Source organism: Mesorhizobium sp. P2_F7 (assembly GCF_056403695.1).
This window is the reverse complement of sequence record NZ_JBFUFA010000003.1, coordinates 666,344-724,014: the sequence shown is the minus strand read 5'-3', so window position 1 is coordinate 724,014 and position 57,671 is coordinate 666,344. Positions and strand designations below refer to the sequence as shown.

General features: G+C 58.4%; 43 protein-coding genes and 1 pseudogene (1 of these 44 cut by a window edge). 16 read left to right on the top strand and 28 right to left on the bottom strand.

From position 1 onward, the window contains the following. Positions 1 to 624: 624 nt before the first annotated feature. Positions 625 to 897 carry a hypothetical protein gene (locus AC1DZ8_RS13260; RefSeq protein ID WP_112392518.1) on the bottom strand — a complete coding sequence of 91 codons (273 nt, stop codon included), beginning with the start codon at positions 895 to 897 and terminating at the stop codon, positions 625 to 627. Positions 898 to 1,819: 922 nt separating this feature from the next. Here AC1DZ8_RS13260 and AC1DZ8_RS13255 point away from each other — a divergent pair. Next, positions 1,820 to 2,170: a DUF1330 domain-containing protein gene (locus AC1DZ8_RS13255; RefSeq protein WP_112392519.1), complete on the top strand. Its 351-nt coding sequence runs from the start codon at positions 1,820 to 1,822 to the stop codon at positions 2,168 to 2,170. Positions 2,171 to 2,417: 247 nt separating this feature from the next. Here the strand turns inward: AC1DZ8_RS13255 and AC1DZ8_RS13250 are convergent, their stop codons facing one another. Together AC1DZ8_RS13250 and AC1DZ8_RS13245 are read right to left on the bottom strand one after the other, a co-directional pair. Then, positions 2,418 to 3,284, bottom strand: coding sequence for an MBL fold metallo-hydrolase (locus AC1DZ8_RS13250; RefSeq protein ID WP_477304840.1), 867 nt, complete (start codon positions 3,282 to 3,284; stop codon positions 2,418 to 2,420). A 116-nt stretch (positions 3,285 to 3,400) separates the two neighbouring features. Then, the gene (locus AC1DZ8_RS13245; protein WP_477304842.1) at positions 3,401 to 4,186 is read right to left on the bottom strand and encodes an alpha/beta fold hydrolase; all 786 of its coding nucleotides are present in this window, start codon (positions 4,184 to 4,186) and stop codon (positions 3,401 to 3,403) included. 402 nt (positions 4,187 to 4,588) lie between these two features. Here AC1DZ8_RS13245 and AC1DZ8_RS13240 point away from each other — a divergent pair, with 402 nt between their 5' ends. The 3 genes from AC1DZ8_RS13240 to AC1DZ8_RS13230 are packed head-to-tail and all read left to right on the top strand — an operon-like array spanning position 4,589 to position 7,778. Then, positions 4,589 to 5,710, top strand: a complete 1,122-nt coding sequence (locus AC1DZ8_RS13240; protein WP_477304844.1) for a type III polyketide synthase — start codon at positions 4,589 to 4,591, stop codon at positions 5,708 to 5,710. Beyond that, a complete protein-coding gene (locus AC1DZ8_RS13235; protein ID WP_477304845.1) occupies positions 5,707 to 6,225 on the top strand; it encodes an isoprenylcysteine carboxyl methyltransferase family protein in 519 nt (172 codons plus the stop codon). The genes AC1DZ8_RS13240 and AC1DZ8_RS13235 overlap by 4 nt, the downstream gene beginning before the upstream one ends. Beyond that, on the top strand, positions 6,222 to 7,778 hold the full coding sequence (locus AC1DZ8_RS13230) for a DHA2 family efflux MFS transporter permease subunit (RefSeq protein WP_477400999.1): 1,557 nt from the start codon (positions 6,222 to 6,224) through the stop codon (positions 7,776 to 7,778). Before AC1DZ8_RS13235 ends, AC1DZ8_RS13230 begins: the two co-directional genes overlap by 4 nt. A gap of 238 nt (positions 7,779 to 8,016) precedes the next feature. On the opposite strand, the gene AC1DZ8_RS13225 is transcribed toward AC1DZ8_RS13230, so the two are convergent. Next, on the bottom strand, positions 8,017 to 8,187 hold the full coding sequence (locus tag AC1DZ8_RS13225; RefSeq protein ID WP_477309960.1) for a hypothetical protein: 171 nt from the start codon (positions 8,185 to 8,187) through the stop codon (positions 8,017 to 8,019). Positions 8,188 to 8,594: 407 nt separating this feature from the next. After that, positions 8,595 to 9,914: a carbohydrate porin gene (locus tag AC1DZ8_RS13220; protein ID WP_477309976.1), complete on the bottom strand. Its 1,320-nt coding sequence runs from the start codon at positions 9,912 to 9,914 to the stop codon at positions 8,595 to 8,597. Positions 9,915 to 10,468: 554 nt separating this feature from the next. On the opposite strand from AC1DZ8_RS13220, the gene AC1DZ8_RS13215 reads away from it, so the two are divergent. Both AC1DZ8_RS13215 and AC1DZ8_RS13210 read left to right on the top strand, forming a co-directional pair. Then, a complete protein-coding gene (locus AC1DZ8_RS13215; protein ID WP_477309961.1) occupies positions 10,469 to 11,725 on the top strand; it encodes a phthiocerol/phthiodiolone dimycocerosyl transferase family protein in 1,257 nt (418 codons plus the stop codon). Positions 11,726 to 11,769: 44 nt separating this feature from the next. Next, positions 11,770 to 12,072 (top strand): annotated as a pseudogene (locus AC1DZ8_RS13210) (antitoxin); the annotation flags it as partial. Between the two features lie 301 nt (positions 12,073 to 12,373). On the opposite strand, the gene AC1DZ8_RS13205 reads toward AC1DZ8_RS13210, so the two are convergent. The 10 genes from AC1DZ8_RS13205 to AC1DZ8_RS13160 form a co-directional block, all read right to left on the bottom strand. Continuing rightward, on the bottom strand, positions 12,374 to 13,534 hold the full coding sequence (locus AC1DZ8_RS13205; protein WP_477400997.1) for a Gfo/Idh/MocA family protein: 1,161 nt from the start codon (positions 13,532 to 13,534) through the stop codon (positions 12,374 to 12,376). Between the two features lie 67 nt (positions 13,535 to 13,601). Continuing rightward, positions 13,602 to 14,678, bottom strand: coding sequence for an ABC transporter ATP-binding protein (locus AC1DZ8_RS13200; RefSeq protein WP_477309963.1), 1,077 nt, complete (start codon positions 14,676 to 14,678; stop codon positions 13,602 to 13,604). 6 nt (positions 14,679 to 14,684) lie between these two features. Then, positions 14,685 to 15,452: a carbohydrate ABC transporter permease gene (locus AC1DZ8_RS13195; protein ID WP_477400995.1), complete on the bottom strand. Its 768-nt coding sequence runs from the start codon at positions 15,450 to 15,452 to the stop codon at positions 14,685 to 14,687. A gap of 83 nt (positions 15,453 to 15,535) precedes the next feature. Next, complete coding sequence (locus tag AC1DZ8_RS13190; RefSeq protein ID WP_477309965.1) at positions 15,536 to 16,429, bottom strand: carbohydrate ABC transporter permease; 894 nt, start codon at positions 16,427 to 16,429, stop codon at positions 15,536 to 15,538. Between the two features lie 54 nt (positions 16,430 to 16,483). Beyond that, positions 16,484 to 18,004 carry an extracellular solute-binding protein gene (locus tag AC1DZ8_RS13185; protein WP_477309966.1) on the bottom strand — a complete coding sequence of 507 codons (1,521 nt, stop codon included), beginning with the start codon at positions 18,002 to 18,004 and terminating at the stop codon, positions 16,484 to 16,486. Between the two features lie 27 nt (positions 18,005 to 18,031). Further along, positions 18,032 to 19,156, bottom strand: coding sequence for a Gfo/Idh/MocA family protein (locus AC1DZ8_RS13180; protein ID WP_477309967.1), 1,125 nt, complete (start codon positions 19,154 to 19,156; stop codon positions 18,032 to 18,034). A 624-nt stretch (positions 19,157 to 19,780) separates the two neighbouring features. Further along, a complete protein-coding gene (locus AC1DZ8_RS13175; RefSeq protein ID WP_477309968.1) occupies positions 19,781 to 20,512 on the bottom strand; it encodes a response regulator transcription factor in 732 nt (243 codons plus the stop codon). A 2-nt stretch (positions 20,513 to 20,514) separates the two neighbouring features. After that, positions 20,515 to 20,904 (bottom strand): response regulator, encoded by a 390-nt coding sequence (locus AC1DZ8_RS13170; protein ID WP_477309969.1) that lies wholly within the window; start codon positions 20,902 to 20,904, stop codon positions 20,515 to 20,517. Next, entirely contained in the window at positions 20,901 to 21,548 is a 648-nt protein-coding gene (locus AC1DZ8_RS13165; RefSeq protein ID WP_477309970.1) for a response regulator transcription factor, read from the bottom strand. Before AC1DZ8_RS13165 ends, AC1DZ8_RS13170 begins: the two co-directional genes overlap by 4 nt. After that, positions 21,545 to 23,740, bottom strand: coding sequence for a PAS domain-containing protein (locus tag AC1DZ8_RS13160; RefSeq protein WP_477309971.1), 2,196 nt, complete (start codon positions 23,738 to 23,740; stop codon positions 21,545 to 21,547). The genes AC1DZ8_RS13165 and AC1DZ8_RS13160 overlap by 4 nt, the downstream gene beginning before the upstream one ends. 1,150 nt (positions 23,741 to 24,890) lie before the next feature. On the opposite strand from AC1DZ8_RS13160, the gene AC1DZ8_RS13155 reads away from it, so the two are divergent. Next, positions 24,891 to 26,408 (top strand): Do family serine endopeptidase, encoded by a 1,518-nt coding sequence (locus AC1DZ8_RS13155; RefSeq protein WP_477309972.1) that lies wholly within the window; start codon positions 24,891 to 24,893, stop codon positions 26,406 to 26,408. Positions 26,409 to 26,659: 251 nt separating this feature from the next. Here the strand turns inward: AC1DZ8_RS13155 and AC1DZ8_RS13150 are convergent, their stop codons facing one another. The 5 genes from AC1DZ8_RS13150 to AC1DZ8_RS13130 form a co-directional block, all read right to left on the bottom strand. Further along, complete coding sequence (locus tag AC1DZ8_RS13150) at positions 26,660 to 27,718, bottom strand: helix-turn-helix domain-containing protein (protein ID WP_477309973.1); 1,059 nt, start codon at positions 27,716 to 27,718, stop codon at positions 26,660 to 26,662. 1,378 nt (positions 27,719 to 29,096) lie between these two features. Beyond that, positions 29,097 to 30,005 (bottom strand): hypothetical protein, encoded by a 909-nt coding sequence (locus AC1DZ8_RS13145; RefSeq protein ID WP_477309974.1) that lies wholly within the window; start codon positions 30,003 to 30,005, stop codon positions 29,097 to 29,099. Positions 30,006 to 30,023: 18 nt separating this feature from the next. After that, a complete protein-coding gene (locus AC1DZ8_RS13140) occupies positions 30,024 to 30,602 on the bottom strand; it encodes a hypothetical protein (RefSeq protein WP_477309975.1) in 579 nt (192 codons plus the stop codon). A 797-nt stretch (positions 30,603 to 31,399) separates the two neighbouring features. Beyond that, positions 31,400 to 34,540 carry an efflux RND transporter permease subunit gene (locus AC1DZ8_RS13135; RefSeq protein WP_477400991.1) on the bottom strand — a complete coding sequence of 1,047 codons (3,141 nt, stop codon included), beginning with the start codon at positions 34,538 to 34,540 and terminating at the stop codon, positions 31,400 to 31,402. Further along, complete coding sequence (locus AC1DZ8_RS13130) at positions 34,537 to 35,709, bottom strand: efflux RND transporter periplasmic adaptor subunit (RefSeq protein ID WP_477306282.1); 1,173 nt, start codon at positions 35,707 to 35,709, stop codon at positions 34,537 to 34,539. The genes AC1DZ8_RS13135 and AC1DZ8_RS13130 overlap by 4 nt, the downstream gene beginning before the upstream one ends. 1,176 nt (positions 35,710 to 36,885) lie before the next feature. Here AC1DZ8_RS13130 and AC1DZ8_RS13125 point away from each other — a divergent pair. Genes AC1DZ8_RS13125 through AC1DZ8_RS13115 form a run of 3 tightly spaced genes read left to right on the top strand, consistent with a single transcriptional unit; the run spans position 36,886 to position 41,308 of the window. Beyond that, positions 36,886 to 38,184: an HlyD family secretion protein gene (locus AC1DZ8_RS13125; RefSeq protein ID WP_477306280.1), complete on the top strand. Its 1,299-nt coding sequence runs from the start codon at positions 36,886 to 36,888 to the stop codon at positions 38,182 to 38,184. Then, positions 38,181 to 39,761: a DHA2 family efflux MFS transporter permease subunit gene (locus tag AC1DZ8_RS13120; protein WP_477400989.1), complete on the top strand. Its 1,581-nt coding sequence runs from the start codon at positions 38,181 to 38,183 to the stop codon at positions 39,759 to 39,761. The genes AC1DZ8_RS13125 and AC1DZ8_RS13120 overlap by 4 nt, the downstream gene beginning before the upstream one ends. Before the next feature lie 2 nt (positions 39,762 to 39,763). After that, complete coding sequence (locus tag AC1DZ8_RS13115; RefSeq protein ID WP_477306276.1) at positions 39,764 to 41,308, top strand: efflux transporter outer membrane subunit; 1,545 nt, start codon at positions 39,764 to 39,766, stop codon at positions 41,306 to 41,308. Positions 41,309 to 41,431: 123 nt separating this feature from the next. Here AC1DZ8_RS13115 and AC1DZ8_RS13110 read toward each other — a convergent pair whose 3' ends face one another. From AC1DZ8_RS13110 to AC1DZ8_RS13085, 6 genes are all read right to left on the bottom strand, one after another. Beyond that, a complete protein-coding gene (locus AC1DZ8_RS13110; RefSeq protein ID WP_477306274.1) occupies positions 41,432 to 41,731 on the bottom strand; it encodes a hypothetical protein in 300 nt (99 codons plus the stop codon). A 237-nt stretch (positions 41,732 to 41,968) separates the two neighbouring features. Next, on the bottom strand, positions 41,969 to 42,373 hold the full coding sequence (locus AC1DZ8_RS13105; protein WP_477306272.1) for a hypothetical protein: 405 nt from the start codon (positions 42,371 to 42,373) through the stop codon (positions 41,969 to 41,971). A 252-nt stretch (positions 42,374 to 42,625) separates the two neighbouring features. Beyond that, positions 42,626 to 43,573 (bottom strand): RNA polymerase sigma factor RpoH, encoded by a 948-nt coding sequence (rpoH, locus tag AC1DZ8_RS13100; RefSeq protein WP_477306270.1) that lies wholly within the window; start codon positions 43,571 to 43,573, stop codon positions 42,626 to 42,628. A gap of 116 nt (positions 43,574 to 43,689) precedes the next feature. Continuing rightward, a complete protein-coding gene (locus AC1DZ8_RS13095; RefSeq protein ID WP_477306268.1) occupies positions 43,690 to 44,064 on the bottom strand; it encodes a response regulator transcription factor in 375 nt (124 codons plus the stop codon). A 116-nt stretch (positions 44,065 to 44,180) separates the two neighbouring features. Next, positions 44,181 to 44,849 (bottom strand): response regulator transcription factor, encoded by a 669-nt coding sequence (locus AC1DZ8_RS13090; RefSeq protein WP_477306266.1) that lies wholly within the window; start codon positions 44,847 to 44,849, stop codon positions 44,181 to 44,183. Next, entirely contained in the window at positions 44,846 to 46,240 is a 1,395-nt protein-coding gene (locus tag AC1DZ8_RS13085; RefSeq protein WP_477306264.1) for a sensor histidine kinase, read from the bottom strand. Before AC1DZ8_RS13085 ends, AC1DZ8_RS13090 begins: the two co-directional genes overlap by 4 nt. A 434-nt stretch (positions 46,241 to 46,674) precedes the next feature. On the opposite strand from AC1DZ8_RS13085, the gene AC1DZ8_RS13080 reads away from it, so the two are divergent. From AC1DZ8_RS13080 to cyoD, 6 genes are all read left to right on the top strand, one after another. Then, positions 46,675 to 47,262, top strand: a complete 588-nt coding sequence (locus AC1DZ8_RS13080; RefSeq protein ID WP_477306262.1) for an HdeD family acid-resistance protein — start codon at positions 46,675 to 46,677, stop codon at positions 47,260 to 47,262. Positions 47,263 to 47,517: 255 nt separating this feature from the next. Further along, positions 47,518 to 48,744 carry an oxalate decarboxylase family bicupin gene (locus AC1DZ8_RS13075; protein WP_477306260.1) on the top strand — a complete coding sequence of 409 codons (1,227 nt, stop codon included), beginning with the start codon at positions 47,518 to 47,520 and terminating at the stop codon, positions 48,742 to 48,744. A gap of 131 nt (positions 48,745 to 48,875) precedes the next feature. Next, positions 48,876 to 49,826, top strand: a complete 951-nt coding sequence (gene cyoA / locus AC1DZ8_RS13070) for a ubiquinol oxidase subunit II (protein ID WP_477400986.1) — start codon at positions 48,876 to 48,878, stop codon at positions 49,824 to 49,826. A 1-nt stretch (position 49,827) separates the two neighbouring features. Then, positions 49,828 to 51,831 carry a cytochrome o ubiquinol oxidase subunit I gene (cyoB, locus tag AC1DZ8_RS13065; protein ID WP_477400984.1) on the top strand — a complete coding sequence of 668 codons (2,004 nt, stop codon included), beginning with the start codon at positions 49,828 to 49,830 and terminating at the stop codon, positions 51,829 to 51,831. 62 nt (positions 51,832 to 51,893) lie between these two features. Further along, on the top strand, positions 51,894 to 52,499 hold the full coding sequence (locus AC1DZ8_RS13060; RefSeq protein WP_477306288.1) for a cytochrome (ubi)quinol oxidase subunit III: 606 nt from the start codon (positions 51,894 to 51,896) through the stop codon (positions 52,497 to 52,499). Then, complete coding sequence (gene cyoD / locus AC1DZ8_RS13055; RefSeq protein WP_477306254.1) at positions 52,496 to 52,897, top strand: cytochrome o ubiquinol oxidase subunit IV; 402 nt, start codon at positions 52,496 to 52,498, stop codon at positions 52,895 to 52,897. The genes AC1DZ8_RS13060 and cyoD overlap by 4 nt, the downstream gene beginning before the upstream one ends. Before the next feature lie 550 nt (positions 52,898 to 53,447). On the opposite strand, the gene AC1DZ8_RS13050 is transcribed toward cyoD, so the two are convergent. Continuing rightward, complete coding sequence (locus AC1DZ8_RS13050; RefSeq protein ID WP_477306252.1) at positions 53,448 to 56,294, bottom strand: ATP-binding protein; 2,847 nt, start codon at positions 56,292 to 56,294, stop codon at positions 53,448 to 53,450. 689 nt (positions 56,295 to 56,983) lie between these two features. Then, on the bottom strand, positions 56,984 to 57,671 hold the 3' portion of the coding sequence (locus AC1DZ8_RS13045) for an HlyD family secretion protein (RefSeq protein ID WP_477306250.1). Its footprint extends 602 nt past the window's final position; only the last 688 of its 1,290 coding nucleotides appear in the window; its start codon lies beyond the right edge, outside the window — the gene reads right to left on this strand; its stop codon occupies positions 56,984 to 56,986.

The window sequence follows — 57,671 nt, the reverse complement described above, 5'->3', positions numbered from 1 at the left end:
TGACCCGCCCAGAGCTGATCTTGCCGCCTAAACAGGTCAAGGTGCTAGGTCCAGCACCATGCCCGACTGCTTATATGCAGGGCCTTCACTACCGCAGGATCGATCCCGGCGAACCGGGCGGGAGAATATCGGCCTGCTTCTGGTTGTCGCCTCGTGGCAGACCCGGTCGCCGGGATGGATCACGGCTCAGCAGCTTCGTCGCTTTACGGTGGGGAGCGGTCTGCCTTTGACGTAACGGGCGGCGGCCAGGTTCTATTCGCTCGATTTTCAGTCAGTCCGTAGCGCAAGCTTGTCGGAATGGCCCCCTCGATCAGGCATTCATAGACGAACCTCTTGCGCGGGTACGAACGCCGCCGCGCCTTCGCGCGCGGCGGCTTTCGGTTTGCCAATTCGGTCGCCTCGCCGGTTTTGGGGGCGGCCTTTTCGATTAGGGCGCCAACGTCCACGGCTTCGTCGCACCGAGTGGTTGACACCCCGCACGACGATGAAGGGATGCAGTGGCGCTCACATGGTGGAAGCTCTCGATGTGAGGGGCGATGATCTAGTCGCTGCCGGCGGCCCTTTCACAACATCGCTTGGTCTTGCAAGCCGCGGCGGTAGCTGTTGCGCGTGGATGAATGGGCCTTAGTTATGGCCACCGAGCGTATTCACATTCGCGCAGAAGGCAGTGTACGGCTGCGTCATGCCTGCGCACTCGTTCTTCATCGCTTCTTGCTTTTCGGCAGGCATAGCCATGAAGACTTTCTTGAATTCCTTCATCGGCTTCATGGTTTTCATGCTGGCATCCGTAAAGAACGGTTTCATAGTTTCCGGCTCGCCCAGCGTGCCGGCAAATGCAATGCCGCCAGACAGGAAAAGCGCTATTGCGGTACCGAGGCAGATAGCTCTGATGCTCATGGGGTATGGTCCTTCCCTGGTTCAAGTGGTACCAACGGCAAACTGCGTTGATGGATAGACGAATAGCCCCCACCCTGACTTATGTATTTCCTCTAACCACTACGCTTTTGTCTGAAAGACTGTTGCTGACTGGCCGTGCCATGACGAATTCTCTTTAACCTTCCTCGATGAAGTCCCGCAGAATGGATGGCGCAGATCTTGGGTTGTCGGGCCGGTGCCCAGACGCCAATCAAACCTGGCTTCACCATCCGCTGCATCGCTGGCCGCTCCATGGCTCCCTAGCGCCAACGCAGCGTGCTCTTGACATGCGGCGGAGTCGAAGGTCCGGCATGGAATGCCGCTTACTCTCCGCCGAGATCCATCGTTGCTTTCGAGTCGGCACCGATCGGTCGGCTATTTCTGACCACCTATGGGCGCGTTGCATCGGGCGATATTGAAATCGCTGCGGCGTTCTTAAAAGACCTGTTGCTCTGCTTTGGCGAGTATCGCGGCGCCGCAGGCAGCGGCGCTCCTTGCGCCGGTCAATACCCGCTCCGTGCAACAGAACACCGACGAAAGGCAATATTGAATGGAGGGGCAAGGTCGCGTGACGGTGTTTGATGCCGATCCTAGCGAAAACGGTCGACGTCAACCCGACAATGTTAAGCGCTGCCAAGGACATTGCATCGATGACATCAGACGACCTAACGGCGTCCGGTCGCAGTATTCAAGGTGCCATGAGGAGGTCACCATCCGACTTGCTCGCCGATACGCCCCGCAACAGGTTTCGCCGCACCTGAACATTAATCCGACGGTACTCGCGAGATTTCCAAGCGACGGGCCAGATATCATTCCGGAGTGATCTGGAAGAGTTGCGAAGGCGATGTCGCACGCCCTCTCTTCTTCGTTACCGCGACACCATGCGTTCCACCGAGGATTTTCCATGCCGACCTATCTAGTCAACCACCTGCGAATCCCTGGCGATGTACCCAACGATGAAGGTCTGTCCTATCTTGAGCAGGTGGAGGCTACGGTTGCACCGTATGGCGGTAGGTGGCTGGCGCAAGGCTCAGTCGACGTGCTCGAGGGGGCTTGGCCGGGCTCGGTCGTGCTGATGGAGTTCCCAAGCCGCGATGCTGCGAGCGCCTGGTACAATTCAGCCGCATATCAGGCGATCGCGCCTTTGCGTGTCCGCAACGCCATCTCCGACCTCGTCCTGATAGACTCGCTGCCTGATGGCTTCACAATCAAGGAATTTGCCAAAGACGTCCGTCGGGCGCTCAAAGGAGCCTGACGTTTGCTTGTCTCGATTGGTCCGAGCGACGTGGTGGCGCCATCTCCGTGTCCGGAATCGTGCGCGTTGTCGACATTAACTCTGACGTTCGAGGCGATACGCAGCCTGCTCAGATCCCGCAGATTTCGATGAATCGTGTCGCATCCTGGTGTTGGCTCGTGCAGTGCACACGCGATTCGGGGAAAACTTGGCACGAGAAAAACCCCGGCGAGTCAATGCCCGTGGCAAGTGGCTTCGCCCGTCCGTCCTAGCTGCGCTGCTTCGCCCTGTTTGCACCGCCCCACAGCGAACCGGGGTTTGCATGATCCGGATACAGCGCCAGCATCGCGTCATAGAGTTCTCGTGCGTTGGACGTGACCGCGTCGAGGCGATTGAAATCTTCCAGATATTGTTGCGTCTCTGTGACGACGCTTGGGTCGTCCCTGTTTGCCGGGACCTTGTGGCCCGCGATCACCGCCTTCGGCTTCAGGGCCGCCAGCTTCGTCAGCGTGGCAATCCACTCGAGCCTGCTTTCGGTATTGGTCTCGCCGAGATACGGGTGGATGCCGTTGTAGACCACATCGCCCCCAACAATCAGGCCGATCGACGGCACGTGCAGGACGGTGGAATGGGCGGTGTCCGTGCGGCCGGTGTCAACAACATCCAGGTTGTGGCCTTCCAGTTCCATCGTGCCGCTCTCAAGCGGATCGGCGACGCGCAGATGCTCCGGGATTTGGTTGGGGAAGAGGCGGCGCCAGAAGTCTCTCTGCCACGCGTCGGTCAACTGGCTGCGCATCGCCTCAACCACCTCTGGCGCCGCGACGGCGCGTGCATCCGGGAAGCGTCCAAGCAACCCCGCCAAGCCAAAAAAGTGGTCCCCGTGACCATGCGTCACATAAATGGTGATGAGCTTTTTGCCGCTGGCAATAACCCAGTCTACAAGCGCGCGTGACTGCTCTACTGTCAGGAACGTATCCACCAGCACCGCGTCGCGAGCGCCGTAGATCAACGTTGAAGAGTTTGCCACCCACGCCAGGTCTTCTTTGCCCGGCGGCGAATCCCGGGTAAGCCCCGGCCTGGTGACCGTTAGCACATCCCATTGGAGGCCGCTGAGGTGAGGTGTGCTCGATGTCATAGTCGAGGTCCCATTTATACTTTACTGCATGCGCTTGTACCGCCGGCGTTCGATGCCGGACGCAGGGGCGGCCGGGCCGACGGTGTCGGCCGGCTCGCTCCGTGCATCGGCCGTGACTATTTTGCGCTTGCGGCATCCCTGATCACTGAAGCGACCTGTTTTGGATGGGATATCATGACAACATGGGAAGCGCCGTCGATGGCCACCGTGTCCCGCGACTTGGCCCTGTCGGCCATGAACTTCATCGCGGCCGGCGGGATGTTTCGGTCAGCCGTGCCGTAAATCCAGTATGAGGGCACCGTCTTCCAAGCAGCATCACCCGAGGGCTCCGTCAGAGCTGCTTGCGCCACCGGTCGCTGGGTGGCAGCCATCAACCGTGCCTGCCCCACCGGTACGTCGGCGGCGAATTGCTGTGGGAACTTGGACTGGTCGATATAAAGATCTGTCATGCCATTGCTCAAGGCCACCGGCGGAGCGAGCGTGTCGCCAAGAGTACTGCCCGGAAACTTGCCCGTCAGGCCGAGACTCGTCTCGCCCGTATCAGGCGCGAACGCCGACACATAGACAAGGGCCTTCACATTCGCGTTGCCGTTCGCAGCCTCGGTGATCACTGCGCCACCATATGAGTGACCGACCAGGATCACAGGGCCGTTGACGGACTTGACCACGGCTGACACGGCGACGCCGTCGCTTGCTACGCCACGCAGTGGATTGGCGGCAGCTATGACGTGGAAGCGATCTTTTTCCAACTCTTCGATTACGCCGTTCCAACTGGACGACCCTGCGAAAGCTCCGTGTACCAGGACGACCGTTGGCTTCAGTTCTTCAGCGCTGTGCGCGGCTCCTGCGCCCGAAAGGCCGAAAGCAGCTGCGAGTGCCAGGCTATTGATGATTTTGCGCATAATGTTCATCCTTGATTGGAACGGATGCGGATGGGGAGAAAGTGACGTATGCGAATAGCCAGTCGGTCATACGCACGTACGATGCAGGCTGCGCACCGGTGGACTTCCGTCAACGAGACAGCTTCAAATCACTGAGCAGCTCAGATATGCCGGCAGCGTAATACTCATAGCCTCGCAATGACAATCCATACGAAAGTATATAATATCTGTACGATTATCTAATACGATTGGTTCCAAGGCATGTGGTCTATTTTCAATAATAATGTGATTTTCTAGCGTTATTCAAAGAACACTTGCACTGCTCAGCGGAACGAAGCTCTGCCGGGCTTCGCCGGAATGATGAAACCATGATTGAGGACGACGTCCATCGCTGCAGTTGGCGACTGGGCTCGCTATGATACAATGCTGGACAGAATTGACTTCACCGTACCCTCGCAGCACGACGTTGATATTTCGGCTGGCGCATCCGGCCCAAGCCGCTTCGTTGGTCTGCTTTCGTTGGCCACGGCGCTTCCACCGTATGTAGTCGGGCAGGAAGAAGCAGCCGCGATGGCACAACTCCTTTTCACGGATCTTTTCAAGCGCTCACCGAGTATGGCGAGCGTCTTCGCAAACACTGGCATACGTAAGCGGCACGTCGCGCGCCCAGTTGCCTGGTATCTCGAACCGCAGGGTTGGCCTGAGCGCACTGCTGTGTACGTGGAAGAAGGTAGCCGTTTGTTCGTCGAGGCCGCAACCAAGGCGCTCGACGCCGCAGGATGCGTGGCAAATGACGTGGATGTCGTTGTCTTCATTTCTTCCACGGGGATCGCGACGCCAAGCCTGGACGCGGTAGTGCACCGGCAGATGGGCTTCCGGCCCGATATCGAACGCGTTCCGGTATTCGGCCTTGGTTGTGCGGGCGGCGTGAGCGGCCTGGCCATCGCTTCGCGCATGGCAGCGGCTCGGCCGGGGTCGACAGTTCTTATGGTTTCTCTTGAACTGTGCTCGCTGGCCTTTCGCTCAGACGTTCTCGACAAGACCAACGTGATTTCCACGGCGCTGTTCGGTGACGGCGCCGCAGCGTGTGTCCTGCGCTCTGGCGAGCCAGGCATCGCAATGATCGACGGCGCAGGCGAATATCTATGGCCGGATACTCTCGGCATTATGGGATGGAACATGGATCCCGTGGGTTTTGGTGTCCTTCTTGCACCGGACCTGCCGGCCTTCGCCGCGACCAACCTAGGCCCCGCGGTGGAAGGTGTGTTGGCACGCTTAGGCCTTCGCACGCGCGACGTCGGACGCTTCATCTGCCATCCCGGGGGGGCGAAGGTGGTAACTGCAATTGAGCGCTCGCTGAAACTAAATCAAGGATCACTTGATCACGAGAGAACGGTGCTGAGCGACTTCGGAAACATGTCGGCACCAACAGTCCTGTTCGTTCTTGCGAGAGCAGTTGCCGAGGGACTGCCGAAGCGGACTGCACTTTTGGCCATGGGACCGGGCTTCAGTGCATCATGTGTGTCTCTCGTGCGGGCGGCATGACGATGGAAGCGGTTCTTGTCCTTGCATTGGTAAGTCTCCAAAGGCTTGGAGAGCTGATGCTGTCCAACCACAATACAAAGAGGCTTCTTGACAGAGGCGCTTGGGAAGCGGCGCCTGGTCATTACCCGTTTCTGGTTATGCTTCACGCAAGTTGGCTCGGGGGATTGTGGTGGCTGGCGCCAGGCCGTTCCATCGACGTGGAGTTGCTGCTCGCCTATCTCGCCGTCCAACCCCTCCGGATTTGGATCTTGGCGACGTTGGGACGACGCTGGACAACGCGCATCATCATATTGCCGAACTCGCCTTTGGTTATACGCGGACCGTACGCAGTGATTTCTCATCCCAACTATTTGGTGGTCGTAGCAGAGATCGCACTACTGCCGATGGCTTTCCATCTAGGCTGGTATGCGCTGATATTCTCAGCTCTGAATGCGGTTATCATGCTCGTACGCATTTCGGCTGAGAACATTGCTCTCGGCATTGCGCGTCCGAAGCCAGTCGGTCGCGCGTTATGACAACCGACCAACCGGTGCGGGTTCAATTCGCAACATGGGTAGGCTTCGCTGCGATGTGCCTCGGCATGTTCATGGCCGTGCTGGACGTACAGATTGTAGCGACTGCGCTCCCAGCAATCCGCTCTGCTCTCGGCATCGGCGACGATCGGATGAGTTGGGTGCAGACCGCCTATCTAATCAGCGAGGTGATCGCGATCCCGCTGACCGGATTTCTGACACGCGCCTTGGGGGTGCGCATCCTGTTTTCGGCGAGCGTTGGCGTCTTTACAGTTGCCTCCATCGGCTGTGCGGTAAGCCATGGATTCGAGACCTTGATCGCCTGGCGGATATTGCAGGGCTTTTCCGGCGGAATGCTTATCCCGCTCGTATTCTCCGCCGTTTTCCTGCTGTTTCCCATAAATCTCCAGGGGATTGCGACAATGATCGCTGGAATGCTGGCGGTCCTCGCGCCGAGCGTCGGCCCGGTAGCTGGCGGTTGGATTGCAGAGACGACCTCTTGGCATTGGCTGTTTCTGGTCAATGTGCCTCCCGGCATCATCGCCTGTGCGTTTGGCGTGACGATGCTGGCGAAGAAAAAATTAGACCAACCGCTGCTACGCACTCTGGATGTCGTGGGTCTGGCTCTTATGGCAACCTGCTTGGCCTCCTTGGAGATCGGGCTGAAGGAGGCGCCTACCTTCGGCTGGCTCCAAGGACCTACTCCGTTCCTGCTGGTCCTCAGTCTAGGAGCAGGCGTTGCCTTGGGAGCCCGCATGCTGAGACAGCGATCGCCAGTCCTGAACCTGCACCTCTTCGGCGAGCGGAGCTTTTCCCTCGGATGCGCACTGAGCTTCATCTTTGGCATGGGACTATACGGCTCGGTCTATCTGATGCCGGTCTTTCTGTCTTTCGTACGCGATCACGGCTCGCTCACTATCGGGCTCATCATGCTCGTCACTGGCGTCACGCAAATGGCGACATCGCCTGTCGCTGTCTGGTTGGAGCCGCGCACCTCCGCGAAAGTGCTATCCATGTTTGGGTTCGCGGTTTTCGGCTCTGGCCTGGCGATGAGTGCTTTCTCTACAATTGGGACAGACTTCGATGGCATGTTTTGGCCACAGGTCATCCGTGGATCCGCCATCATGCTATGCCTGTTGCCTCCTACCCGGCTGGCGCTTGGCGACATTTCACCAGAAAATCTCCCTGACGCCAGCGCCTTATTCAATCTCATGCGCAATCTTGGCGGAGCCATCGGCCTGGCGTTGATCGACACGGTCATTTGGGGACGATCTCCAACGATTGCGAAAAACCTTAGCGAGGATCTTCTGGCAGGCGACAGCAAGATTGCGACGCTCATCGGTCTGCCACCCGGCTTCGTTACTGGCCCCGTTTCAGAGCATGTCGACCCCGCCGTCGAAGCCATCTTGCAACCACTTATTCAAAAGGCGGCGCTCACCCAAGCCGTTAATGAGGTGTGGGCCATGCTGGCTTGTGCCATGATCATAGCGTTTACCCTTGCCTTACTTGTGCCGGCGACACGGCGGCCGACACAAGTTCAGGCGGCGACGGCGTAACAAGAAGCGATTGGCAATCGCGGCGGAAGAACGTGTTCCGCACAGGGGAGCAGGATGAACAATGCGGATGGTCAGCTTCACGAAAACGTGGACCGCTGCGCGGGACTTAGCAGCCGTGTCGAAGTTGAATTTCCTGGTCGTTTTCGCTCGCCGGCAATCAGTCAGCTTCCGTGTAGGTATCAATCTGCTCGACAAGCAGCGTGTATTCACTGCACCTCTTGTCGCAGCGCCTCTCGATTTAAGACGACGGCGCTTGGGCTGCTTCGACGCCGCCCTGCTGCAGATAGACCTTGGACATATACTCGCGCGCCAGCGTGTACTTCGGCGGCTCTGCTTGACGCGTCGGCTTAGGTTCTAAAGGCGGCGTCGCCACCACCGCCGGCTCGAAGGCCGGGGATTCGTGCTGCACCGAAGCGGTCTATTTTGCGCGCTTCGCGCCGCCAGGCGAACTCCTGCTGTGGGCCTAATTAAGACCGACGCCGGGCGACTTCGGAGATGATTGCGTTCGGCTCCAGTGTCTCTGCGACGATCCACGTCTTGTCATCCATCGACCAGCGACGCCGTCCACCGTTGATCACGTCGAGCCGACTGGCCTTGGCCCAAACGCAAGGGCAGGTCCAAACAGTAACCTATCTCCGATGCAATACAGGATCAAAGATCGCGTCAGGAACCACCGCTTACAGTTACCGCAAATTCTCGGCAAGCAAAGACAACCATACGGAAACGCGCAGCCTGGGTGTCCCCGCGGAACGCGACGGGGCCCGGTTTGGGCTGCACGCAGCGCCTCGCATGATGGCTTAGGCCCGCTCGCTGATGCTAAAAGCTGATCAAGCTACGCACGCCTACCAGGAACGCATCGTTGACAGCTTGCGTTCCCGATTTATCAGGGACATTTCCGCCGGGATGAACAATATACTGAATGTCGGGTTGAATTGACCACCACGGCGAGACCGCGACGAAGTAGTTCAGCTCAAAAATTGTCTCGGCGTCCCTAATCGGATAGCCCGCTGAATCAGCGGATATATCTCTGTCCAAGCCGGTCGCCATGGTGCTAATGCGAGAATGGCTTACAGCCATGGTCAGTGTATCGTCTTTCCGATTTTCGAAGAGACCCTTGATAGCGATACCGGCATCCAACCCCCATGCTACAAGGTTGCGGTCGGAAGGTGCCACCTGCCCGCGCAGGAACGCACTCACACTCATCTGTCTGGAAGTGAACACCGTATTGTCCACTAGGCCATATAGTCCCCAATCGCCTCGGTGCGTAAGAGGTTCAACCGCGCTAGGGTTTGCCAACGATACGACGTTGCCGACACCGTCGCGGCCGAACCGCTCGTCGGCAAATGTTCCCGTATGATACCAACCACCTATCTTAAGGGCGCTGGCGGGACCGCTGACCCCGTCTTCCTGGTTGACCTCATAGGCTAACTCCCCCATCAGCAGCACACCGCCGCTAGTGCTGAACGTGGTTCCATGCCGGTTACAAACCTGAGGGTCGTCCCGGCAATCATTCCCAGCTGGATCCCCGCTGAATAACCCGGCACGAAGAACGACATCCGGCTGCAAATGGAGCACCGCCAGCGCACCTGGCGTAGCGAGTGGATATGCGGGGCCGCCGCTTGTCATATCTACTCCGTTTAGAACCGGCCAGCCAAAAGCGCCATTCAGCAAGTTGCCTGCTGACTTCATTACCGAAAAGTCTTCATCGGCCGACAATTGGCCTATCCGAAGCGAGTTATTGTTGGGGAACTCCTGCTGAACCCAGGCCGTAAATAGGCGTGTGGTGGGCAACGCGTCGATGTTGCTAGGGTCGCCAAGGCTTCCAACGCTGTCAGCCGCGTTCCTTTGGTTTACATCGTGGATCTGATAGACCGTCACATGCGCTGACCCGCCTCGCCAGTGCGTAAGCTTGTCTAAATCGAAGTCCGCCGAAGCTTCTAGACGGCCTTCGTAAGTAGTCTGGCGATCGAGACCGCCTCGCAAATTCACGATCACTTCGCTTACATAATCCAGTGTAAGCGTGATCCCGCGATCGCTTAGGGCTGTTCGTGCACCGGACCAGTCCCCGGTCAAATTGCCCCACTCCCAAATGGAATGCGGCGTTGCATCCGCAGCGAGTGTTGGAAATGTCAGCATCGCCAAAGCTGCGATTCCGCAAATGCCGCTCCAACATTGAGGCTTAAGTCGAGCCACGCGCCTCGGCCTATTGGTTCTCATGCGGGTTTGTTGCCATTCCGAAAACGACTAAGTCCCCGAAACGAGATCATGCACCTGCGATTCAGCACTGCAATTGACTCATTATCCCGATGCAGCCGGATCAATCGCTGATGCGTCCACAGCCCTTGAGCCCGCACTACTAAATTACCGACAAAGTCCTGTCGTATGCAAGAGGTGCATACTTATGCTTCAGGCGACGGCCAAAGTTAAACGATCGCAGCGCTTGAACTTGCCCTCGTTGACCCGCTACGTGCGGATCGGCTCAAGGGCCTCCCAGAGCTTTTTCTAGCAACTGATGTGGTGACCGCCTAATTTAGTGCCGGCACCGCTTTGCATGGTGATCCGCTTTGTGGGATTTTGCCCGCAACGACTGAACCCGCAGCGCGCATGCCGGGGCAGATCGATCCTGGGATGCCCAGGATCGATCAATCCCTAAACAAAAAGTGGCCAAATGGAGAGGCAGGAAGAAACCTGTGGAGAACGTTATCCAGCATGAGCATGTCCACACCGATCGGAAACTAGGGGCGCTTGAGCACTTATTCTGGCTGATCGATAGGCACCGGCCACTGCACTTCACATTGACCGGTCACGTCGCCGGCAAGACCGAAGTGGGGGCTTGGCGAACCGCTCTCGAAACCGTGCAACGCCGTAACGCCTTGATGTCGGTGGCGATCGAAGCTGCAGAAGACGGGCCGTTTTTTCGCCAGCGCAAAGATGCCAGGATCCCATTGAGGATCGTTGAGGGCGACCCTGCCCGCAGGTGGCAGGCTGAGGTCGCCGCCGAACTCGGAATCCCATTCTCCAAAGAGGATTCGCCCCTCATCAGAGCCGTCCTCGTCCACACTGACGGGGCCGCGGCGATCACTCTCGCGGCCCATCACTCGATCGCAGACGGGTTTTCGCTGGCATACGCAATACGAGATATCCTATCAACATTGGCGGGGAATCCTCCCCCAAGCCTACCACAGACTCCATCTGAGGATGAACTCTTCAATGCGGGTCCACCGGAGCCGATCCCCGCGCCGCCTGTTCCGGCTGCTGACGATTCTCCTCCAAAGCCAAAGGGCTATCGTCTCCGGGACGGGTCCCATCCTTTCATAAGCAGCCTTTCTCTATCGCAGCAGTTGACCGCTGAGTTGCGCGCCCGGGCGCGGGCCGAAGCCACTACGGTCCATTGTGCATTGGCGACCGCATTGACCTTCGCAGCACGCAAGCTGTCCACCGCCTGGAGCACAATCCCAGTTCGGGTCTGGTCGCCGGTCAATATGCGAGCAGCCCTCAATGCCGGACAACACTGCGGCAACTATCTCGGCTCAGCTTCGAGCTGTCTAGGATCGGAAACTGACGCGTTTTGGGACTCAGCTCGATGGATCGGAGCTGAGATTGCCCCTGCCAAGACACGCTCGGGTCTCTATCCAGCCCTGTCTGCTGTACAGGACTTCATCAGCGGGCGGCCGGATGTGGCCAGCGCGGCAGACTTCGCGTCCGTAGCTTTTGCCCATGAGGCTGTGCTGACAAATCTTGGTGACCTTCCATTCCCAGTATCGTATGGACCGCTGCGCCTTGAGCGTGTGTGGGGACCATGCATTCTGCCTGATTTCGAAGATATGCAGTCTGTCGGTGTGACAACGATCAACGGCGAAGCGTGCCTAACGCATTCGAGTTACAGCCCTATTTTGGGGCTGCTTGAGGAGATGCAGATCAAATTGCTTCTCGCGACCGCCGGGTAGGGAGGCGTATTTCAGCTCCGGCAAGGCCTCCAAAGATAGGATAATTGCTCGGTGGGTCTCGTATACTGTCGCGTCGATTGACAGTGCCCTTGACGCGCATGAACTGCTGCTACTCGGTCTGCCCGGCTCGGCGCTAAATCACCTCGTCGGACAGCTGGTCTACGCAACAAGACAGCTTCGATCGAAAAGGCGGTCGGCATGAACTGCGAACCTGGCCGCGCCGCAAAGACGCTTTATCCAAGCCTCTTAGCCAGGAGGAGAGAGGACGGACTTGCAAATTCGCAGAGCCGAAGGCGTCTGGCGACTGCGCCCTACGGTCTCATCCAATGGCTTCAGCCATTCAATGGCGGCGCTGTGGCTGACGCCAAACCGAGCCGCCGCCGCCCCACGGCAAAGCCCTTCAACCTTGACTGAGATAACCCGATCGCGAAGGTCAATCCAGTAGAAAGCCATCGAGACTGGTCTACTCCCAGCAGCGATGTTGGATCAGATCAGCCCTGCTTTGGGAACCCCACGACTCCTACAGATATTCTCCTGCTCTAGATCGAGCCGCGCTGTTCTTGACGCAGCATGCGGGCAGCATTGTAGCTCGAGCCCGGCGCCAACTTGGTATCTTTGCGCTCGGGTTCATACGAGCAGCATCTTTCCCTAGACCGTTGTCCATTGCCGTGTGGCTGACGAAGAAAAGCATGCGTCGACGATCTGCATAATCTCGTAACCATCACCAAAGGTCGGCCAGGCCGGCTTGCCGATCGCAACCGAACGAATAACTTCCGAGACCTCGATCGCCTTGTATTCATTGTAACCGAGGCCGAAATTGGCAACTGGCAACAGGGATGCGAAGTTCTTGTTTTCCGGCCCTACGTCGATAAGGCGGTAGCCTTGGCGGTTGGGCGCGTCAGCCATTGAAAAGAAGCGCAGGCGATTCACCTCATCGTAGTTGAACTCGATGCCGCCCTTCGTTCCGTAGACCTCGTATTTCTGGAGAAACCGCCGACCAGAGGCCACGCGGCTGACGTCGATAACGCCGCGTCCGCCGTTGGCGAATTTGCACATCAGGTTGACCATGTCCGAATTGGTCACCGAGCGCTTTACCCCCCCTTCTTGCGCTTTGCCTTGAGCGCCATAGCCAAAACCCTCGCTATAGGTGCGCTCCGGCGTAACCGTGGCGACGTCCGCAATAAGTTCATCGATCTGGCCGACGAGCCGGTGGATGAACGAGAACAGGTGTGAGGCCACATCGCCGACGACGCCGGTTGGGGCCAGATTGCCGTCACACCGCCACATGAAGGGCGTGCGCGGATCCGCCAAAACGTCAACATGCATCGAGGCCCGGAAGAGAACGATCTCGCCGATCTCGCCATTGTCGATGATTTCCTTTGTCAGGTCGTGCACCGGATTTTTGGGAAAGTTATGGCCGACCCGGGTAACCAATCCCTTCGCGCGGGCGATGTCAGCCAGTTCTCGCGCCTCCTCGGCGGTCGCCGTGAAAGGCTTCTCGCAATAGACATTCTTGCCGGCCAGCAGAGCGGCCTTCGACGCTGCAAAATGCAGGTGATCGGGCAGGCAGATGTCGACCAGATTGACGTYGGGATCGCTCAGAACGTCCTGCCAGTTGTTTGACGTCTTGACGTCGCCATAAGCCCATTTGATCTTCGCGAGCCGCTCGACCGCTTCGTCCACCAGCCAAGCGATCCTCGGAATGGATCCTAACTCTGGAAACATCAACGGAGCATTTCTATAGCCCATGGAATGGCATTTCCCCATCCACCCGCAGGCGCCGAGAATGGCTACATTAACTGGCTTCATTGACAATACTCCGGTTGCGGCTGGCGCTCGGTGGCGACACCAAACCATTGAACATTCCGTGGCTCCGTCAGGCCCTGATGCGCTCTTCGGTGGTCGCGTCGAAAAAATGCAGTTCGCTCTGATCGGCGCTGACGGACACGATCTGTCCGACTCTCAATCTGACACGCCCGGGCACCCTAGCCTTCAACACGTCGCCACCAGCATCGAGCAGAACCACGGCCTCGTTGCCGGTGGACTCTATCAGCGTGACGGTCGCCGGATTACCGGTCTGGCCCTCTGCCCCGACGATCAAATGCTCAGGGCGCATACCGAATACGATCTGCGTGCCGGGCTTCAAGGAGGCTTTCGGATCGACGGGCCACTTGAACTGGCGGGACCGGATGCTTGGACAACCGTCACCGCCCTCGACCGTCCCACTCAGAATGTTCATGGCGGGGCTACCGATGAAAGTGGCAACGAACACACTGCCGGGACGCTCGTAGAGATTCTCAGCGGTGTCGGCCTGCATTAGCCGGCCGTCCTTGAGGACGGCAATCCGGGAGCCCATGGTCAGAGCTTCCACCTGGTCATGAGTGACGTAGACGGTCGTTGAGCGGATCCGCTGATGGAGCTTGATGATCTCGCTGCGCATGCTCACTCGAAGTTGCGCGTCGAGATTTGAAAGAGGTTCGTCCATGAGGAAGACGCCAGCCTCGCGCACGATCGCGCGGCCCAGGGCTACGCGCTGGCGCTGGCCGCCCGACAGATTGCGTGGCCGGCGCTCCAACAGATGGCCGATCTCCAGCATGCTGGAGACATTCTTGACGCGCTTGTCGATTTCGGCGGTCGCCACGCCTCGGTTCCTCAGTCCAAAACCAATATTTTCCTTCACCGACATGTGCGGATAGAGCGCGTAGGATTGGAACACCATCGCGATGTCCCGCTCTCGAGGCTCGGCGTAGGTGACATTGCGGTCTCCGATATGAATGTCGCCTCTCGTGACATCCTCCAGTCCCGCAAGCATACGCAAAGTGGTCGACTTGCCGCAGCCCGAGGGCCCGACCAGGACCAAGAACTCGCCTTCCTCGACGGCCAAGTTGAGATCCCGCACCACCTCGACGCTGGCGTAGCTTTTCCAGACATGATCAAAAAGGACGCGCGACATCAGCCTTCAACCTTTCACGGAGCCGGCCGACAGGCCGCGCACCAACCATTTTTGGGCGTACAATCCGAGCACGACCATTGGAATGATCCCGATCAGACCAAGCGCCGACATGATCCACCAGTAGGCGCCTAGTTCATTGGCCTGACCCGAAATCAACACGGGCAGCGTTTGCGATCGACGGAATGTGAGGATCAAGGCAAACAGGAACTCGTTCCAGGCGAAGATGATCGAGACGAAGAATGCCGTCACCAAGCCAGGGAACGCGATAGGCAGCGATATCTTGAAGAAGACGCCGAGCCGGGTGCAGCCGTCCACCAGGCCGCTCTCCTCGACCTCGGCAGGGACGGCGCGGAAGGCGTCACGAGTGATCCAGATCGCCAGAGGCAGATTGAACAGCGCGTAAGCGATGCCGAGCGACCATGCCCGATCGAGTACGCCAGCGTAACGATACATCAGCAAGAACGGAAACACGACGGCAACCGGGGGCATCATCCGCTGTGAAATGAAGAAGAACGCCATGTTGTCGTTCTTCCAGCCGAACTGGCGGTAGTCGAAGCGAGCCAGGCCGTATCCTGCCAGCGCCCCCGCGAAGGTAGCGACAAACGCGCCGACCAAGGAGGCGATGGCCGAGTTCGCCAGTGCGTTGAAGAGTTGCGACCGATATTGGCCAAACACCGTTCGGAATGCCGAAAGCGTTGGCTCAAAATCAACCCACGGGAGAAAGGTCGGAAGCGGAAATACGTCGGCTCGTTCCTTGAAGGCCGTGATCGTCATCCAGTAGAGCGGGAAGACGACGACAATAAACCAGACAACCTGCAGCGTTATGCGCCAGACCGGAATCTTGCGTCTAATTCTCGTCATGTCAGACGCTCCACGAGACGGCGCGTCGCGGCCAGGATGACCGTCGCGACAACAGTGGCGACGATGGCCAGCGAAAAGGCCAGCGTAGCGGCATAGCCGAGATCGAAATTAACGACGCCGACCCGATAGGCGTAGAGCGTCAGCGACTCGGTCGCGATGCCGGGCCCACCGTTCGTCAGGACGACAATGACGTCGGCGATCTTCAGCATCTCAATCGAGCGGATGAGAATCGCGGTGACCGACCACGGCAAAAGCATGGGAAATGTCACGCGCCAGAATGCTTGGATGTCCGATGTGGTGTCTAGGCGTGCGGCATCCTCGACTTCGTTGGGGAGGGCCGAAAGCCCGGCCAGCAGCACGAGCATGAAGAAGGGCACCCACTGCCAGGTATCGACGATAAGCACGGTGACGAAAGCGCCGATGCTGTTCGTCAACCAGGGGACCGTCGGCAGTCCCGCCGCCATCAATCCCGCATTAACGGGGCCGACGGCTTCGTTGAACATGACGCGGCCGACGACAAAGGCGACGACGACTGGACTGAGCATCATGGGGATAAGAAAAATGATTCTGAGCCAGTTCTGCTGCCGCTGGGCGCGGTCCAGCGAACGCGCCAGTCCGAGGCCGATGAAGAACTGTATAGGTATGCCGACCACGAAATACAGCAGAGTGGTCAACATCACGTAGTGAAAATGCGTGTCGGAGAACAGCCGCGCCCAGTGGCTCAGTCCCGCCCAGCGAACCGGCGCCATGCGGTTTCCGAAGTCCCAGTTAAGGAATGACAGGGCGAGCGACGACAGGAGTGGAATCACGGTCAGCACGATGACCAGCAACAGCGCGGGCGCCACGAACAGCACCGGCACGAGGCTGCGTTTCTTCCCCTGACGGTCCACTTGAATTCCTCCCGCAGATCAGGGCGCCGTGGTCTGACCGCGGCGCCCCAATTATCAACCGGCCAGCGCGGCCTTGTACAGTTTCGACTGGTTGTCGCGTCCCAGCCGGTCCGTGGTCTGGTTCCAGGCATCGCTGGCATTCTTCATCGCCTGTTCGGCGCTGACTTCGCCCGCCATGAAGCGCGATGCCTCGACATCCAGCGAGTTGTAGTACTCGCCGCTGCCTGGGATCGAGAGATCGAGCACGGCATTGGGATGGCCGACCGCCTTGCCGATCGCTTCGAGGTACTGCTTGGCATCGGCTGGATCCATGCCGGCGTCGATCAGCGGCTGCGGGTCCTGGATCGTCTTGGCACGCGACGGCTGAATGCCGCTGTCCGGGAAGGCGACGAGCTTGGTCGACGCTTCAGGGTTGCAGAAGAAGGCCGCGAGATCCCAAGCCGCTTCCTTGTTTTCGGCGGTGACCGGGACGCCGAATAGCCAGGCGGTGACGCCGAGGTAAGGTGCATGGTTCGAACTACCTTCAGGCTTAATCCAGTCTTTGGCGGTACGGTCATAGACCTTGCTGGCGCCGGGTGTCAGCGCGGTTCCGGTCTTGCCCTTGACCTTCGACCCTTCCGAGTATGAAAGCGTGCCGATATCGCCCCAGTCGGTGATCATCGCCGACTGACCGCTGACGAATGTCGGGCGCGATTCGGAGAAGCCGTACTGCGCAAGTCCGGGCGGGCCTGCCTCGAGATCCTTTTTCCAGTCCTCCAGCGCCTGGATCCAGCCTGGTTCAGTGATGCGTGGCGACATGTCATCTGGATTGAAGAAGACGTACGGGTCGCCGGCCTTTTTCGAGTAGCTGACGCCGCGGCCAACAAGGAAGTAGACGCCGCCGGTGCCGCGTCCCATGGGCTCGACGAAGCCGTAGCTCTTGCCTGTGCCGGACCAGTCGAAGGACGAGAAGAACATGGCGACGTCGTAGAACTGCTCCCAGGTATCCGGAGGCGCCAGCTCGTAGCCATGCTGGTCGGCGAACTTCTTCTTGTAGTCCGCGTTTTCGAAGAGATCGCGGCGGTAGAATAGGTTGTGGGCATTGCCGTCATAGGCGATGCCGTATGTCTTCCCGTCGAAGCTCATCGCCTTGCGGAAGATTGGGTAGATGTCGTCAGCCTGGATGAGCTTCAGCACATCCTCGGGGACCTCTTCCATCAGACCCCCGCCCATGAAGTCTCCGCCCCAAGTGGTCTGATAGTTGATCAGATCGGACGTGTAGGCTCCCGAACTCAACTCTGTCCGCAGCTTTTCGAACATCTGGCCGAACGGATAGGTGACCAGTTCGATGGTTGCGCCGGTGGCCTTTTCCCAGATCGGACCAAATATCTGGATCGGACCGCTGATCACAGGCCCGGATTGGCTTTCAACGATGACCTTGGCACCTTCGAACCTTTTATTCGAGATGACCGGCAACGTTATATTGACACTCTGCGCGAACGCGCCGCGCGAACCGGCCACCGCAAAGGCAGCCATTGTTACCATTCCGTGCATGATCTGACGGCGTGTCAGATCGTCTAGCTTTCTGATAGTCATGTCTTCCTCCCTGGTTGTGTGAGACGATTAAAGTGAACGGAATTTGATCGGTTCGCGTCGGGCGCTCTGCCACGATCGGATCATAGAGTCGGCGATCTCGACGGCGCGGTAGCCGTCCTCGAAGGTGGCCGCCAGCGGCGAGATCTCGCGGTTGCCGAGGACCGCCTCGACAAAATGGTTCATCTGCTGGACGAAACATTCGACCCAGCCGATCGGGTGACTGCCCTGGACGCCACCCTCCCACCAGAAGTCGGAGAGGGGATGCTCTTCCTTGATGACCTGGACGGTGCGGAAGCCGCATGCCAGCCCGTCGGCGATCTCGATCTCGTTGAGGCGTGCTACATCGTAGCGAAGGGAGCCCTTCGTGCCGTCGACCTGGATGGCCGACGTATGGCCGTGGCCGCCCGCGACCCGGGATGCCTGGATGACGCCGATCGGCCCGTTTTCGAACTGCAGGATCGAGACGAACGCGTCATCGACCTCAACCTTCTTGCCGGCGACCTGCGGCACAACCGTGCGGCCGATGGCGGCGACCTCGCTGATTTCGCCGACGAGAAAACGGGCCAGATCGATGTGGTGGGCGCCCAGATCGCCGAACGTGCCGGTCCCGGCGATCTTCTTGTCCAGCCGCCAGCTGAAACCCAGGCTCGGCTGCAGGTAGTTCGACATCAGGTATTCGGAGCGGAAATGGGTTACCTCGCCGATGGCGCCCGCCTGGATCAATTCGCGGGCGTAACGAAGCGCCGGCACGAAGCGGTAGACGAAGGCTGCCTGGTGGATAGCCTTGGCGTCGGCGGCTGCCTTCCACATCTCGAAGGCTTCGGCCGCGTCCATGGCCAGAGGCTTCTCGCAAAATACGGCCTTGCCGGATTTCAACGCGGCGATCGTGGGTTCGGCGTGCAGGACGTTCGGCCCGGCATTGACGAAGATGTCGATGTCGGCATCGAGCACCGCGCGCCAGTCATCCACGCCCTTTTCCCAGCCAAAACGCTTGACCAGCGTGTCGCGGGCCTTCTGGTCGCGATCAGCGACGACCTTGAGCTGGAGGGTCGCCTTCGGCGGCTCCTTGATCAGCTCCTGCAGGCGGAGCGCATAGGAATGGAAGGTGCCGATGAACCCGGCTCCCAGAATTCCAATGTTAAGTGCCTTCATGTGACCTCCCTTGGTGCGTTCGTGAGCGCTGCGTTGCGACATTCCCGTGCCACCAACCGGGGCTGCGCCGCGCAACGACAAGAAACCACGCTTCGAAGGCGACTAATGAAATCCACTGCACAAGTCCTTTTGGAGCGAGGGATCAAGGTCCGTTCAAAAGATAACGGCACCGTCGGGCGGAAGACATTTTGCTCGCGTAAATCCGTATTGGATTTTACGGTGGCAAGCCCTATTTCAGGTTGCCGCATTGGAGATGCTCCTGTGGCAGTTGGGACTCACCGCCCGCCCAAACTCGGCATGCTCTTCTCGAAACGCGCTAAAATCGATTTCGACATGAAGAAAATACGGAGACTGCGCTGCGGTAGCCTTGCGCGCTGGAGACAGTCATTGCCGAGAGAACCGGATAAGCGAATGACAAAGAACGGCAAATCTCCTCGGACACGCTTCAGTGGAAAATGTCCTGCACTCCGGCATTGAATGCCCCACTTCCACCCATTTCGACAGCGATCGGTTACTATGTTGTTCCACGCGCTGACGCGGAGAAAACGCGAGAATAAAGGAAGCATGTGCGAGTCTCCATTCACAGCCTGGTAGAGATACGTATCCGGCCGGCGGGTTGGTCTACTACTTAGGTCTATCCAGAATATTCGCGAGACTGGGTATGGGAGCAGGCGCAGAGCGCATCAGTTCGGCCATCCTGACCAAGTCTGCCAAGGACTGCGCGCCCATCCTTTTCATGACTTGAGCACGATGAATCTTAACTGTGGATTCTACCACGCCAATCCTTCCGGCAACCTGCTTGTTCATCAATCCTGCCGTCACGAGATCCATAACCTCGCGTTCGCGCTCGCTTAGCGTCTGAAATCGGGCGAATGTCTCAATCGCCTGTCGTCTGCGATCGAGGCGCATGCAGTCCAACTCGATGGCTCTGATGACGGCATCCAGCATTTCCTGTTCGCGAAACGGCTTCGTCAGAAATTCGACCGCACCTGCCTTCATGGCGCTCACCGCCATCGGAACGTCGGCGTGGCCGGTCATGAATATGATTGGAATACGGACGCCGGCTGCGACAAGGCGGGCCTGAAAGTCGAGACCGCTGATGCCGGGCATTCGAATGTCCAGAACGAAGCAGCTGGGAAGGTCCGGTAATTCCATGTTGAACAACTCGGTCGGAGACGAAAATGCCTTGCTTTGCAGCCCGACTGATTCCAGCAAATCGACCAGCCCTTCGCGCATCGACACATCGTCGTCGACGATGAAGACGAACGCATTTTGGGTGGTCCGACCGCAGATGGGGGCCTCGACCGACCGCTGCCGCAGCCGTTCATATTTTGGGATCACCAGGTCACTCGTCATCACTATTTCCCTTGGGATGAGGCCAAAACAGCCAGGGCGACTGCCGCAAGCAGTGCTGAAGCATCGAAGGGCTTTCTAAAGAAACCATGATGACTTTCAGCAGCGGCGCGCCGGTGGTCTGCGGGTTCATGGCGAGCCGTAATGAAAATGACGGGCAAGTCGGGGCGCACACTTCGCGCTCGCCGACGGAGCTCGAAGCCATCGATAACTGGCATGCCGATATCAGCAATCAGGCAATCTATTTTACTCGATACGTCGCGTTCCAGAAAAGACTGGGGGGATGAGAACAAACGAACCGCGTGCCCCGCCGACTCCAGGAGGTCTTCGATCGCCTCGAGAACCCGAAGGTCGTCATCGACAACCGCGATCGTTGATTTCCGTGCTGCTTTCATTTCGAAATGGTTCCCGCGCGCCGAGTATGGGTTACTGGCACTTGCAGCCTTTCAGCGGTCCTCACGAGATCGGCCAGCGATGCTGCCTGCATCTTATGCATGATCTTGCTTCGGTGGATTTGCAGCGTCACTTCACTGATCCCAAGCTCCGCAGCCGCCTGCTTGTTGAGCAGACCGCTGACGACCAGCGGCAGAACTTGGCGTTCGCGAGAGGTCAGCAAGGAAAAGCGGCGCCGCAGCGTGACAAGCTCGGCTCGCTCCCGGCGAGCGTCACAATCCCGATCAATCGCCGTTTGGATGGACTTCATCAACTCGGTTTCGCTGAGAGGTTTGGTGAGGAAGTCGACGGCGCCTCGCTGGATGGCACGCACAGACGATGGAATGTCACCGTGTCCGGTGATGAACACGATAGGCGGATGTTGCTCGCTTTCGGTTTGCTTCTGAAATTCCAACCCGCCGACATCCGGAAGTTGTACATCGAGGATCAGGCAACCGGGCAGATCTGGCCGGGGAAAAGCCAGATAGTCGGCAATCGCGTTGAAGGCGACGGAAGCCAAGCCTCTTGCCGCGAGAAGCTCGCATAGTGCCTCGCATATGGGTTGGTCATCATCGACGATGAACACGATACAGTCGTCTTGAGTCATGCCGCGTCACCCGTTTCGATTGGCAGCGTAAACGAGAACACGGTTCCCCTTGGCTCGATGCTCTCTGCCCAAAGCCGGCCGTCGTGCGATTCCAAAATGGAGCGGCTGATCGCCAGTCCCATACCCATCCCACCCTGCTTCGTCGTGAAGAACGGGTCGAAAACTCGTTCCGTCTCGGCAAGTCCTTCCCCATTGTCGCGGATTTCCACCAGGATCGCATTCTCTCCATGTCTGCGTGATCGAAGCTTCAGTGATCTCGACACGTCGGTTGTCGACTTCATTGCGTCGATTCCGTTGCGGACCAGATTGACCAGCACCTGCTGCATCTGCACGCGGTCCGCGAGAACTGGCGGCAGGCCCGCATCGAGATTCGCCTCAACAAAAATGCTCTGCGATATTATTTCGTCGAACATCAGCTGACGCACCTCGCCGATCACCTCGTTGAGATTGATTAAAGTTCTGGACGAAGCAGTTTGTTTAAAGAGTGCTCGTATTCGGCTAACTACGTCGGCCGCTGCCAGGGAATCGCGAACCATCCGCTCAGCGGTAATGCGTGCCCGCTGTAGGTTTGGAGGATCCGCAGACAGCCAGCGCAGGCAGGCATGACTGTTCGTGATGACTGCCGCCAAAGGCTGATTGACCTCGTGCGCGATCGATGCCGACAGTTCGGCGAGGCTCGCAAGCTGCGAAGCGCGCGAAAGCTTGTCCTGCGTCGCTCGGACGGCGTCGTGTGCGCTCATCTCATCGTCTATGTCGATAATGACGCCATACCATTTCACGATGCGGCCATCGCCGTCCCGTAGGGGCTGCGCGCGATTATCAACCCAACGATAGACGCCATCGCCTCGGCGATTGCGGTACCGCATGGCGAAATGCTCCCCGGTTTTCAAAGACTGCATCAGTTTTCCTTTGACGGCTTCCACGTCATCGGGATGCATAAGCCGTCCAAGTGCCCCGTCTAGCTTGGAGCCTTCCTTGGGTTGGCTGTGGTCGATCTTGCGGCCGTAGTAGGTTTCAAGCTGCTTGTTGATGTAGGCTGGTTCACCTTCGGGCGTTACCGACCAGACCAGGGTCGGTATGGTGTCGACAAGCTGCTGGAGTTCATGCTGTCTGGCTCGCAACGCCTCTTCGACCCGTTTGCGGTCGTCGATGTCGGTGTTGCTCCCAAACCAATGGATCACAATGCCGGAGTCATCGCGCACTGGTTCGACCTGAAAAAGGAACCATCGGTAGTGGCCATCGAAGCGGCGCAGCCGTGCTTCGATCTCGCCCGGCGCAGCAGCCGATAGAAGAGATTGCCAGTATCCGACCAGCCCGCCTCGATCGTCCGGATGTATGACGGCAGTCCAGTTCCAATCGGTTGCCTGCTCCTGCGAAAGCCCGGTATACTCGAGCCATCTTCGGTTCAGGAATTCGGCGGACCCGTCTGGACGGGCGGACCAGACCAGTGTCGGAAGAGCGTCAATCAGCCGCTGGAGCCGAAACTCTTTGATTTCCGACGCCCGCTCCACTCTCTTCAAGTCGTCGATGTCGGTGTTGGCGTAGTCTTGATTGCCTTCAGGATCAGTGGTTATGATCTTCGCCGGGATGGTGTCGAGTATCGACAGGACATGGTGCTCACTCGCGCGCAGGGACTCCTCCGCGACCATCTGGTCATCGATATCGAGCAAGATTCCATGCCACCCAATGAACTTGCCGTTCCGATCGCGCCTGGGGCAAGCAGCGACACGGAACCACCGATAGGTGCCATCGTGGCGACGAAGTCGGCACGCGCTATGAAATTCCTGCCCATTCTCAAGGCATTGCGACATGGGGCCTTCAGTTCGGGCGAAGTCCTCCGGATGAATAACTTGCCGGCAATGGAGATTGCTGGTGTCGACTGTGCCGAGGTAATCCCGAGAGCTTGTGTTCACCTTTGCCAACCGGCCTTCCGCGTCGACGATCCATGCCAGCCCGGGAATGCCCTCCAAGAACTCGGTGGCATCATATCCGATAGAACCCGGCGCGCGCCGCCATTGCGGCCCTCGAATGAAAAACCCCATAAAGATCGCAGTCGAGGCGAGAGCCAAGCAAACATAAACACTCGCGCCGGCGGTCGGTGCTAAGTCTCTGGACAGCCAAAAAACCAACAAGCCAGCGCCGGAAATGGCTAATGTCGAGCCATACTTCCGCAGCGGCGGCATTGCTCTCATTTCGGGCACCTCCCGACGCGGCTACTGCCGCCGCGCCAAACGAGATCAGGGCCTCGCCCTGCATGCAATCAACGCACTGGGCCCTCCCCGATAGGCCGGCCTCCAAGCACACTATATCAGAACAGAACGCCGCCCGGCCATAATGGAAAGATGTGATAGACAGCCGGTCATCTGCCGCTGACGCGGAACCATGAACTTGGCGGACCGCATCAGATGCGCTCAGGTACGTGGATCCCGGCGCACAGGACGAGCAGACGTCGGTCTTCCGATACGACAGGCTCCGATTTTGGACACCCAGCACCCACCGATGGGTACACTTGCATCAAAGGGTTTAACCGCAAGAACGCGCCAGGAGCCGCAAAGCAGACAAAGCCGGCCCACAAATCAGCCGGTAGGCTGCTGTCGAACATGATGGAAGGCGGCCGGTTTGAAAACGGTCCGAAAGTGGCAAGCATCAAACTTCGTTCGGGGATAGAGCGCTGGAGGCAGCGAACCTGCAAAGTCGATCACGCTGTGAAGGTTTAAGACCGACGGCCTCGATACTCGAAGCCACCGTTTTCAGCGGCAATTGCTACGCCGAGAGGAGCCTATAAATGGATTGCAATCGAGCGCTCCAGATTTCACCCATTGGCACCTGCGTTTTCACGTCGATCTGTCTTGCCGGTTCCCTAGCGACCGCCGCAGCCAATAACCAGGACACTGTGGCTGCCGTCGTTGCCGACCAAGTTCGAAGCCAAGGTTTCCCTTGCAGAAATCCGAGTTCTGCGGATCGCATTCAGGCTGAGTCCGCCCCAAACCAGACCGCCTATCTGCTCAAGTGCGAAGGAGCGACCTACCGGGTTCTCTTGATTCCAGATCAGGCAGCTGAAGTCGCCAGGGTTGACTAAAGCCCTGATGCGGGTTCCAGCGAGGCGACACTTTCAAATCGAAATGTTCAATCTTTCTCGAAAGAAACTGCGTTGTCCCGCGAATGACTGCCAGTCTTGCAAACAAATGCAACCCAGAGGCAACCAGTATCAACCTACCCAAATCGGCGCGATCGGAAGTTCATCCGCGAGGCACGCACGTCCGATCAGCCATACGCCGGATAGACGGTTCCCAAGAGGAACACGCCACGGCGCCAGGACCAAAGCCTCGCTCGGATCGCGATATGTCAATTGTAAACTTCCTGCGCAGGCACCGCGCGGTGCTGCTCTACTCCACCGGCTTGGTAGCAACCGGGGTCGCTCTAAGTTCGAGTTTGGCCGATACACAAGTCAACTCGTCCACGGTCGCCTCCGCGATAGGCACTTCGGCTGCCTCCTATGCTCCGATCGTGGCGGCCGACAAGCCGGCGGTGGTGACGATCACGTCGATCATGAAGACTTCATCGGGGCCCGATGACCAAACTCAGCCTTCAGACGGCGGGTTGCCTTCCGGTGAGCCGTTGCCGAAATTCTTTAGCAATCGACGAATCCCGATGCCCAAGGCTCCCCAACAACAAGGGACGCAACTGGCAGAGGCGCTTGGTTCCGGCTTCATCATCAGTTCAGACGGCACCATCGTAACCAACAACCATGTCGTCGAGGGAGCTTCGGATATCATGGTGACGCTTGACAATGGAACCGAACTACCGGCGGCCCTTGTCGGCCAAGACGCGAAATCGGACCTTGCGGTCCTGAAGGTAAAGGCTGGGAAGCCCCTCCCATTTGTTGCCTGGGGTAATTCCGACGGGCTCAGGGCAGGCGATGCAATTCTGGCGATTGGCAATCCTTTCGGCATCGGAACCACCGTCACTGCGGGGATCGTTTCCGCTCGCGGGCGAGACCTCAACAGCGGTCCTTACGATGATTTCCTCCAGATCGACGCGCCGATCAATCACGGCAATTCAGGTGGGCCTCTTATCGACATCAGCGGGGCCGTCGTGGGTATCAATACCGCGATCTACTCACCCAATGGCGGCAGCGTCGGCGTCGGATTTGCGATTCCTTCCAATGAGGCCAAACAGATCGTCGCCAAGCTTGTAAAGAACGGTTCGATTGAACATGGGCACCTCGGCATAGAGATGCAGCCGGTTACAACGGACCTCGCCGACGCCCTCGGTCTGCCGACGCCTGTCGGTGCTTTGGTCGCTTCTGTCGGCGATGGATCGCCCGCGGCACATGCGGGCATCGAAACCGGCGACGTCATCACCGAATTTGCTGGTCAAAGCATCAAGGAGCCCAAGACGTTGTCTCGAGCCGTGGCAGATCTCTTGCCGGGGAACGAGGAGACGATGTCCATTTGGCGCAATGGGAAGACAATTGCGTTATCGGTGGTCGTCGGGGGCAATGACGACAGCGTCAAACAGGTGGCCGTAATCAACTCCTCCCATTCGTTGCATTCCAGTTTTCCAACACTGGGCCTCGCGCTTGGTGACCTCGATCAAACCGTCCGGCAGGCCCTGAATGTGCCTTCGAAGGTGCGCGGCGCTGTGGTCGAGGGTGTCGATCAGGACCAGCCGGCAGCCACCTCGGGCATTGAATTGGGCGATATCATCGTGTCGGTCAATCGCGTGCCGGTACAGACTGCTGAGGAGACAAGCCAGGCCATCAGCGCCGCGGCAAAATCCAGCAAGAAGTCGGTTCTGCTGCTGATCAAGCGTGGTGAACAGCAGACTTTCATCGCCGTGCCCTATGGCAATGGCTGACATGGAACATGCGGATGCCCAACCTCGTAAGGGGGACCTCAGATTGCCGCGTTAACGTTCTCTTGGCTTTAGCGACGAAGGAGAAACAGCGGAATGGACGCGCGTTGCACCCGCCAATCGCGCAGAACGAGATCTCAGGTCAAGCCAGAGCAGGTAAGAGCCAGCGCAAAGTCTCGATCGAAGACCGCTGGCTTCACAGCAGACGAGTTTGATGAGAAGCGAGATTCGCAGCCCGACCAGCCGGCCAGGGTCTATCCGAAGCTCCGCCGATAGGCACTCGGCGTCAAGCCGGTCGCCTTGCGAAAAGCGGCCGTGAATGAACTGGTTTCGCTGTATCCGACAGTCAATCCGATGCCCGTCACCGAATGAGCGCGCGTCGCAAGGAGGCCTTTGGCATGCTCGATTCGACGGCTGGTGAGGTATTGGTGCGGGGGCACTCCAAAAGACAGCTTGAAGGCACGGCAAAAATAACATGAGCTCAACCTGGCAAGCTTCGCGAGAGTGGCGAGAGGTACCGGTTCGCCCAAATGCGCCTCGATGTGCGCCGTGACTATCCGCTGCTGCCAAGCTGCAAGCCCACCTCGAAGCTGAGGTTCGGCTCTTGGCGTCCCCTCTTGGGATCGGATCAATTCATGGGCTAGGACGATGCCCAGTGCTTCCAGATAGGACTGACTCTTTGGGGCTGGACTTTCGAGCGATCTCATGAGTTTGAGGGCAGTGCCCAAAAGCGTCGCGTCCTGGAAGAAAAGCTTAGCCGCGAAAGCCACATCTGTCGTGCCGGCGTTGAAAGGAACTTGGAGCTTGGCAGGTTCAAGATAGACAAACATGAGGCGCGCAAACGTGCGCGGCGCATGCCATTCAAGATATTCGCAACCGGCGGGCACCAAGGTGAGCCGGCGACCAAAGTCCCGAAGTTTCGATCGAGGCAAACCTTCGACGAAGGTATCACCGTCTCGCCGCGTACCCTGCTCGTAGACCACCAGCAAGTGCATGGGCGCGCGAAACCGGAATTCGAATCTGTCATGGCCGACGGCCTGGACCACCTCGGCAAAGATCCCATCCGAAATCGCCGTGCGACTAATCACTGCTTCGGTTGAAGATATCTCGACACGGTGGTCGGCTCCATTGGCGCCCCGGCGCCGCAACTGTACGTGCGCCACGGAGTTGGCACGTTGTGCCTTTTCGCGATTGAACGGACTACGCCAGTCCGCCGACGGCAATGGTCCCGGTTGCTCGGGCCTCGGAACATTGTCCGCGAAGGCAGAAATCGCGCGTGTAACGATGTCGCTGGGAGCAGGATTCATCAACATGGCTTGGCGTACATCCTTCGGGTTATCCCATCTGATGTCAGCCTAAGGCGCCAGCGGTGATTTATCCCATCCTACATCCGTCGGCGATAATAGAGTATTGGTTTGGAATACCCATACCTTGGTTTGTGATTGGACGTCGTATTTGATAGCAATTGCATTTGTGCTGTGGGAACCAGTTGGCCGGTTCTTCAATCACGGCCGATCCCAGAGGATTGGTCGATTGGCCATGCTGGACCTCGCGTCTTGATGACCTTGAACAAGGATCCCTATATGGCCTGGACTTTTGACGTTCACGCGAAATCCGCAAGCTGGATGCAAAGTCGACAAGAACGACGAAGCACCCGAGCAAGAGGGGCACTATATTGTACGTCGTCGCTGATCGATGGTTTGATCTCCCTTCCATCCACCCATCGTTGCAGCGCTCCAACTCGTGCGAGATTGATCCTGCGGGCCCCCTCCCTCGCTCGCTGATTAATGTGACGGCGCCCTCTTCCCCCCGGGAGCGTCTCTCACCGCTCGGGTTCTTGGGCCGATGCCATGCGGTCATCGGCCCATTTTTTCTCCTGTCTCCCGAGCCGAACGATTCACTGTCGGTCAGAGCATTTCGGGCGTCGGCACCTTCTGCAATGCGACTTGCTTGCGACACGATATGTCGTGCGAGCTCGAAGACAAGTATCCAATGACGCCGCAGGGGCTCGACCGCCTCATGGCGTCGTTCTAGATGGACGGCGCTGTCGGCTTTTTCGGCAAACTCTGCCACAGATGAGGCCATGCCATCTCAAGTTGACGGCGTGGTCAAGGCAGCTTCAGCCGCAATCACAAACTCGCGTTAGCATTCGCATCAAACCCATTTATGATGCCTGAAAAGGCCGGAATCGGCCGAGGGATACTTGTCCCCGTCGTAATGGAGAGGCGATACGGGCTTCTTGGCGCATCTGATTCTCTGTTCTTGGACGGGCCTCGGCAACGATGAGTGGTGCTGTTCGTTTCGTGCGACATGATTGAACTTCACCTGCGTGCCTGAAGGCGAACCTGCTGCTGGTGGCCCAAGCGGTCGACAGTGCCGAGAATGCAACAGCGATTGGAAGAGAGCTCATGTGTTTCACCCGTTGTTCTGTTGGGCAGCCGGCGAAACTACTCGAATTGACCAGAGAGTTGTTGCTCATGTCGGTGACGTTTCTGTACGTTTTGAAACACCTCTCGAGCCAGTGTGCGAGAGACATCCAACGTGGCTTTAACAGTTTATCTTTAAAATCTTGTAGTATAACTCTATCAAGAAGAAGAGATGCAGAGCACCAGGGCTCCCCTCGTCATCCGCTTGGGCCTCGCATTGCAGTCGTTGAGAATCCTGGTTGTTCATACACAACTCGGCGCGCGATCAGTCGAAGATCGGTTTTCCGATTGCGTTCGGAAAAATGTTGCCGAGATAGAAGTGGAGCTGTGCACGCACGCCGATGTCGCGGCCCGAACTCTCATTGATCGGAATGATCGCTTCCACCCCGAGTTGGGCGTACTCGCCCACCCAGATGACGCCAGGATTGATCGTGCCCGTGGTCTCTCCGACCGACGGTCCGTTCAGCGGCGTCTGCATCGCAAATTCCACCAGCGGCACCAAACCCTCGGCGAAGCGATGAGCATCCCCCTTGTCTGCGGAATGCGAATTGGTGAGTAGGCTGTATTCTAGGGCAAAGCCCCATTGCAGGATGTCAGGGTTGTCGATCGCGGTGGTGCCGGTCACCGTGGTGGATTCGGTTGGCAGTGCGACTCCGAGGGTCGCGGTGACATTGACCGGACGCAGCCACGCCATAGAATCCGACAGATCGCCGAAGCCCTTGCCCACGTAAACGGTGGGCGTCAGGACGGAGAACGACTTGGCCCCGATGTCGGACGACCCGGTGCCGCCCAGTGCCAGCGTGCCGCCTGCCGAGAGCACGAACTCATGCTCGGCACTGGAATAGAGTTCGTACTGTGTGCCGAGCACCAGGTCGTCGAAGCCCACCCGTGTGCTCCCCTCCCGATCGATCATGCGGTAGTTCGCGGTGAACGAGATCGACCAATCGGGGGTGATGAGCTTGCTGTAGGAGAAGGGAAAATCGACTTCGCGCGAGGCGGTGTCAGGCAACTGCGTCAACTGGGGAAAATTGACGAAATCAGCCGGGGTGGGAACGACGGTCGCCAGGGTCGAGGGAAAGAAGCGGTCCCCAACGTAGGACGCCGACGCTTCCGAACTTGCAACGAGAGACAATAAGACGCTGGGCACCGTCAGGTGCCAGACCCGGTTAGCCATCCCACTCTCCTACAACCATCAGGCGCTCACAATCGGGCGACGGTGACCCACGATTTGGCCTCGATCGCCTCGAAGCGCCCGATGCCGAGCGCTTCGTCGTCCATCGGTTTCGCCTGCATCCACTGGCTGCAGACCCTTCACGCATCGAACCGTCCACCCAGAGCGCGGATGAGACAGAGGCGGTTCATTCTTGGCATCGTCCTTCTCTACAAACCAAAGCAACGTGATCAACGCATCCGAATAGATGGCAAGGCAAAGCAAAAACAATCCGGCACCGGCGTCCGTGGTCCAGCCCGCGAGCATGGCAAAAATAAAGGGCGGTGCCATCACGGCGAATAGTTCGAAATTGCGCGACTTACCAAGATGCTCGCGCCATAGCATCGTGTCGACCATCGGCGAGTCGAGCCGGCCTGTGCCGGCAGGAGGCACGGAGCCAGGGACCGAACCATGCTGACCGCAACCCAGCGGCAAGAAATACCCGAACCCCACAGCGCCCATTGCTATGCCCTGCTCCGTGAAGGCCAGGCCGGTCGCCCGCAGCACGCCCCGACCTCCGGCAGAGGACTTGTAGGGCCGCATCGAGTTCCTGGGCGCCATGCGTTGAACTCCTCGTGATCGAGCGTCGAGTGTTGCGCTCAAGCAAAGACATATCTTTCGCAAACGCCGCCAAGGTTCCTGTTTCGCCCGTTGACTTCTTCAAATGGCATCAATGCAAAGCCGACGTGTCGAACGCTGATGCGCGCGCGGCCCTGACAGTGCTTGCCGTTCTTGCCAATAGCCTCAGCCGACACCTGCTCGATAAGGCCTCATGATTAACCACTCACCAATTGGCTTGCGCAGCTATACCAATGGATAATTCAATCGTATGACAAAGCCAATGTATGCTTCCAATATAATATAAGGAGCAAAAGAATGAAATGCCTAAGCTGCGCTAGCGAGGTGAAACTACCTCACCAGTACTACTTTTGCTCTCTGGAATGTTTCGACGAGACAACCCACAGCACCGCATGGAGGATGCTGAGCGATGGACTTCCGCCTACTGGTTTTCCTGCTGGCGGCCGGCCCCGCACTGGCCCAGGACCACACCTCCCACGCCCCGGCTGGTCCACCCGAGGGCAACTACGGCCAGGGGCACGAGAAGTGGCACGACATGTACAGGGGGATGCATGACACGCTGGGTGGCTCATGCTGAAACGGCAGCCATTGTCTGCCGACGGTCGCCAACTTCCAAGGGGGCATGTGGTGGGAAAACTCAATGGAGTATGGACGCCGAGCGAGCCGCCCAAAACTGTACCTGAACACCCCTACTCATCGAACGAAACCGCCGACATTTGCGCGGCTGGGAACACCGTCTACTGCTTTGTGCCACCTGACAATGGATCTGACCCTCCCGCCTAGCCGCCTGGGTGGGTCGTCTCGGAGAAGAGCTCGCCTTGCTCGGATTCCACAGGCGGTGTTCTTGCGCCTCGCAGGCCGCCTAAGAATTTACCGAGCCGCTCAAGATACAGGTAGACCACCGGCGTCGTGTAGAGCGTGAGAATTTGCGATAGCACCAAGCCACCCACGATCGTGTAGCCGAGCGGCTGGCGGATTTCGGATCCGGCACCGGAGCCCAACATTATCGGCACGCCGCCTAGCATCGCCGCCATGGAGGTCATTAAGATTGGCCTGAACCGTATCGTGCAAGCTCGGTAGATCGCCTCCCGTGGACTGAGACCTTCGCTCCGCTCGACCTGTAGCGCAAAGTCGACAAGCATGATGCCGTTCTTCTTGACGATGCCGATCAGCAGGATAACGCCGATCATGGCGATAACGCTGAAGTCCATTTGGACCGCCATCAGCAACAACAAGGCACCGATGGCGGCTGAAGGCAGCGTTGACAGAATGGTAATCGGATGGATTATGCTTTCGTAGAGCACCCCAAGGATGATGTAGATCACCACCAGCGCCACTCCGATCAGAATTGGTGTGCCTGAGAGCGCCGACTGAAAGGCCTGCGCATTACCCTGGAAGCTGGTTGTAAGCGAAGCGGGCGTTCCGGCATCGCGTTCGAACTGCTGGATAGCGGCAACCGCATCTCCGAGCGACGCCCCGGGTTTCAGGTTGAAGGAGATCGTGACCGCCGGGAACATGCTTTGATGGTTGATGACGATCGGCGCGGCCTTGGTCACGCTGGTCACCAGGGCGCTTAACGGCACCTGCTGGCCTGTCGAAGAATTCAGATAGATATCCTTGAGCCCTTCTGGACCGTACTGGAATTCCGGGCTGACCTCGAGAACGACGTGATACTGATTGAGCTGAGTAAACATCGTCGAGACGATGCGCTGGCCAAAGGCATCATCGAGCGTGTTGTCGATGGTCGATGGAAGGATCCCGAAACTCGACGCGACTTCGCGATTGACGGTCACATCGAGGAGCGGGCCGGCATTCTCCTGATCGGTGGCGACGTCGACAATTCCCGGCAAGCCCTTAAGCTTGTTGAGGAAGATCGGCGCCCAATGGTTGAGCTCGTTGGAATCGGCATCGGCCAGAGTGTATTGATATTGCGTCTTCGAAACGCGACCGCCGATAGTGATATCCTGCGCGGCTTGCATGTAGAGCGTTATGCCTTGGGTCTTGGCGAGTTGGGATGACAGCCGGCTGATCACCTGATCGGCGCTGGCTTCACGTTGTTTGTTGGGCTTAAGGGCGATGTACATCGTCCCTCGATTGAGCGTGCTCCCGCCAATCGCTCCTATCGAGGCTGCGACCGATGCTACGGCCGGATCCTTCTGCACGATGTCGATGATCGCCTGCTGGCGCTCGGCCATTGCCGGGAACGAGATGTCCTGATCGGCCTCGGTGAGGCCGATAATCAAGCCGGTGTCTTGTTGCGGGAAAAAACCCTTTGGGATGACAAGGTAGAGATAGCCGGTGATGGCAATCGTTCCCAGCATGACGAGCAGCGTGGCGAAACTATGCCGCAGGACTATCCGCAAGCCTCGTTCATACACTCCAAGCAGCGCGTCGAAGCCCCTTTCGCAAACATCATAGAGCCGCCCGTGCCTGATGCCGGGCTCGTGCCTGAGTAGGTGCGCGCACATCATTGGCGTCAGCGTGAGCGAGATCACCAGCGACAGGATCAGTGAAACGCTCACCGTCACGGCGAACTCCTGGAAGAGCTCGCCGACATAGCCGCCCATCAGAAATAGTGGAATGAACACCGCGATTAGCGACAGGGTGATTGAAACGATTGTGAAGCCGATTTCACCCGAGCCCTTTAGCGCAGCCTGCATCGGGGTGAGGCCCTCTTCGACGTGGCGGACGATGTTCTCGATCACCACGACCGCATCGTCGACCACGAAGCCGACGGCGATCGACAAGGCCATGAGCGACAAATTGTCGAGACTGTAACCAAACGCATAGAGCACGGCAAAGGTGCCGACCAGTGAAAGGGGCACGGTTACCGCGGGAATGACTGTTGCCCAGAAATTGCGCAGGAACAGGAATATCACCATCACCACCAGCGCGATGGTCAGCATCAGGGTGAACTGCACGTCCTCGACTGACGCGCGGATGGTTTGTGTGCGGTCAGAAACCACCGATACCTTGATACTGGGCGGGATTGAGGCTTGAAGTTGGGGCAACAGGGCCTGGATGCGGCCAACGGTCTCGATCACATTGGCACCGGGAAGACGCCGGATAGCCAGTAAGATGGCGGGCTTCTTTCCGAACCAGGCGGCCACAAACCTGTTCTCCGGCCCGTCGATCGCGGTGCCGATGTCGCGGATGCGCACAGGCGAGCCATTGCGATAAGCAACGATAACATCATTGTAGAGGTCAGGCTTGAGCAACTGGTCGTTGGTGTTGAGCGTGAAGGTTTGACGCGGGCCGTTGAGCGTGCCCTTCGCAATGTCGACATTGGCCTCGCCGAGCACGTTGCGAACATCTTCAAGCCCAATGCCGCGAGCCGCGGCCGCCTGTGGATTGATCTGCACACGGATCGCCGGCTTCTGCTGGCCGCCGATGCCCACAAGACCCACGCCGGAGATTTGCGAGATCTTCGGCAGCAGGATGTTTTCCGCATAGGCATCGACCGTCGTCAGCGGCAAGGTATCGGATGTCAGTGCGAGCACCAGGATCGGCGTATCCGCCGGATTAACCTTCCGGATGGTTGGCGGATAGGGGATGCCCTGCGGCAGGAAGGGGCTGGCGGCATTGATCGCCGACAGCACGTCAACCGCCGCGCTGTCGACGCTGCGGCTGAGGTCGAACTGAATGGTGAGCTGTGTGCTGCCGAGCGCGCTGGCCGAAGTCAGCTGGGTCACCCCAGGGAGTTGGCTTATCTGTTGCTCAAGCGGGGTGGCCACGGACGACGCCATGGTTTCAGGATCGGCGCCGGGCAGCTGCGCTGATACCTGAAGTGTTGGAAAGTTGACGTTCGGCAGCGATGCGACGGGTAGAAGCTGGTAGGTGGCGAGCCCACACAGCAGCAGACCCACCATTAGCAGGCTTGTCGCGATCGGCCGATGAATGAAAGGGGCCGAGATGTTCACGGGATCGCTTGCTGCACTGCGCTTTGCAGGGCGGCTTCATCAGCGGCTTTACCCTCCAACACCTGAACGCGGCTGCCCTGGACGAGCCTGTACTGTCCGTCGACGACAACCGTTTCGCTCGCCTTGAGTCCCGAATCGATGAGGGCTTGTCCCCCGCTCAACTGTGCAACAGTGACAGTCCGTATTTGCGCGGTTCCATCAGGTGCGATCACGTAAACATAGGAGCCGTTCGGACCTTGCTGCACTGCCGAACTGGAGATCGTCAGTCCCCCACTGCGGGTATCGAGAAGCAAACGCGCATTCACGAGCGCTCCGGGCCAGAGTTGGTTCCGGGCGTTCGGAAATGTGGCCCGGAGGCGGATCGTACCTGTTGTCTGGACGATCTGGTTGTCGACAAGCAGGAGTTTGCCTTCGTCGAGCTTGGTCTTGTCGTCCTGGCTGTACGCAAAGACCGTAAGCGGCCCTTTGGCCATCTGCTGCTGGATTTTGGGGAGGGTGTCCTCGGGCAGTGTGAAGATCAATGAGATCGGTTGGACCTGTGCAACATCGACCAGGCCAAAAGTATCGGTCGGATGAATGATGTTGCCTTCGTCGATCTGCCGGATACCCGTCACACCGTCGATGGGTGAGGTCAGACGGGAGTAGCTCAGATTGACCTGAGCGGCTTGCAAAAGAGCCTCGTCAGCTTTGATTGTCGCCTGGAGCTGGATGACCTGCGCCTTCTGGGTGGCCACCAGCTGGGTGGTGGCAAAGCCTTTCGCCAGCAGTGGCGTGTAGCGGTCCAGATTTGCCTGCGCGTTGACGAGTTGCGCCTGGTCGCGATCGCGGGTCGCGGTAATCTGATCGATTTGCGCCTGATAGGGATCCGGGTCGATCTGGGCCAGCAGATCGCCCTTTTTCACTGTCTGACCTTGCGTGAATGCGATCTTCGTAATCGGTCCTGAAATCAGGCTATGCACCACCACGTTGTTGTAGGCGATCACCGTTCCCACTCCACGCAGGTAGATCGGCACGTCGTGACTGGCTACTTTTCCGGCAACGACCGGAACGGCCGGCGGGGGAACAGAGGCCGCCGCAGGTTCGGAAGGGTCGTAGACATGCTTGGCTGCAAACCCAACGCCGCCGATCAGAATCAGCAGCGCGGCAACAATGACGGGTCGCTTGCGCATTGAAGGCTCCTACAAAGACGGAATAGCTTTTTTCAGCAGCCGGACGCCAACAGCGTGCTTGTGCCTGTCTCACCCGTGCTGCCGCAGGTTGGAATCGTTACCAGTGGACTCGTCACCGGATCAGCCAGCTCGGGTGTTGGAATGCCAATTATCGGGCTCACTCCCAAATTGCTGAGTTCCGAAGACCCCAGCGGGATCCCTACCGAGGTCCCAAGACCCGTGGACGATGTCCCAGACGGTGTGCCGGTGGTGGTGGACAGTATCGATGTGGTGCCAGAAGGCGACGCCGTCGTGCCGCAGGTGCCCAATGCTGTTGTCGGCATCGGATCCACAGACGACGTCCCATTCATGGCGGTGGTTCCGCCAACGCCTCCGCCATCGAAAGTGGAGAGGGCGAAGGTCGTTCCGGCGAATTCGGAAGGTGACGCCAGAACACCAGGCGCCAGGGCACTGGTGCACCCGGAATTGGATGTGATTACCGAGCCAGGCGTCGTCAGGCCACCAGGATTGAGTTCGACCGCGCCCAGGGGAATGCCACCCGGATTGAGGGGCGAACCAACGCCAGAGAGGGGCGAGGTCATTCCTATTGGGGGCGTTATCGTGCTGACTTGCGCAAGGCACGGTCCGCCGAACAAGAGAGCGATCGCAATGGCGATCGGCAAGTTTGGCATCGCAACGTCATTGTTATTTCGCATTGGAGCTACCGTCGTTTCGTGTGTGCAGGTGAGGCATGCGTAAAGGAACGTCGTTGGGCCGTTCCAACGCATTTCGCCCGATCAGATCGGAGATGATGGCAGATGGAGGGGAAGTGCGCTTCCGTAAAGGCGGCTAGATTTCTCGATTTGCACGCCGATCCCAAGCGTTTGACGGCTCGTCGTCTCGACTACAAACCAATGTATGAGCCACTCAGACTTCAACCTCATTCTCGTACACCTTTGCGGGATGGATCGCATGGTCGCCGGCACTTAAATTCGACTGAAGGCGAGACAGCCAATTGCCCCAACAACGTGTTGATCGTCAGCTTCGGCGAAGCGAACTGATGACCGCAGGGGCCAGCATGGCAACCTGGGTTGCGCCGAGGGTTTGAGCGCTCCTGCAAACGGATAGGGGTCGCGACAAGCGAAATCCAAGACTTCGGGAAACGTCTGAGGTCAGTTCGCATGAGAGAGGCGCCCGATGTCCCAGACCGCCAGGATCAGGTTACCCCGCCAAGCCAGTGGCGGGTCCAAGATGCGGGCGGCGAGCACCCCTATCGGTGAGACATTTGCGATCGCTCGCGTTCCCAACTCCCCTATCCTCATAACTGCCGACAGCCGCCCTGTTGAAGACGATCATGGTCATCAAACCCCTGGAGGCTCGCTGCTCGCGCACGAGCAGCCCGAGGCGACGGTCGCAAGCGATCAGGTGCTCGGACAAGGCGGTTCAGATACCGGACACCGAAACCGTCGGCCAGCCGTCTTCATTATCGGTTTCATTGTCCTGGCTGCACTTGTCCTCGGCGGAACCTATTACTGGTACGCCAACCGCAACTTGCTGAGCACGGATGACGCATATGTCGATGGACGGGTTGTGACCGTCGCGCCGCAGGTTTCGGGCCTCGTCGTGTCGCTGGACGTGACAGACAACCAATTTGTACACAGGGGTGATCCGCTGATCCATATCGATCCGCGCTCCTACATGAGCGAGCGGAACCGGGCGCAGGGGACTCTGGACAGCGCCCAAGCTCAGGCTGCCGGCGAACGGCTGGCGACCGAGATCGCTCGCAAGAATTTCCCCGCTCTGTTCCAACAGGCCCAAGCTCAATTACTCACTGCAAAAGCCAATTTGGCAAAGTCCCAGGCCGACTATGACAGGCAGAGCGCTCTGCCGAAGGCCGCGACAACACAACAGGAGGTCGATGCCGCATTGGCGGCGCTGCGCCAAAGCAAAGCGCAAGTCACGCAAGCCGAAGCCCAGGTTCAGCTGAGTTCACCGGTTGAGCAGCACATCGGCCAGAGCGATGCGCAGGTCGGACAGTTGAACGGTAAAGTCGAGCAGGCTCGGGCGCAGCTCGATCAAGCCGAACTCAACCTCTCCTGGACGGTTGTGACGGCGCCGCAGGATGGCTGGATAACTCGGCGCAACGTGGAAATGGGCAACTACGTCACGCCTGGCCAGCAGATTGTCGCGATCGTTCCGCCGGACATGTGGGTCACGGCCAACTTCAAGGAAAACCAGCTTGATGGTCTGCGGCCCGGCCAGAGCGTAAAGATTGACGTGGATGCCTATCCTCGGCTCGACCTGCATGGCCATGTCGACAGTGTCCAGATGGGGTCCGGCTCGAAATTCACCGCCTTCCCACCCGAAAACGCCACCGGCAATTTCGTCAAGATCGTCCAACGCGTACCAGTCAAGATCGTCATCGACAGCGGGCTCGATCCTAAGCGTCCGCTGCCGCTCGGGATCTCGGTGGTTCCGACGGTTTCGGTTCGATGAGCAGCGCTCCAGCCGAAGCCACCTGGAAGCCCCGCTACAACCCCTGGCTCATCGCGGTTTCGGTGACACTTGCCGCCTTCATGGAGGTCCTCGACACGACGATCGTCAATGTTGCCTTGCCGCATATCGCCGGCAGTCTATCGGCGAGCAGCGACGAGGCGACCTGGGCGCTCACCTCTTACCTGGTGGCAAATGGGATCGTGCTGACCATCTCTGGCTGGTTGAGCGATCTCCTCGGGCGCAAACGTTATTTCCTGATCTGCATCACCATGTTCACGGTCTTTTCGTTCTTGTGCGGGACGGCGACCAGTCTGGGCGAACTGATCGTCTTCCGGCTGCTGCAGGGCTTTTTTGGCGGCGGCCTGCAACCGAACCAGCAGTCGATCATCCTGGACACGTTCCCACCGGCCAGGCGCGCGGCCGCATTCGGCGTGACGGCGATCGCAACCGTCGTCGCCCCCGTCCTTGGCCCTACGCTAGGCGGCATTATCACTGATCAATCGACGTGGCGCTGGATCTTCTTCATCAACATACCCGTAGGCATCCTCGCGGTTTTCTTGAATTCGATCGTCGTCGAAGATCCCCCTTGGGTGAAGCAACGGAAGAGCCGGGGGCTCGACTACATTGGCCTGTCGCTCATCACGGTTGGTCTCGGATGCCTGCAGATCATGATGGATCGCGGCTCGGACGACGATTGGTTCGGTTCGCCGTTCATCGTGTTGATGGCGCTGCTCGCTTTCCTGGGAATCGCGGGCGCGATCGGCTGGCTGCTAATTGCCAAGAAACCGATCGTCAATCTCGACGTGTTCAAGGACAGGAATTTTACCGCCGGCTGCGCAATGATCGCGGCGATGGGCAGTATCCTTTACGCGAGCGCCGTCGTCATCCCACAGCTCGCACAACAGGTTCTTGGCTATACCGCAACCTGGGCGGGGCTCATTCTTTCTCCGGGCGGCATCATTGTCATCGTCCTCATTCCATTGGTTGGACGCCTGATGACAATCATCCAGACACGGTTCGTCGTGGCTGCGGGTTTTTTGGTGATGGGAGGTGCGCTGTTGTTCTCGAGTCATCTGGCACCGAATATCGATTTCCCGACACTCGTGCTGATGCGCAGCTTGCAGGCGGCCGCACTGGCGTTTTTGTTCGTGCCCATCAGTACGACCACTTACATCAGCTTGCCACGCGAACTGAGCGGTGACGGGGCCGCCCTCTTTTCGATGGTCCRCAACGTGTCCGGTTCGATAGGGATTTCCGTCGCAACCTCGCTCGTCACCGAGCGGAGCCAGATCCGGCAGTCCTACCTGTCGGAATGGGCCTCGCCGTTCCATCAACCCTACAACGCATTGGTTGACCAATATGAACGTGCGTTGACGGCAACGGGGCATGCCGCTGGATCAGTCCATGGGATCGCGGTTGGAAAGGTCTACCAAGTCTTCCAGACGCAAGTTTCCGTCCTCGCCTATTCGGACGTCTTTCTATTCTTTTCCTTTGTCGCCTTCCTCGCCGTTCCATTTTGCCTCCTGCTTTCCGGCAAGAAGGCTGCCGACGGCGAGAGCGCCAGCCACTCGGGTTGATCATGGGCAAAAATTTGCGCGCTGTTGCGGCAGTTCCAGTGATTTTCGCGCTGGCAGGTTGCACTGTCGGACCGGATTTCGTTCGGCCTGATCCGGGCTTGCCGAAACGCTGGTTTACGAATGGCGCGGCAGCTGCGCTGGAAAACTCCCGGGGATCCAGTGCGATGGTTCTCGAGCCCGTCGACCCTGCCTGGTGGCAGGCCTTTCAAGACCCGGCGCTTACCTCGCTCATGCAGCGCGTCGCCGACGCCAACCTCGATGTGAAGACCGCGACAATCCGGCTCGCAGAAAGCCGTTTTCAGCGCGCAGCCGTAGCCTCCGCTCAACTGCCTGGCCTGAATGGCAGCGCCAGATACCAACATCAAAGTCTTGACGACGTGAGTGCCAAAGGCAGCCTGATCGGCGCTCTGCTTGGTTCACCGGGCAGCACGATTTCTTCCGCAAAGCCAGCCGACCTGTTTGCCAGCGGCTTCGACGCATCTTGGGAACTCGACCTTTGGGGGCATGTCCGCCGCCAGGTCGAAGTTGCGGATGCGCAGGTCCAGTCTTCAGAGGAACGGCGGCGTGACGCGCTTGTCTCGAGCCTCGCTGAAACCGCACGCGACTACATCCAGCTGCGCGGCACGCAGACCCTGATCAGGATCGCCAACGACCATCTAAAGATCCAGCGTGACATTTTGCAGCTGACGCAAACGCGTCAGATGCAGGGTTTGACAACCAGTCTGGATGTCGAGAACGCCGCCGCGCAGGTCGAAGCCATCCGTGCCCAGCTGCCCAGCCTGCAGCAACAGGAGGCGCAGCAGATCAACGCCGTGAGCTTCCTGCTCGACTTGCCGCCCGATGCGCTGCGCGGCGAACTCGCCACCGGGAAGCAGGTGGTGCCGATGCCTTCCCGGGTTCCGGCCGGCATTCCTTCCGATCTCGCGCGGCGGCGCCCGGACATTCGCGCCGCGGAAGCCCAGCTTCACGCGGCCACCGCAGACATCGGAGTGGCAGTGGCCGAATTCTATCCCTCCATCCAGCTGAATGGATCAGTGGGCTTCGACGCCCTCAAGGTGGGGAGCTTGTTGACGGCCAGGGCTATCACAACCAATCTCGGTCCGAGCATTTCGATACCGATTTTCCAGGGTGGCCGGCTAAAGGCGACACTGGAGCTTCGCAAGGCCCAGCAGGTCGAGGCGGCCATCGCCTACCACAGGGCGGTGCTGCGCGCCTGGCACGAAGTTGTCGATGCTCTCATCGACTACCGCACCGAACGACAGCGGCGCTCCCGACTTGCCAGGCAAGTCGAGCATCTGCGTCAGGCCTTGTCGCTGGCCCGTGACCGCTACAATGACGGAGTCACCGAGTTCGAGACCGTGCTCGATACCGCACGCACATTGCTGCAAGCCGAACAGGATCACGCACAGAGCACGACCAACATCTCGATCGACCTCGTTCAATTGTACAAAGCGCTCGGTGGCGGGTGGGAATTGAGGTATCCGGACGTAGCGCCGAACCCGCCGATCAATGCCGAACGAACTTCGAAAGCGGGAAAGCCGGCATGACCTCGACAGCAAGAAGGGCTCGACGTCGACCTTGGGCAAGCTGGTTCTGAAATCGGTCAACTTGCTGATTTGAGCGGAAACAGGTCCGCTTCAATTCAAACCACTCCCGTTGGCGGGCTTGGGTCACAGGCAAGAGTGCCAGTTTCCATTGGATCCATAGTAACTCGAATTCACGGCATCAAACGAGCAGTAAGCCGTGTCGGTGTCGTCGTTCAACCAGGACCGGCTGTCATTCTGCAGATCGCGAAGTTTCCGATCGTCAAAAAAGTTCTTGTCGTGCTGGCGGTTACCAAAGGCACCGCTACCAGACTGTACGGCATGACCGACGCTGTCGCCGCTGCGCGCCATTGAAACCGTTCCCGTCGCGGTCGCCATCATCACGGCCAACACGATCTTTGCAAATCTTGTTGCTGATTTTCCCACGATACGCTCCTGTAGATTGCATATTCCAAGACGGTTGATGGAAGAATTGGTTATTATTTCTGTGATCAATTCTTGGAATAGGCTCTAGATTTGGTGAATATATATAATACTCTTGGGTGACATCGGCCGTGAGATGAGAATCTGTCAGGCCGCGGTTCGGTTGACATGCAAGGCAGATCTTTCGGCGTCGAATCCGGTCCCCACTCTCACTGTGGAGCCCGGATTCGAAGACGGGGATCACGGACAATATGGGTACCCGAGATAGCCGTAGTATGGATACGGGTAACCACAGTAGCCGTCGTCATAGAAGTCGCTGCCGAAACCGCGATCCCTTCTGAACCTATGACCGTCGCCGATATAGACCCCGTGGTAATGGCCGCCATCACCCGGGCTTGCGGTACGACCGTCGCTGCCAGGGTTCATGCCATGGCCTCCAAAGCCTTCGCCGCGGCCACCGTCAAAGCCTCCGGCATGGCCCCCACCGCCCATACTGATGCCATGACCGCTGCCAAAATTGCCGCCGCCGACAAAGCCGCCGCCGTGCCCGCCGCCACCACCGTGCGCCATCGAGGCCGTCGCTGAGCCAGCTGCCAGCATTGCGCCCAAGGTGATCGTCGCCAAGACTGTTTTTGCCGTTTTCATAATACGCTCCTGTTTTTAAGCTTTCTTAGTCGCTGAAAGCCATCCACATATAGATACAGGATTCGAACTTCGGCATAATACGGTGGTTTGACGCAAATATATCTTAAAATTACGTATACTACTTGATGAGTCCTGAGGTGCCGGCGAATGTGGCCACGACACAGGTGCGCAGCGCGCCCTCCGGCCATTGGTGGGAAGATACACCGGTCTGACCAGAACGGAACGGTCGTCCCGTCGGATGTGGCTGGTAGCCTATGGGCTGCCCCAAGACGCGCCGGGGTCAGGATGTGGAATGGACGCAACTCCAAGGTCATGCGTTCGCCGACGCATGGCGTCCCGTTTCGCATAGACGACCTTCACTGCATTTTGCAATTTTTCGAAGGCGCGCACCTCAATTTGACGCACACGCTCGCGCGAAACGCCAAATTCGCTGGAGAGATCCGCCAGGCTCCTCGGGTTATCCGCAAGCCGACGCGCCTCAAGGACGCGCTGTTCGCGTTCGTTGAGCACGCCGAGCGAGTCGACCAGCGCTCTATGCCGGTTGGAAGCCTCCTCGATCTGAACGAGCTTGTGCTCCTGGTCGTCCTCGCCTTCAACCAGCAAATCCTGCCATTCGCCCTCGGCTCGACCTCGCAGGGGCGCGTTGAGCGACGTATCTCCACTCATGCGGCTGTTCATGTAGACGACTTCCTGTTCCGTCACCCCAAGTTTATTTGCGATGAATTCCACCTGATCCGCATGCAGATCATAATCTTCGAGCGCTGCGAGGCGAGCCTTAAGCCGCCGCAAATTGAAGAACAGTTTTCTTTGATTGGGCGTCGTGCCCATCTTCACCAGCGACCAGGATCGCAGAACATATTCCTGAATGGCCGCCTTTATCCACCAGACGGCATAAGTGGCCAACCGAAAGCCGCGCTCCGGTTCGAAGCGATTGACTGCCTTGACCAGGCCGATGCTGCCCTCTGATATTATCTCCGACATCGGTAGTCCGTAGCCGCGGTAACGCATGGCAACCTTAGCAACCAAGCGAAGATGCGACACCACCAGCCGGTGAGCAGCCTCCAGATCGTTGTGCTCGCGCCAGCATTTCGCCATCGATTGTTCCTGCTCTTGCGTCAGCATGGGTAGATGTTTGATCGCGTCGAGATAGCGACGAAGCCCGATTTCGCTCGAAAGATTTGTTGTTGATGGGCGCGGCATGAAGCTCTCCTTACCTACGTCGCGGGGATACACTTTCAATGTTGGGTGCTTCTGTTCGAAGCTTCCGCAGCTGGCCGCGTTCTTCGCTCACAGGGCCAAGGTGCACCCACGTGCCGTTAGCGCCTGGCATGAAGTACTGAATCGATACAGTTGATCATGGCTTGGCTATCCAAGGGCTTGCGGAAGAAGCCGATGGCGCCCGTTTCCCGAGCGCGTTTACGGATGCGCTCCTCCGGAAAGGCAGTGATCAAGATGGTTGGTATGCGATAGCCATGCTCGATCAAATGATCCTGCAGCTCTATTCCTGTCATTCCGGGCATCTGGATATCGCAGATCAAGCACGACGTATCTTCCAGATTGGATGACTTCAGGAAGTCCTCGGCCGATTCGAACGCTGATGCGATGAAGCCCAATGATCTAACGAGGCTTGCGGCCGCAAGTCGAACGGACTCATCGTCGTCGATGATCGAAATCATCGCTGTACGGGTCAATTCAGAACTCCTCTGCGCTTTCCGATGGCCTAGGTATTACTGCTTAAGCGAATGTTTCTCAACGGACGTTGCGCCTACAATCGTGAAAGCGGAAGTTATACAGAGGTGTAACGGATTTACTTCCCGGGAGCGTCTATCCCCAAAGCGCTGGCCATCTTCACCAGGTCGGCTAGAGTTCTGGCACCCATTTTTTTCATCAGCCGACCGCGGTGGATTTTCACGGTAATCTCACTGAGTTGCATCTCGCCAGCGATTTGCTTGTTCATTAATCCAGTCGCGACGAACGCCATTACCTCCCGCTCCCTGGGGGTCAGGGTGCTCAGCAGGCTTTGCAGTTCCGACTGCGCGCGGGCTCGCTCTCTTCGCTGCCTATCGCGCTCCAGTGCGCCGGCGACTGCATCCAGAATATCCTGATCTCGGAAGGGCTTGGTGAGGAAATCTACGGCGCCGGCCTTCATGGCGCGCACAGACATGGGAATGTCGCCGTGACCGGTCATGAAAATGATCGGCAGATGAACGCCTGCATTGGTCAACTGCGTTTGAAAATCAAGTCCGCTGACCTCCGGCAGCCTGACATCGAGCACAAGGCAGCTCGGACCGTCGGGAAGACGACTGTTCAGCAGTTCGGGAGCAGAACCGAACAGCTCGACGCGCGTACCGACAGATCGGAAGAGGCTGCTCAAAGCTTCGCGTAAGGACGGATCGTCGTCCACGACCAGAACGGTAGGGGGCACGGCGCCGATGTTGCCTGGTGATTGGAAGGGAGAGACAGGGGGCCGGATCATCGTCCGGATTCCTTTTCGACGCCTGGCAGAGAGAACTGGAATATCGCGCCGCCACCGGGATTGGGCACGATCCACACATGGCCTCCGTGTGATTCAATGATCGATCGGCAGATCGACAGCCCCATGCCTATTCCATCCGCCTTGGTTGTGTAAAAAGCATTGAACAATTGACGGGCACTTTCAGGATCGATGCCCGGTCCAGTATCTCGGACCCTTACATTTGCCTGGTTGGATCCATCGATCGACGTCGTCACGAGAATTTCCCGTAAGTCGCTCTTACAAGACGCCATTGCCTGAATCCCGTTGATCAACAAATTGATCAGGACCTGTTGAAGCTGGATACGGTCGCCAAGTGAGGGCAGCGGCCTGTGGGCCAGATCCAGTTTCAGAGTGATGCGATTTGCAACGAGCTCGTGCCGCACCAACACGATAGCCTCGTTGACGATCTCGTTCACATCGACAAGGATCATCTGGACGTCGCCTTTCTTGGACAATGCCCGGATTCGATGGACGATATCGCTGGCGCGTTGGGCGTCAGCGATGCTCCGCCTGACCGCGCTGCGTATCTCATCCAGATCGGGCTTGTCGCGATCGACCCATCGTAGGCAAGCCTCGCCGTTCATAACGATGCCGGCAAGCGGCTGATTTACTTCGTGCGCGATCGAGGCCGTCAATTCACCCAAGGTGGTAAGGCGCGTCACATGGGCGAGTTCGGCCTGAGCCTTCAGCACCTCGGTTTCGGCGCGCCTGCGCCGCGATATATCCGTATTCGTTTCGAGAACCGCCAACGGATTGCCATCGGCATCCCTCTTCAGCGACCATCGACTGGAAACGACAACGAGGGATCCGTCCCGCTTCGTTTGCCAGAGCTCACCTTCCCAGCGGTCGGCATTGAGAAGTTCCCGATTGATCTCGTTCAGCCTGGCTGGAAAGACAGTCTGCAAGAACCGATGGCTGGACTTTCCCGCCGCGTGTTCGGCGGACCAGCCGTAAATGGCCTCGGCGCCACGATTCCAATAAGTGATCAGATCGCCCATGCTGCGTACAAAAATTGCATCATGCGTCAAATCGAGCAGCTGGGCCTTTTCAGAAAGGTCGGTTGAGGTCGACTGGTTTTTAAGGACAAGAAGGCTGGTAATGGCAACGGCCGAGATGCTCATGAGACACCGGCTGAGGGCGCCTCCACTGGCTTCGTCTCCGTGAACAATCCAGAAGCTCAACAATGTGAGCGCTGCACAGCCGAACGAACACAGGACAATGCCACGCCCACGGAAGGCGGCGCCTGCCAGCAGAATAACGACCACATAGAGAACCGCTACCGCTCCAGAAAATGGATCAATCGTATCGACAACGAATATCCCGGCCGCCAGAAGGATGGCCAGAGGGGCCACCAGCCGCGAATTGCCGGATGCTGGCGGAGATAGTCTGTGCCGCATAAGGTCTCTGCTCGGTTCCTGGTCGACGCTTGCGCTGCTGATCGACTCTCCGTGGCGCGCAGTCCAACCTAGGCGACTGAATCCTTTCTGCTTGTTCGAAATTGCTGTCGGCGGTGCCTAATTGCACCTTTGTCACTGCAACACCTCGCCGCAAATCCCTAGAGACCGACTGGCCCATCAACGACACAGGCTTGGAAGTGAGCCCAAGATCTGGCTGAAAACCCGCAAATCAGAGCCGGCTAAGGCAACAACGAGCAAGTCCTGGCAGCGACTAGAGCGGTATCACGAAACAGCATTATGTCCGGTTTAACGCCCCTGGGCGGGATCCACCCCTCGCCGTCTGCATCTCCATCCGGCGGCGTTTCTCGACTGAACTGAAGGAGGAACTCATGGCACATGCGATCGACCGGTCCCGCAATCTCGGCTCAACCTTCCCGGAGTTGCGTGCAAAATGCTACCTTTTTATAATGCTTGGCATAGCGCTGCTGAGCCTGGGCTTTCTGGGATACGCGAACTTGTTCGCCGCTACGGTGCTATCCGTCTACTATATTGGCGTGTTGATGTCGGCCGCCGGCATCGCGCAGGTCGTGCACGCTTTCAATATTCAGGGATGGAGATCGTTTGCATTCTGGCTACTGAGCGGCTTCGCCTATGCAATCGCCGGCATCGCCGCATTCCACAATCCACTGCTTGCGGCCTCGGGAGGCACGCTCGTGCTGGCAATCACACTCATTGCGGCAGGCATGCTGCGGTTCTGGGTAGGCCTACAGTCCAGGCGCTATCTGGCTTGGGGCTGGGTTGCGTTTTCAGGGGTAGTCACGCTTCTTGCGGGCCTTGTCATCCTCTTTTGGCGGCCACTCAATACTCTGGCGGCGCCAGGCGCGATTCTGGCAGTCGACCTGACCATGCAAGGCGCGACGCTCTTAGCATTCGGTTTTGGACTGAAGAGCAGCGCGCTTTCGTGGATGCAAAGATAGAAACTGGCTAGCGGGATAGCTTGAGCGTCCATTTGCCGAAAGCGCCCTAAGACGATCGCGAGCAGCGTTCCTCCGTACCGCTTTACTTCTGACCGCCACGATCATCGTGCGATTCAGCTATTGCGTACCACAACAAGAAAGACCTGGTCAGCGCCAGATCGATACCGTGTGTCTTGCGCGACAGGCGGACACTTATGCCCGTGTCCCGACCAATTGGCGCCGTCGAAAAGCCCCTGTAGCAAGGAATAAAACAAAATGAGCATAGCCGCCGATAGGATGTCCCGTCGAACTCTGCTGGCTGCGACAGCAGTTGGCGGCTTGTTCACGACGGCAACACTGGCCCAGGCGCAGAAAAGCGAGCCGATAGCCAACGGTCGCGGCGGCACCAACCCTGGTCCGATGAATCCGTCCCGAACAGCCCAGAATCCGGATCTATTGGTCCCGCCGAGCACGGATTCGGGTGAACTTCCGAATCTGCGCTTCTCGTTCGACGATGCCCATATCCGACTGTCTGGCGGTGGCTGGACACGGCAGGTGACTGCGCGCGAACTCGGCGTCTCCAAGGACATTGCCGGCGTGATCATGCGCCTGAATGCCGGCGGTGTGCGCGAGTTGCATTGGCACAAGGCCGCCGAGTGGGCCTATGTACTGTACGGGAGAGCACGCATCACCGCGGTCGATGCCGATGGCCGAAATTTCGTCGACGACGTCGGCACGGGCGACCTGTGGTATTTCCCGTCGGGCATTCCTCACTCGATCCAGGGCCTTGATCCGGACGGGACGGAATTCTTGTTGGTGTTTGATGACGGCGACTTCGACGAGGACAACACCTTCCTCTTAAGCGACTTTCTGAAACACACGCCTCCCGAGGTGCTCGCCAAGAATTTCGGCATTCCGGCATCGAGCCTTGCGAACGTCCCCGATCCGAGCGACCTTTACATGTTTCCCGCTCCGGTTCCGGGGCCGCTGAGCGCAGACAAGATCGCGGGCGCGGTTGAGGTCCCGCACAGCTTCAGCCATCGCATGATGGCACAGCCTCCGATCAAGATGAAACATGGCACTGCGCGGATTACCGACAGTAACGTGTTCCCGGCTTCCAGAACAATCGCGGCGGCCCTGGTCGAGGTTGAGCCGGGAGCGATGCGCGAGTTGCATTGGCATCCGAATACGAACGAATGGCAGTACTACATTCAGGGTCAGGCTCGCATGGGGGTGTTTGCGGCCTCGGGCGCCGCCCGCACATTCGACTTCCAAGCCAACGACGTCGGCTACGTACCCTTTGCCATGGGCCACTACATCGAGAACACAGGCAACACGACACTGCGGTATCTGGAGGTATTCAAGAGCGACCACTTCGCCGATGTGTCACTGAACCAGTGGCTTGCTCTCACACCGCCGGAGCTAGTTCGCGCCAGCCTGCGTGTGGACTCGCAGTTTCTGCACGCGTTGCGCAAGGAGAAGTCGCCCGTCGTGCCGACTTAGCATCGCGCAGCCGGGTGCGCGAGCCGGTGACGCTGCCCTCGCTTCCCTTGCAGTTCTTGTTGTCGTTTCGGACCGCGCTCGGACGCGAAGCACAGTCCAGGATGCTCACGACGGCGTGAGGGAGCTCAGTGATGCCCGCTAGGTCGGATGGACTGCCGGACCGCGAACGGCATTTGCCGTGTAGTCGCTCGACGAGCGCCATGGTCGCGGCATGCACCGTCTTCCTGGCGCCGATCGTTTTGACGGCATGCCAGCCAGCGGTTCTCGATCCGCAAGGGACAGTCGGGATTGCTGAGAAAACGATCCTCATAGATTCGCTCGCCATCATGCTCGCCATCGTGGTGCCGACGATCGTCGCCACCTTTATCGTCGCTTGGTGGTTTCGAGCCACCAACACACGAGCGACCTACACGCCAAATTGGGAGTATTCGGGCCGCGTCGAGCTCATCGTCTGGTCCATTCCTCTACTTGTGATCATGCTTCTAGGCGGAGTGGCCTGGATCGGATCCCATGAACTCGATCCCGCGAAACCGTTGACATCAAACACGCGCCCGCTGGAGGTCCAGGTGGTCGCATTGGATTGGAAGTGGCTCTTTATCTACCCAGTCCAGCGTATAGCGAGCGTGAACCATCTTGTCATTCCTGCCGACACTCCCATTCATTTCTCGCTGACGTCCGCGAGCGTGATGAATGCGTTCTTCGTACCGCGGCTCGGTAGCATGATCTACACGATGAACGGCATGACAACGCAGTTGAACCTGCGCGCGGACGCTCCTGGCACGTTCCAGGGCCTTTCGAGCCACTATAGTGGCGACGGTTTCTCGGACATGCATTTCGAGGTGCAGGCGGTGTCTGCGCAGCGGTTCGCTGCCTGGATTGATGCCACGCGCGGCATGGGGCCAAGCCTCGATGCCAAGAGCTACGCTGCCTTGGCCAGGCAAAGCGTGAACACCATTCCTTTCACCTTCCGTGCGGCCGATCCTGACCTCTTCCAGCAGATCGTCACACAGCAACTGCCGCCTGGACCTGGCCCGCAGACCGGCCGGCCCAATCCGAGCGTATCCCCACAGACGGAGGACTAGCATGTTGGGCAAACTCAGCTGGGCAGCTATTCCCCTCGACCAGCCGATCCCATTGTTCACGGCTGCCCTGGTGGGCGTGGTGACTTTCGGCGTCCTCGCATGGGTCACGCTGAAAGGCTGGCTTCCGTACCTTTGGCGCGAGTGGATCACCAGCGTGGACCACAAGATGATCGGAATCATGTACATCCTGCTCGCGATGGTGATGCTGCTGCGCGGCTTCGCCGACGCGATCATGATGCGGTCGCAACAGGCGCTGGCTTTCCGCTCCGAGGGCTTTTTGCCACCCGAGCACTACGACCAGATCTTCTCCGCCCACGGTACGCTGATGATCTTCTTTGTCGCAATGCCCTTCGTGATCGGGCTGATGAACTTCGTCATGCCACTGCAGCTTGGGGTCCGCGACGTGGCGTTCCCGACCCTCAACTCGGTCAGTTTTTGGCTCACCGCCACCGGCGCGTTCCTGGTCAACATTTCGCTGGTCGTGGGCGAGTTCGCGCGCACCGGGTGGCTGCCGTATCCTCCCCTGTCGGAGGTAGCCTACTCGCCCGGGGTCGGCGTCGACTATTATCTTTGGTCGCTCCAGATATCCGGTGTGGGAACCTTGCTCACCGGCGTCAACTTCGTCACCACGGTCTTGAAGATTCGTGCACCTGGCATGACCTTGATGCGAATGCCGATGTTCTGCTGGACGACGCTCGCCTCCAACCTGCTGATCGTCGCGGCATTTCCCATCCTAACGGCGACTTTGGCGATGCTGCTGCTGGATCGCTACGTCGGTTTTCACTTCTTCACCATTGAAGCCGGCGGCAACGTGATGATGTTCATGAACCTGATCTGGGCGTGGGGACATCCTGAAGTTTACATCCTGATCCTGCCCGCTTTCGGAATTTTTTCGGAGGTGATCTCGACCTTTTCCCGCAAGCCGCTGTTCGGCTATCGGTCTATGGTCATGGCGACGATGGCCATATGCGTACTTTCATTCACCGTGTGGTTGCACCACTTCTTCACCATGGGGGCCGGCGCCGACGTCAACGCGATTTTCGGTGTCGCTTCGATGATTATCGCGGTGCCCACGGGCGTAAAGGTCTTCAACTGGCTCTTCACCATGTATGGTGGCCGGGTCGTCTATTCCCAACCGATATTGTGGTCTATCGCCTTCATGGTCACATTCGTCATCGGTGGGATGACTGGCGTCCTGCTGGCGGTGCCCCCGGTGGACTTCGTCCTGCACAACAGCCTTTTCCTTGTGGCCCATTTCCACAACGTCATCATCGGAGGCGTGCTCTTCGGTGCCTTCGCCGGCTACACCTACTGGTTTCCTAAAGCCTTCGGCTTCCGGCTGCACGAAGGGCTTGGCAAAGCATCGTTCTGGTGCTGGGTCGTGGGCTTCTACGTCGCCTTCATGCCGCTTTATGTCGTAGGCCTGATGGGTATGACGCRTCGCATGCAGCACTACGATGTCCCCGAATGGCGTCCCTGGCTGCTGATCGCGGCCGGCGGCGCGGCCATCATCCTGGTCGGAATAATCCTGCAGATCGCGCAACTCGCCATAAGCATTCGCCGGCGTAAGGAACTTCGCGACGAGACCGGCGACCCCTGGAATGGGCGCTCGCTCGAGTGGGCGACACCCTCTCCGCCACCTTCCTTCAATTTCGCGGTGCTTCCAAGCGTAGAGGGCGGCGAGGCCTACTGGGGCATGAAGCAGCGCGCGCGCCAGCAGGCCATGCTGGGCGAAGAACCTCCCTATGCGGACATCGAGATGCCCAGGAACAGTCCCACGGGCTTCATCTGCGCCTTCTTCGCCACCTTCATGGGTTTCGCACTGATCTGGCATATCTGGTGGATAGTGATCCTGGCTGCCGTGGGTGCGTTCGCAACCTTTGTTGTCTTCGCCTGGCGGGATGAAGTCGAGTATGTAATTCCTGCTGAGGTGGTCGCAAGCGTCGACCGGGCCAACCGCACCGCGCGCGGCGAGACACTAGCCCTATCGGGGACGCCCTCGTGAGCGCGTTCGACCCGGCCGTCGGCCGGGACGGGCCGAACCAGGTCGAGCGCGCCCAGGGCTCGCTGGATATCCAGCACAGCACGAAGCATGCGGCTTGTGTGGCGGCGTCGAAGCGTATCATCGCAGGCTACGGCTTCTGGATTTTCCTGCTAAGCGACATCGTCATGTTCTCTGCATTCTTCGCGAGCTACGCCGTGCTGGTTGACGCGACGGCCGGCGGACCGAGTGGACGCGGTCTGTTCGACCTCGGCAATGTCGGCATCGAGACGGCCTGCCTTCTCCTGTCAAGCTTCACTTGCGGCCTCGCCGCCATCGGCGCCCGGAAGCGCAACGGATTCTGGTTCTATGGCGCGATGGCCGCAACCTTCATACTGGGGGCTGCATTCCTTAGCATTGAGTTCCGCGAGTTCATGAGCATGATTGCGCTCGGGGCAGGCCCAACGCGGAGCGCATTCCTGTCGGCCTTTTTTACGCTGGTTGGCTGCCATGGCCTGCATGTGGCTATAGGCTTGTTATGGCTTCTTACGATGATGGCGCAGGTGTTCGCCAAGGGCTACCGGGCTGACATTCTGCGGCGACTGCTTTGCTTCAGCCTGTTCTGGCATGCCCTCGATATCATCTGGGTCGGATTGTTCACAATGGTGTATCTGATGGGAGTCACGCAATGAGACACGGCGAGCAGGACGAAGACTCACACTACGTCGACACCGCGCCTGGTGACGATAGCCTCGACGGAGACGAGGCGGCCGAAGAAATCAGGACTTACCTGATCGGGCTAGGGCTCGCGACGCTGCTCACCTTGGCGTCTTTCTCAATAGCTCGCACCGAGCTGGTTTGGGAACCGAGCATTCCTGTCGCACTGGCCGTCCTCGCGATCGCCCAGATGGGCGTTCACCTCGTCTTTTTCCTGCACATCACCACTGGCCCCGACAACGTCAACAACGTCTTGGCGCTTGCCTTTGGTGTGTTGATCGTTCTCCTAGTCATCGTCGGATCACTCTGGATTATGGCACATATGAACCACAATATGCTGCCCATCGATCAGATCATGCAGATGCAGAGTTGACCCAAGGCGAGGCGGACGCGATCTATCGCGGCAGAGGTGCCTGTGCGCGTAGTTTCAAAGCTCAGCCAATGCGTAGCACATTTCCTTTGTTTCGTGGCGCAACCAGTGGAGCAGATTCGCTTTCACAATAGCCGGCGTTGCCGCGTCCACAATCCACAGCTTGCAGCCTCGGCTGCCACGCATGGTTCTTACTCAGGTCAGATGCCTCATGATGATGGCCGGGTCGAGCGCCTCAACGTTGCAACGAAGTTCGAATTCGACGTCAGGCGATTCAACGCGGTCCCCACCATCACCGTCCTCGGCATGATATCACGGGTTCGGACTGCCGTGACTGAGCTCGTGTTACGCCATCTTTTCTCCGCCCACTCAAATCTGGTGCCGTCAACCCAAAGGCAGTGGGGCAGAACGGCGATCTTGCGCGCGACCGCCACTTTCGCTTCCTCATGCCGATCCGCGCTGACGATCAATCGCATGGTCTCTTCGCTGCTACGCAGGGTTTGCCCGGCCGCTTTCTGTTCTCTGAGCTAAAGTTCCCTATCCCTTTGGATTGTCAGAGCTGATCCAGAAGTTGACATGCTGCGATAAGATCTCGCGTTCCAAATCCTTCAGTAAATCGCTGGTAAACACTTCCTAGCAGCGATCTGGCCTCCTGATTTCTACCCAACTCCCTCCAAATTTTGGCAAGAGGAATTGCTGCCTTTAGTTCCCAACTGAAGGCGGATTGCTCTCGCGCGCAAGAAATTGAACTTAGAAGAAATTGCTCGGCAGAATCAAAGTCTGGCTTCGGCATCATCAACTCGATCTCGCCTTGAGTTCGAAGCAACTCTGGACGCCAGCATTGTTCGTTAACCAAATCGGCGCGTGACATAGCTACTTCAAGCACTTGCCACGCTTCTTCGCCTCGTGCTGAGGTTGCCAACGCCTTTGCTAATACGCAGGACGTTGAAGAAGCTATGATGCTATAGCGGCTGGAAAGCATGGTTGAGTACCCTTGCTGGAGCATCTCCAACCCCGTCGAATCGTTCCCATTTACAAGCAGGAGTTCGCCCTTCTGTGTACGGGCGATGGCCTGAAAGGCAGGGAGAGAATACTTGGATGCATGCGATAGCGCGCTCTCAATCGGCTCGGACGCCATCCTATATGCGCCGCACCAAAAGAAGACGGGGATCGTCCAGACTAAGGCAAAGCAGTAGGACGCATGATGGCTGTAGGCGCGCATGTGTTCTATTGTCTCATGGGCGGATTCGAGAGCTTGATCGGGAAAACCTCGCAGCCACAGGGATCGCGTAATGGCAAACCGCGCACGCGCTTCGCTGGCTAGGTCCAATTTCAAAGACGAGGCGGGAAACGCTTGTAACCGGAAACCATTCTTGCAATGATGGAGCGCAGCGGCCTGATTGCCAGTCGCGTGATACGAGGCGCCAAGCAACCACTCTGAAAGAATTTTTTCAGCCGGATCGCCCGTTCGCTGAGCGATTTCGGCGCCTTCCTTCGCTGTAGCAATCGCGCCTTCGAAATCACCATTGCGAACGAGATAGACATTAAAATCGGCGAGCAGATCGAATTGACGACGTTCGTCGCGTAGAATACTTGACAGATGCAATGCTCGTTTGAACGCGTCTTTGACCTCGTTGACGCTTCCAGGAGCGTAGAGCGCCGATCGCGCCAGTGCGTAATACAATTGTAGCTCTAGTAAGGTCCCACGATCGCTTTCAGGTAGCCCAGATATAGCTTGACGGCACCATCTCTGGCATTCTGCAAATTGGGAAATTTCAAGTAATATTAACACGGCATTGGCGGCGAGTCCGCGTCCGATGGCCGGATTGCCCCGATCAGAAAAACTCCACTCAAGCGCCTTACGGATATTGCCGAGATGAGGGGTGTATTTTGCCGCCTCCCTGCCATCAAAACCTTGTCCTAGAAACCTCAATTTGAGGAAATTGTCGAAGTAGAGAGCGTGGCGCTCGGATATTGCCCTTTCCTCGTTGCCAACCTTGAGCTTGGCAGAGGAGTATGCGCGCGTCGTATCCAGAAGTCGGTAGTAAACAAAGCCGCCAACCGACGAGATTGAAATAAGAGATTTGTCGGCTAAGCTTGCAACGGTGGTCGCTAGTTTCTGTCTGTCGTTGCCTACAACACCCGCAACCGCATAGGCTGCCTCGAGCGGGAATTGACCGATAAAAATCGAGAGTATGCAGAGCGTCTCTTGCTCGCTTATTGACAAGAGGTTGAAACTCCAGTCAAGCATCGCCTGCATCGTTTGGTGCCTCGATGTGGCGCTGCGCCGACCTTGCAATTGTAATGGAACCGCCTCATTGAGGAGACCGGCTACTCCTCTGAGGCCATACGTTCCTGCTCGGCTTGCAGCGATCTCAATCGCCAGCGGAATCCCATCAAGCCGTCGGCAGATGTCAGCTACAATGGGGGCATCGCCGTCCTGAAGGCCGTTCAAATGCCCGCCGGCAGCAGCCTTTTCCATGAAAAGTTGCACCGCCGGCGAAGCGAGAGCAGAAGCCGCAGACGGCGAAGCGTCAAGCGGCCAAGCAAGCGACGGGAGCAAGTGTACGTTCTCCAACTCGACGCGAAGTGCCTCTCTGCTCGTAGTCAAAATGTGAATGGACGGCCCCCCAGCGACTATACGTTTTGTCAGCGGCGCAATTGTGTCGATAACATGCTCGCAACTGTCCAGAATGAGCATGCCGCGCTTGTCCGCTAGAAACGCCGGTATCGCGTGATCTGGTACAAAGCCTTGCACAGAACATCCAACAGCGGCGGCAACCGCGCTCGCAGCGTCGGCTTCGTCGGCCAGGGAACCAAGATCGACAAAGAAAACATTTTCATTTCCAAAGTCAGACGCAAGCGCGTGCGCAACAGCTATCGCGACAGTGGTCTTCCCGATGCCGCCCGGGCCTACAACACTTACCAGGCGGTTTGTCTGCACCTGCGCGATCAACTCTGTCAACGTTTCGGCGCGGCCAGCAATTGATTGCAACGGTGCAGGCAAGTTCTTTGGTTGCTGCAATCCGGATTCACTATAGATAGAGCTGGTGCCGCTATGGGGTGAGCGCAGCAACGGTGCAACGAACGCGTATCCGCGACCGGGAACGGTAATAAGGTACCGATGTTCGTCTCTACCATCACCGAGGACTCCACGAAGGGCGGCGATGTGGACGCGCAGATTGGCCTCTTCGACCGTCACATCCGGCCAAACAATTTCCATCAATTTGCGCCCGCTCACGATCTCCGTGGGCCGATCGGTTAATGCGATCAGAATGTCAAGCGCTCGGCCACCAATTGGGATTGGCTCGCCATCTCTCGTAAGCAATCGTTTGATTGGTGTCAGCACGAAGCGGCCGAAGGCAATTGATGAGGTGCCAGGTTCGCTGTTGTTTCCCATGATCGAAGCCCTTGGCCTAGCCGGAGCTTGTCCTGTGCTTATCCCAATTCGCTATAAGATCGATCGACGGTAAGTCAAGGCGTTCGGGTGCGGTGGCAGACTGCCTTGTTCACTATTGATCGGCGCTTGTGCCGTCCAGCTTGGTGTTGCCAAAACAATATTGTCCGCTCGCGACGAAAGGAGCGACCTGGCTTTCAAACGTGTTGTCAGGCCGCGCCTTGAAGGACGGAGGTTCAAGCTTCACCATCACCGATTACGTGTGAGCAGTTCATCCTACACGGCCCAGTCGACTAGCGACCGTCAGGAGCCATCGCGGCCGACAGCAACGGGCAACGATCAAAGATCTGCCTAACCGCGGGGAGAATCGCCGGGACGCAGAATTTGAACAGGCGCTTGCCGTCCTGTCGCTCTGCCAGCTTGGTCGAGATGCCGGCCACGCCCTCGGATGAACTGTGTGGACGCACTGACTCCTTCGTTACAGCGCCGTCAAGCCGGGCGGCACATTCCACCTTCGACCGAGAGGTCGCGACGGGAGGGGTTCCGCAGGTGTTCTAACTGGGCCTTACGACCGCATCGGTTCTGCACCGGTTCGGGGAAATTCCGTTGAGTCCCCTGAACCATATCTGCCTCGCCTTCCAGCTCGGACTTAACCTTTGCAAATTGTTGCAAGCTCACTAGGCGGCTGCGGTTCACTCGGCAACTTCTGGAGAGACATGCAGGCCGGGCGGGATGCCGGGAACTACCTGTTCGGGCGTCGCTCCCTGCGGCTCGGTCCGAACAGGCAGTGCCTCGTAGTCCGCAGCCTGGCTCGTCACGACAGGCAGGCAACCCGGCCGTGAAGGCGGTGGGCCGTAGAAGAGGCTCAAGATACTATCGACGACGTTCGCATAGCCACGCTCAAATAGCGACGAGCGGCTCTCGTCGCTACCTTGCTTTATCGTCACCGTGGCTGTCATGCCCGACACGAGCGGAACCCCGCTCGGCACCTCCTCGATAGCAATGCGGACCGGAACCCTTTGCGCCAGGCGGACCCAGGTATAGATCGGATCGACGTTCGGCAGGCCTTGCGCGCCGGCTGCGGCGTTCGACACGCTGATCCCACGCGTCACAGTCTCGACGCGTCCCACGATGGGCGCCGAATAACCCATCAATTGCGCCTCAACGCGGTCGTTGACGCAGACCCTGGCCAATTTTGTTTCCTCGAAATAGCCATCGATCCAGAAGCTTTGGGAGTCGATCACGGTGACGTTGCTGTTCCCCGCAAGAGCGAAATCGCCGACCCGCAGGAGTAGATTGGTCACAAAGCCCGTGACTGGACTGGTGATCTTGGTGCGTTTCAGGTCCAGTTCGGCCTTGATTTGCTGCTGCTGCGCGGCT

What these genes read in the sequence shown, in the direction of transcription:
- AC1DZ8_RS13260 (WP_112392518.1), bottom strand. Translation starts at nt 897, where the DNA reads ATGAGCATCAGAGCTATCTGCCTCGGTACCGCAATAGCGCTTTTCCTG.
- AC1DZ8_RS13255 (WP_112392519.1), top strand. Translation starts at nt 1,820, where the DNA reads ATGCCGACCTATCTAGTCAACCACCTGCGAATCCCTGGCGATGTACCC.
- AC1DZ8_RS13250 (WP_477304840.1), bottom strand. Translation starts at nt 3,284, where the DNA reads ATGACATCGAGCACACCTCACCTCAGCGGCCTCCAATGGGATGTGCTA.
- AC1DZ8_RS13245 (WP_477304842.1), bottom strand. Translation starts at nt 4,186, where the DNA reads ATGCGCAAAATCATCAATAGCCTGGCACTCGCAGCTGCTTTCGGCCTT.
- AC1DZ8_RS13240 (WP_477304844.1), top strand. Translation starts at nt 4,589, where the DNA reads ATGCTGGACAGAATTGACTTCACCGTACCCTCGCAGCACGACGTTGAT.
- AC1DZ8_RS13235 (WP_477304845.1), top strand. Translation starts at nt 5,707, where the DNA reads ATGACGATGGAAGCGGTTCTTGTCCTTGCATTGGTAAGTCTCCAAAGG.
- AC1DZ8_RS13230 (WP_477400999.1), top strand. Translation starts at nt 6,222, where the DNA reads ATGACAACCGACCAACCGGTGCGGGTTCAATTCGCAACATGGGTAGGC.
- AC1DZ8_RS13220 (WP_477309976.1), bottom strand. Translation starts at nt 9,914, where the DNA reads ATGCTGACATTTCCAACACTCGCTGCGGATGCAACGCCGCATTCCATT.
- AC1DZ8_RS13200 (WP_477309963.1), bottom strand. Translation starts at nt 14,678, where the DNA reads ATGTCGCGCGTCCTTTTTGATCATGTCTGGAAAAGCTACGCCAGCGTC.
- AC1DZ8_RS13195 (WP_477400995.1), bottom strand. Translation starts at nt 15,452, where the DNA reads ATGACGATCACGGCCTTCAAGGAACGAGCCGACGTATTTCCGCTTCCG.
- AC1DZ8_RS13185 (WP_477309966.1), bottom strand. Translation starts at nt 18,004, where the DNA reads ATGACTATCAGAAAGCTAGACGATCTGACACGCCGTCAGATCATGCAC.
- AC1DZ8_RS13180 (WP_477309967.1), bottom strand. Translation starts at nt 19,156, where the DNA reads ATGAAGGCACTTAACATTGGAATTCTGGGAGCCGGGTTCATCGGCACC.
- AC1DZ8_RS13175 (WP_477309968.1), bottom strand. Translation starts at nt 20,512, where the DNA reads ATGACGAGTGACCTGGTGATCCCAAAATATGAACGGCTGCGGCAGCGG.
- AC1DZ8_RS13170 (WP_477309969.1), bottom strand. Translation starts at nt 20,904, where the DNA reads ATGAAAGCAGCACGGAAATCAACGATCGCGGTTGTCGATGACGACCTT.
- AC1DZ8_RS13165 (WP_477309970.1), bottom strand. Translation starts at nt 21,548, where the DNA reads ATGACTCAAGACGACTGTATCGTGTTCATCGTCGATGATGACCAACCC.
- AC1DZ8_RS13160 (WP_477309971.1), bottom strand. Translation starts at nt 23,740, where the DNA reads ATGAGAGCAATGCCGCCGCTGCGGAAGTATGGCTCGACATTAGCCATT.
- AC1DZ8_RS13155 (WP_477309972.1), top strand. Translation starts at nt 24,891, where the DNA reads ATGTCAATTGTAAACTTCCTGCGCAGGCACCGCGCGGTGCTGCTCTAC.
- AC1DZ8_RS13150 (WP_477309973.1), bottom strand. Translation starts at nt 27,718, where the DNA reads ATGTTGATGAATCCTGCTCCCAGCGACATCGTTACACGCGCGATTTCT.
- AC1DZ8_RS13145 (WP_477309974.1), bottom strand. Translation starts at nt 30,005, where the DNA reads ATGGCTAACCGGGTCTGGCACCTGACGGTGCCCAGCGTCTTATTGTCT.
- AC1DZ8_RS13140 (WP_477309975.1), bottom strand. Translation starts at nt 30,602, where the DNA reads ATGGCGCCCAGGAACTCGATGCGGCCCTACAAGTCCTCTGCCGGAGGT.
- AC1DZ8_RS13130 (WP_477306282.1), bottom strand. Translation starts at nt 35,709, where the DNA reads ATGCGCAAGCGACCCGTCATTGTTGCCGCGCTGCTGATTCTGATCGGC.
- AC1DZ8_RS13125 (WP_477306280.1), top strand. Translation starts at nt 36,886, where the DNA reads ATGTCCCAGACCGCCAGGATCAGGTTACCCCGCCAAGCCAGTGGCGGG.
- AC1DZ8_RS13115 (WP_477306276.1), top strand. Translation starts at nt 39,764, where the DNA reads ATGGGCAAAAATTTGCGCGCTGTTGCGGCAGTTCCAGTGATTTTCGCG.
- AC1DZ8_RS13105 (WP_477306272.1), bottom strand. Translation starts at nt 42,373, where the DNA reads ATGAAAACGGCAAAAACAGTCTTGGCGACGATCACCTTGGGCGCAATG.
- rpoH (WP_477306270.1), bottom strand. Translation starts at nt 43,573, where the DNA reads ATGCCGCGCCCATCAACAACAAATCTTTCGAGCGAAATCGGGCTTCGT.
- AC1DZ8_RS13090 (WP_477306266.1), bottom strand. Translation starts at nt 44,849, where the DNA reads ATGATCCGGCCCCCTGTCTCTCCCTTCCAATCACCAGGCAACATCGGC.
- AC1DZ8_RS13080 (WP_477306262.1), top strand. Translation starts at nt 46,675, where the DNA reads ATGGCACATGCGATCGACCGGTCCCGCAATCTCGGCTCAACCTTCCCG.
- AC1DZ8_RS13075 (WP_477306260.1), top strand. Translation starts at nt 47,518, where the DNA reads ATGAGCATAGCCGCCGATAGGATGTCCCGTCGAACTCTGCTGGCTGCG.
- cyoA (WP_477400986.1), top strand. Translation starts at nt 48,876, where the DNA reads ATGCCCGCTAGGTCGGATGGACTGCCGGACCGCGAACGGCATTTGCCG.
- cyoD (WP_477306254.1), top strand. Translation starts at nt 52,496, where the DNA reads ATGAGACACGGCGAGCAGGACGAAGACTCACACTACGTCGACACCGCG.
- AC1DZ8_RS13050 (WP_477306252.1), bottom strand. Translation starts at nt 56,294, where the DNA reads ATGGGAAACAACAGCGAACCTGGCACCTCATCAATTGCCTTCGGCCGC.